At 53.6% G+C, this 44111-nt stretch carries 42 protein-coding genes and 1 pseudogene (1 of these 43 only partly in view); 2 read left to right on the top strand and 41 right to left on the bottom strand.

The annotated features are described in order from the left end of the window. From BLQ59_RS04460 to BLQ59_RS04440, 5 genes are all read right to left on the bottom strand, one after another. Nucleotides 1-194, bottom strand: a 194-nt coding sequence (locus tag BLQ59_RS04460) for a helix-turn-helix domain-containing protein (RefSeq protein WP_143005282.1), incomplete at its 3' end; no start/stop codon positions are given. 99 nt (nucleotides 195-293) lie between these two features. Then, nucleotides 294-1973: a ShlB/FhaC/HecB family hemolysin secretion/activation protein gene (locus BLQ59_RS04455; RefSeq protein ID WP_074571722.1), complete on the bottom strand. Its 1680-nt coding sequence runs from the start codon at nucleotides 1971-1973 to the stop codon at nucleotides 294-296. Nucleotides 1974-1991: 18 nt separating this feature from the next. Continuing rightward, on the bottom strand, nucleotides 1992-5348 hold the full coding sequence (locus tag BLQ59_RS04450; RefSeq protein ID WP_074571721.1) for a two-partner secretion domain-containing protein: 3357 nt from the start codon (nucleotides 5346-5348) through the stop codon (nucleotides 1992-1994). A 548-nt stretch (nucleotides 5349-5896) separates the two neighbouring features. After that, a complete protein-coding gene (locus BLQ59_RS04445) occupies nucleotides 5897-7198 on the bottom strand; it encodes an RNA-guided endonuclease InsQ/TnpB family protein (RefSeq protein WP_074571720.1) in 1302 nt (433 codons plus the stop codon). Then, nucleotides 7146-7802 carry an IS607 family transposase gene (locus BLQ59_RS04440; protein WP_074571719.1) on the bottom strand — a complete coding sequence of 219 codons (657 nt, stop codon included), beginning with the start codon at nucleotides 7800-7802 and terminating at the stop codon, nucleotides 7146-7148. Before BLQ59_RS04440 ends, BLQ59_RS04445 begins: the two co-directional genes overlap by 53 nt. A 247-nt stretch (nucleotides 7803-8049) precedes the next feature. On the opposite strand from BLQ59_RS04440, the gene BLQ59_RS04435 reads away from it, so the two are divergent. Further along, nucleotides 8050-9999, top strand: a complete 1950-nt coding sequence (locus BLQ59_RS04435; protein ID WP_074571718.1) for a peptidase U32 family protein — start codon at nucleotides 8050-8052, stop codon at nucleotides 9997-9999. Nucleotides 10000-10021: 22 nt separating this feature from the next. After that, nucleotides 10022-11320, top strand: a complete 1299-nt coding sequence (locus BLQ59_RS04430; protein ID WP_074571717.1) for an aspartate aminotransferase family protein — start codon at nucleotides 10022-10024, stop codon at nucleotides 11318-11320. 48 nt (nucleotides 11321-11368) lie between these two features. Here the strand turns inward: BLQ59_RS04430 and BLQ59_RS04425 are convergent, their stop codons facing one another. The 36 genes and pseudogenes from BLQ59_RS04425 to BLQ59_RS04250 all read right to left on the bottom strand — a co-directional run. Then, nucleotides 11369-12499: a sodium ion-translocating decarboxylase subunit beta gene (locus BLQ59_RS04425; RefSeq protein WP_074571716.1), complete on the bottom strand. Its 1131-nt coding sequence runs from the start codon at nucleotides 12497-12499 to the stop codon at nucleotides 11369-11371. A gap of 21 nt (nucleotides 12500-12520) precedes the next feature. Next, a complete protein-coding gene (locus BLQ59_RS04420; protein ID WP_074571715.1) occupies nucleotides 12521-12877 on the bottom strand; it encodes an OadG family protein in 357 nt (118 codons plus the stop codon). A gap of 132 nt (nucleotides 12878-13009) precedes the next feature. Then, nucleotides 13010-13789, bottom strand: a complete 780-nt coding sequence (locus tag BLQ59_RS04415; protein ID WP_074571714.1) for a sirohydrochlorin cobaltochelatase — start codon at nucleotides 13787-13789, stop codon at nucleotides 13010-13012. Nucleotides 13790-13791: 2 nt separating this feature from the next. After that, nucleotides 13792-15141, bottom strand: coding sequence for a phosphoglucosamine mutase (glmM, locus tag BLQ59_RS04410; protein WP_074571713.1), 1350 nt, complete (start codon nucleotides 15139-15141; stop codon nucleotides 13792-13794). A 162-nt stretch (nucleotides 15142-15303) separates the two neighbouring features. Continuing rightward, entirely contained in the window at nucleotides 15304-15855 is a 552-nt protein-coding gene (pyrR, locus tag BLQ59_RS04405; protein WP_074571712.1) for a bifunctional pyr operon transcriptional regulator/uracil phosphoribosyltransferase PyrR, read from the bottom strand. A gap of 15 nt (nucleotides 15856-15870) precedes the next feature. Next, complete coding sequence (locus BLQ59_RS04400; RefSeq protein ID WP_074571711.1) at nucleotides 15871-16809, bottom strand: RluA family pseudouridine synthase; 939 nt, start codon at nucleotides 16807-16809, stop codon at nucleotides 15871-15873. Further along, nucleotides 16802-17245 (bottom strand): signal peptidase II, encoded by a 444-nt coding sequence (gene lspA, locus BLQ59_RS04395; protein WP_074571710.1) that lies wholly within the window; start codon nucleotides 17243-17245, stop codon nucleotides 16802-16804. Before lspA ends, BLQ59_RS04400 begins: the two co-directional genes overlap by 8 nt. Nucleotides 17246-17255: 10 nt before the next feature. Next, nucleotides 17256-17873, bottom strand: a complete 618-nt coding sequence (locus tag BLQ59_RS04390; protein ID WP_256324601.1) for a DivIVA domain-containing protein — start codon at nucleotides 17871-17873, stop codon at nucleotides 17256-17258. A gap of 183 nt (nucleotides 17874-18056) precedes the next feature. Continuing rightward, nucleotides 18057-18851, bottom strand: a complete 795-nt coding sequence (locus BLQ59_RS04385) for a YlmH family RNA-binding protein (protein ID WP_074571708.1) — start codon at nucleotides 18849-18851, stop codon at nucleotides 18057-18059. An 11-nt stretch (nucleotides 18852-18862) separates the two neighbouring features. Continuing rightward, nucleotides 18863-19366: a cell division protein SepF gene (locus tag BLQ59_RS04380; protein WP_074571707.1), complete on the bottom strand. Its 504-nt coding sequence runs from the start codon at nucleotides 19364-19366 to the stop codon at nucleotides 18863-18865. A gap of 15 nt (nucleotides 19367-19381) precedes the next feature. Further along, nucleotides 19382-20083, bottom strand: coding sequence for a YggS family pyridoxal phosphate-dependent enzyme (locus tag BLQ59_RS04375; RefSeq protein WP_081342449.1), 702 nt, complete (start codon nucleotides 20081-20083; stop codon nucleotides 19382-19384). A gap of 23 nt (nucleotides 20084-20106) precedes the next feature. Next, nucleotides 20107-20928 (bottom strand): peptidoglycan editing factor PgeF, encoded by an 822-nt coding sequence (gene pgeF, locus BLQ59_RS04370; protein WP_074571727.1) that lies wholly within the window; start codon nucleotides 20926-20928, stop codon nucleotides 20107-20109. Between the two features lie 22 nt (nucleotides 20929-20950). Further along, on the bottom strand, nucleotides 20951-22678 hold the full coding sequence (locus tag BLQ59_RS04365) for a TIGR03960 family B12-binding radical SAM protein (protein WP_074571706.1): 1728 nt from the start codon (nucleotides 22676-22678) through the stop codon (nucleotides 20951-20953). A 23-nt stretch (nucleotides 22679-22701) separates the two neighbouring features. Next, entirely contained in the window at nucleotides 22702-23181 is a 480-nt protein-coding gene (gene nrdR / locus BLQ59_RS04360; protein ID WP_074571705.1) for a transcriptional regulator NrdR, read from the bottom strand. After that, a complete protein-coding gene (locus BLQ59_RS04355; protein WP_074571704.1) occupies nucleotides 23178-25085 on the bottom strand; it encodes a YgiQ family radical SAM protein in 1908 nt (635 codons plus the stop codon). Before BLQ59_RS04355 ends, nrdR begins: the two co-directional genes overlap by 4 nt. A 2-nt stretch (nucleotides 25086-25087) precedes the next feature. Further along, nucleotides 25088-25918 carry a RodZ domain-containing protein gene (locus tag BLQ59_RS04350; RefSeq protein ID WP_256324600.1) on the bottom strand — a complete coding sequence of 277 codons (831 nt, stop codon included), beginning with the start codon at nucleotides 25916-25918 and terminating at the stop codon, nucleotides 25088-25090. A 143-nt stretch (nucleotides 25919-26061) separates the two neighbouring features. After that, entirely contained in the window at nucleotides 26062-26514 is a 453-nt protein-coding gene (locus tag BLQ59_RS04345) for an RrF2 family transcriptional regulator (protein WP_074571702.1), read from the bottom strand. A 114-nt stretch (nucleotides 26515-26628) separates the two neighbouring features. Continuing rightward, nucleotides 26629-27279 (bottom strand): annotated as a pseudogene (locus BLQ59_RS04340) (methyl-accepting chemotaxis protein); the annotation flags it as partial. A gap of 18 nt (nucleotides 27280-27297) precedes the next feature. Beyond that, nucleotides 27298-28071 carry a precorrin-6A reductase gene (cobK, locus tag BLQ59_RS04335; RefSeq protein ID WP_074571700.1) on the bottom strand — a complete coding sequence of 258 codons (774 nt, stop codon included), beginning with the start codon at nucleotides 28069-28071 and terminating at the stop codon, nucleotides 27298-27300. Further along, on the bottom strand, nucleotides 28068-28823 hold the full coding sequence (cobJ, locus tag BLQ59_RS04330) for a precorrin-3B C(17)-methyltransferase (RefSeq protein WP_074571699.1): 756 nt from the start codon (nucleotides 28821-28823) through the stop codon (nucleotides 28068-28070). Before cobJ ends, cobK begins: the two co-directional genes overlap by 4 nt. Further along, nucleotides 28811-29923, bottom strand: a complete 1113-nt coding sequence (locus tag BLQ59_RS04325) for a cobalt-precorrin 5A hydrolase (RefSeq protein WP_074571698.1) — start codon at nucleotides 29921-29923, stop codon at nucleotides 28811-28813. The genes cobJ and BLQ59_RS04325 overlap by 13 nt, the downstream gene beginning before the upstream one ends. Then, the gene (gene cobM / locus BLQ59_RS04320) at nucleotides 29923-30678 is read right to left on the bottom strand and encodes a precorrin-4 C(11)-methyltransferase (RefSeq protein ID WP_074571697.1); all 756 of its coding nucleotides are present in this window, start codon (nucleotides 30676-30678) and stop codon (nucleotides 29923-29925) included. The genes BLQ59_RS04325 and cobM overlap by 1 nt, the downstream gene beginning before the upstream one ends. Before the next feature lie 19 nt (nucleotides 30679-30697). After that, nucleotides 30698-31276, bottom strand: coding sequence for a precorrin-6Y C5,15-methyltransferase (decarboxylating) subunit CbiT (cbiT, locus tag BLQ59_RS04315; protein WP_074571696.1), 579 nt, complete (start codon nucleotides 31274-31276; stop codon nucleotides 30698-30700). Nucleotides 31277-31291: 15 nt separating this feature from the next. Then, on the bottom strand, nucleotides 31292-31621 hold the full coding sequence (locus BLQ59_RS04310) for a hypothetical protein (RefSeq protein WP_074571695.1): 330 nt from the start codon (nucleotides 31619-31621) through the stop codon (nucleotides 31292-31294). Nucleotides 31622-31640: 19 nt separating this feature from the next. Further along, a complete protein-coding gene (locus BLQ59_RS04305) occupies nucleotides 31641-33164 on the bottom strand; it encodes a hypothetical protein (RefSeq protein ID WP_074571694.1) in 1524 nt (507 codons plus the stop codon). A 150-nt stretch (nucleotides 33165-33314) separates the two neighbouring features. Next, entirely contained in the window at nucleotides 33315-34247 is a 933-nt protein-coding gene (gene cysK / locus BLQ59_RS04300; protein ID WP_074571693.1) for a cysteine synthase A, read from the bottom strand. Between the two features lie 21 nt (nucleotides 34248-34268). Next, the gene (locus BLQ59_RS04295) at nucleotides 34269-35552 is read right to left on the bottom strand and encodes an O-acetylhomoserine aminocarboxypropyltransferase/cysteine synthase family protein (protein ID WP_074571692.1); all 1284 of its coding nucleotides are present in this window, start codon (nucleotides 35550-35552) and stop codon (nucleotides 34269-34271) included. Between the two features lie 193 nt (nucleotides 35553-35745). Next, nucleotides 35746-36609, bottom strand: coding sequence for a 4Fe-4S binding protein (locus tag BLQ59_RS04290; protein WP_074571691.1), 864 nt, complete (start codon nucleotides 36607-36609; stop codon nucleotides 35746-35748). Nucleotides 36610-36650: 41 nt separating this feature from the next. Beyond that, on the bottom strand, nucleotides 36651-38075 hold the full coding sequence (locus tag BLQ59_RS04285; RefSeq protein ID WP_074571690.1) for a sulfate adenylyltransferase subunit 1: 1425 nt from the start codon (nucleotides 38073-38075) through the stop codon (nucleotides 36651-36653). Further along, on the bottom strand, nucleotides 38075-38893 hold the full coding sequence (gene cysD / locus BLQ59_RS04280; RefSeq protein ID WP_074571689.1) for a sulfate adenylyltransferase subunit CysD: 819 nt from the start codon (nucleotides 38891-38893) through the stop codon (nucleotides 38075-38077). Before cysD ends, BLQ59_RS04285 begins: the two co-directional genes overlap by 1 nt. A gap of 21 nt (nucleotides 38894-38914) precedes the next feature. Then, a complete protein-coding gene (locus BLQ59_RS04275) occupies nucleotides 38915-39226 on the bottom strand; it encodes a 4Fe-4S dicluster domain-containing protein (RefSeq protein ID WP_074571688.1) in 312 nt (103 codons plus the stop codon). Then, a complete protein-coding gene (locus BLQ59_RS04270; protein ID WP_074571687.1) occupies nucleotides 39223-40908 on the bottom strand; it encodes an adenylyl-sulfate reductase subunit alpha in 1686 nt (561 codons plus the stop codon). Before BLQ59_RS04270 ends, BLQ59_RS04275 begins: the two co-directional genes overlap by 4 nt. Before the next feature lie 5 nt (nucleotides 40909-40913). Beyond that, entirely contained in the window at nucleotides 40914-41987 is a 1074-nt protein-coding gene (locus BLQ59_RS04265) for an ABC transporter ATP-binding protein (protein WP_256324599.1), read from the bottom strand. Continuing rightward, a complete protein-coding gene (gene cysW / locus BLQ59_RS04260) occupies nucleotides 41971-42858 on the bottom strand; it encodes a sulfate ABC transporter permease subunit CysW (RefSeq protein ID WP_081342447.1) in 888 nt (295 codons plus the stop codon). The genes BLQ59_RS04265 and cysW overlap by 17 nt, the downstream gene beginning before the upstream one ends. 267 nt (nucleotides 42859-43125) lie before the next feature. Next, nucleotides 43126-43605, bottom strand: a complete 480-nt coding sequence (locus BLQ59_RS04255) for a MazG nucleotide pyrophosphohydrolase domain-containing protein (protein ID WP_074571686.1) — start codon at nucleotides 43603-43605, stop codon at nucleotides 43126-43128. Then, nucleotides 43592-44111: the 3' portion of a transporter substrate-binding domain-containing protein gene (locus BLQ59_RS04250; protein WP_074571685.1), read on the bottom strand. Its footprint extends 305 nt past the window's final position; the window shows 520 of its 825 coding nt (coding positions 306-825); the start codon falls outside the window, past its right edge; it ends in the stop codon at nucleotides 43592-43594. Before BLQ59_RS04250 ends, BLQ59_RS04255 begins: the two co-directional genes overlap by 14 nt.

Raw genomic sequence — 44111 nt, 5'->3', positions numbered from 1 at the left:
TCAACAGAATAGCGCTGATGATGTCGTTTGAAGAATACATCCGGGCCGCAAGCATCATAGTTACGAACCCATTGCCTGAAGGATCTGCTGTCAACGCCTGCATCCGCGGCTATGGAGGCATAACTGCCCTCTCCACGTTTATACTTTTCAATGAAGTGGATTTTCTCTTCGGGTGATAATCTCTTCTTGTACATAAAATGCTCCCTATCAAGCAGACAGTTTTATTATTTCTTCTGTCTACCTAATAGGGAGCATATCAAGATGCAAGACAGGGGGGCTTTTCTATTTTTGATTTAGAAGATTTTCCCAGCCATGAACCAAAGACGGCCGCGGCTCTCCGCGTCGCGGGAGAGGTTGTCGGCAAAGCCGATGCGGCGGGCGTAGTCGACACGGGCAAACCAGTCGTTGGGCTGGGCGTAGGTCAGGCCAAGGCCCCAGCCTTTCAGTGTGGTATTGCCGCTCCGGGACTTTTCGGCTTTCACCGTGCCGGCATCGAAGTAGGTGGAAAGAGTCAGGCCCTTGACGGGGGTATGGTAGCGCAGTTCCAGATTGCCTAAGATGCCTTCATCGCCGGAGGCTTCGCCCTGGGGGTAAGCCCTGATGCCTTTGGCACCACCTAGGTAGATATGCTCGCTGCTGTCCAGGTTGCTGGCGGCTTTCTGACCGGAGAGCTTCAGCATCACATCGAAGGGGCCGCCCAGTTTCTGCAGGCCCGTAACATCAAAGGTTCCCTTGGTGAAACGGCCTTTGGTGCCGCCAGCTTCCGCCATTAATCTGGCCACCCCAGAATCCGGCGTCATATTGCCGCTATGGAGCGTCACATTGTACAACAGGACATTCTCCGTAGTGCGGGCGCGGCCATCCAAACCGAGATTGAAGGAATGGGCATGACGGCCGCCAAAGTTCATACCGTTCAATTCATCCTTCAGCTTCCGATAGTTATAGCCGTAGACCAGATTCAATCCTTCCATCACCCGATTGATCAGCGGGGTTCTGCCATAGAGGCTGACGGTATCGGAACGGCCCTTCGCTCCCAGCTGGCTGTAGATGCTGCCCAGTTCATAGTTGGAATGACTGTAACCGATGCCCATCACCGTGGCACTATGTCCCACCGGCGTTTCCCAGCCGATATTATACCCCTGCTGATTGCTGTTGGAAATCAGCACCCCGGCGTTCAGGCGGGAACCGGAGCCCCCCAGATTACGCCAGTCAGCCTGCAGGCCATAGCGGTAACGGCCCGCAGCCTTATTGCCGTAGTTCTCCGCATAGAGTACGTATGTATCCACGTCTCCCTTGGCCAATTTGACCGTCAGATCGCTGGTGCCCTGCTCTGCCCCTGGCGACAGGACGGCCTGCACCGTTACTCCCGGCAGATCCCGGAGATTGTGCAGGGCTTTTTCCATCTTGCCGGTACGGATGATCTGGCCTTCTTTCAGTCCTGCCAGATAGCCCTTGGGCAGGCGCTCCTGCAGAACGCCTTCATTTTCAATGATGATTTTGGCAAAGCGGCCCGGCTCGATATTGAGCTGCAGATTGCCCTCTTTGGCCGTCTGCTCGGGGATATAGGCAATGGCGGCGGGGTAGCCGGCCTTGCGGGCATAGGCGGTTATTTCTGCTACGGCAGCATTGAGTTCCTGAGCTGAGATCTCCTTACCGATGATATTTTGGGTAATGTTCTGGAGCTTATCCTCTTTCAGCTTCATGCCTTCATGGTTTACCTTGACGCTTTGCAGCTTGAATTTCGTGCCTGTGGGAACAGACGCCGTGACAGCCCCGTCGTTCTCCACTAAGGGCTTGCTGTCCGCTACCTGGGGCCTGCTTATGCTGTCGCCGGGATTCGGCACGGCAGGAGCCGCCCCTGCCGTGAGGGGTACGGATATGAACGCGGCCGCCAACAGGGCAGCCAGACCTTTGCTGCTCACGAAGTTATCCTGTCTGCTGATGTGTCTTGCTTTTACCTGTCTCAAATTCATCTACCTCGATTTCTTTGTTTATTTGCCTTCCTGAGAAGCCACTTCTTCGGCACTCATGGATGCCGGTGGGTTGACACCTTCATTCTCTACGGTGAGAACTTTTTCACCATCCCAATCATGGACAGGCGTTTGTTTCCCCTGCACCTGCGGTTTTCCATTGCCACTGTTTTCATTAACGGCAGCGGGTTCCGAATCCGGGGAAGCGGTCACGCCTTCAATCTGCGACCGGGAAGAACCCTTATCGGCCAGGCGGTCATCGATTAGTTTTACTTTCGCATTGGCGGTGTTGACGGTAATGGAAGCACTGGTGTTTGGCACGTAGGTCGGGATTTCATAGTTCTGACCGCCGTTGCCATCATTAACCACCACACCGGACAGGGTCAGTGTATTGCCCGTGCCAGGTTCAATGTCGTCAAAGGCAAAGGTCCCGCCACTCAGGCTGTCGCCTGCAAATACCTGACCAGTGGTAATACTGTAGGTTGCCCCCGGGGCACTCGTGGTACCGTCGTATTCCTTGCTATAATCGTCCACCGTCAAGGTCAGCGGGGCGGCAGTGATGCTGCTGTTCGTGCTGTTGACTACGGTCAGTTCATAGTTCTTGCCCTCGTTGCCATCATTGACCGTCAGCCCCGTCAGGCTCACGGTCTTGCCCGTACCGGCATTCTTGTCCGCATAAGCATAAGTGCCGCCGCTCACTGCGTCCGTGCCATAAAGCTGGCCCGTGGTGACCGTATATGCACCATTCGTCAATTCCGTAGTACCATCATACTGCTTGCTGGCATCCGTTACCGTCACGGTCAGCGGAGCAGCGGTGATGGCATTGTCCTTGCTGACAGTGGTTACCTGATAAATACTCCCCAAACCAGTGACGCTTGCAGTCATATCCTTATTCGTGCCCGCATTTTTGTTGCTGTAAACAGTCTGCACAGTCAAGCCGCCTACGCCACCCAGAATATTCCCCTTGGTTACGACCGAAGTGCCGCCGGTGGCCGTGGTGGTGCCGTCATAGGTCTTGCTGTAACCACTTGCCGTCAATTCAAGGGCAATGGGAGCAATAGTCAGTGTGGCGGTGTCGCCGCTCGCCTTGATATTGTAGCCATGCTGATTCGAGTACAGGCTGGAAAGGCTGCTGTAACTGTGGTCACCGACTTCCGTATAAGACGGCAAGGTACCGCCCAAAATCTTCGTGGCATCCAGCTTGGCAACATTGCCCAAGGTATGCTCCTGCCCATCATAAGTTACCGTGGTATCTTTCAGTTCCAGTGGAGTCAGGAAGGCCGTCAGCAGCGGCATGGTATTGCCTTCATAGATGCGCCAGGCGGCCGTATCGCTGTTGCCATCGCTGGTAATATCACTGCCCCAGGCACTGAAGGTGGCCAGCTTCTGCATATCTTCTGCCGAGGAAACTTTCGTCCCCCAGCCATTATCATCACCGTAGATATAGTAGGCGTTCTTAATCTCTCCTCGTCCCCAGCGGCTAGCAATTCCCACAACACCACCGCTATGCTCAGCAGATTCTCTTACTATCTCGCCTGCGGCGTAAGCATTTTCTACCGACACATTCTGTATACTGCCCGACGCCATTTGTGTCCAGTCATTGCCGATAATACCACCCACAGCAGTTACGGCTGTAAGCTTGCCCGTATTATAGGCATTCTTGATTGTGCTCGACTCGGTTAAAACACGCGCAGACTCACCATCCCAAGAACCATTGAGTCCCACAATACCGCCTACGCCATAGCCGCCTTTGATATCGCCGGTATTATAGACATTGGTCAGGTTGCCATAATTACCGCCGACAATGCCGCCGACAACACCGTTGTTATTTCCATAAACGTACTCACCTGTTATTTTACCAGTGTTATAAGCCTTAGTTATCGTGCCTCTGTTATTGCTCCCCACAATGCCGCCAACATATGTTTTCCCTGTGACTTCACCAGTATTATAAACATTAGTTATCGTCACACCTGTATTGGCGATTTTGCCAATAACACCGCCTGTTTGCGATTTTTCCTTATTGCCATTAATCGTTCCCGTATTATAAACATTTGTAAAGGTCACATTTTCGGCCTCACAGAGACCTACAATTCCGCCTACCTGATATTCACTTTGGCCATCGGATGCCGTAATCTTGCCTTGGTTATAGGCGTTCTCAATGGAAACCGCCGTTCCGCTGCCAGGAGCATCCACATCCCGTAAGGAACCGGCAATACCACCCACATACTTGCCCGTGACGTCCGCCGTATTGCCAACATTCTTGATTACCGCCGATTTTGCGTCAACCTGACCAAACAGGCCTCCCGTTGAAGCATCCGCTGACGTAACCGTGCAACCCAAATTATAAACATTCTGAACAAGACTTGCCTTTCCACCAGCGTCTGGCGCATTAATATATGCTGCTATACCGGCCGCCCGCTGACCAGCAGCAGTTCGCGACCCGCCTTGCAAAACCAGATTTTCTATGGATGCTGACTTTATCCCCCAAAATAACGCGGCGCCCGTGTTAACGGTTATGGAAAGGTCTTTTATGGCATAATTCAAGCCATCCAATTTTCCCGTAAAAGGATTGCCCGTAGCCTCTCCCGTTTTACCTATGGTGGCAAAATTTTCATAGCTTCCACACTCAATATCCCCTGCCAGCATATAATTGCCGGAAAGGTCATCCTTGATTGCCTGCAATTCCGCAGCCGTACTGATCAACTTGTAATAGGTGGGATCTGTACTACCGTCAGCCAGTGTCAGGTTCGTCGTATCCGTGCGCCCCACATGGAAGGCATCGGTGCTTGCCGCCTTAACCGTAAGGGTGGTCCCCGCCGTCACATTCGTCACATTCTTGAAGGTGACATTATTGCCATCCACGGTGATATCCTGCGCCGCCGTCAGCGTGCCCTTGTTGACCACATCCCCCTTGAACTGCGTCACACCAGAAAGAGCAGCCTCTGGCGTCGTAAAATTCGCTATATTGCCGCTGATGTCAGCGGTGGATAGATGCAGGCTTCCCACATTGATGGTGGCCCCATCCCCCACCAAAATGCCGTTGGGATTCACCAGCCAGATATGGGCCTGACTGCCGGTAATACTGCCCAGAATATCGGAACGGCTGGAACCCAGCACCACATTCAGATAATTATTGGCGCCGGCAAAGTTCACCGTTTCCCCCTGAGCCACAGAAAAATCCTGCCAGGTCAGCAGATTGTTCGCGACCGAGCTGGCAATATCCATGGTCGTACCGCTGCTCTTCGTAATGGTAGCCGTCCCCGAAGCCCCGCCCGTAGGCAGAGCCTGGGCCGCCGGCATAATGCTGAAGGCCCCGGCTACAATCGCCGCCAATATCCCGTAACGGGCTTTCCGTGAAAGCTTGTCATTCCTTTTCATCCTGCCTCATTCCTTTCCCAGCAAACAAATGAAAAAGCCTCCCCTCAGCAGGCAGACGGGCAGAAAACACCCGCCATCCCGCTAAAGGAAGGCACAAATCCACCGTTATTGACTTGTTGATAACCAGCTATGACTAAGTGACAGTTGTCCCCCCCGAAAGGACAGATTTAGGCACACAAAAAACGCCACAAATTTCCCAGCCCTGTAACGCCAACGTCTTCATACCTGTCCCGCCTTTCGCAACGATAACAACTTCAGTAATCACAACTCTAACATTCGCCCCCTTAACAGCAAAATCCTGCCAAGGACGAAATTTTTTCCATCCTGTTATGTATATCGTGCAAAATCAGCCAAAACTTAAGCCGTTACTGAAAACTTATAAAAAGCCATAAACCTTCCGTAGAAAGTTAACTTTTACGTTCCATTCCTCATTCACCGCGTCCGCTTTTGCCGTCCCGAAGAACAGACTACTCACATTTGATATAACGCTCCAGAGGCTTAAATTCCCGACTAACGAATCGGTACATATCTGCATTGACTTGTCGGTGTCAGCTTGCAGATTTGGATAGCTCCGTTTCTCCATAGCGTTTGAGATTCAAAGATGCTTGAAAGTCACGATCTATCACATTGCCACAGACGGGACAGACATATGTCCTGTCTGACAGCTTCAGGTCTTTATTTATATATCCGCATTCGACGCAAGTCTTGGAGCTTGGAAACCTGCGGTCAGCAATAACCACGGGAATTCTTGCCCAATGTGCCTTGTATTCAATCTGCCTGCGGAATTCATAAAAATTCTGTTCCTGAACTTTTTCAGACAGGTGCTTGTTCTTCATCATGCTCTGCACATTCAGGTCTTCAAGGCATATAAACCTTGGCTTTCGGTTTATAATTATTCTCGTCGCCTGATGTACATGATTGGCTCTGATGTCAGCCAGCCTGTGGTTGATTCGTAAAAGTCGTTTTTCGCTTTTTATAAGGTTGCTTGTTTTGCAGTAACGCTCTCCTTTCTTGTTCATTTGGTATTTTCGCGATACCTGACACTGCAACCTGTGTCGTTTCTTTTTGAGTTTCCTTATTGTATGGGACTTATTGATATTTTTGACTACTGTAGAGTCCGAGATTATCGCTAAATCCTTTATACCTAAATCAATGCCTACACCCTCAGTGTAGGAGCGTTTTGAGTGTTTGCGGACAAATTTCAGTCCTCGCATTGGCTTTAGCTTATACTTGACTACAAAGCCAATTCCCATCCACCAGTTTTCACCGTCAAAAGTTATTCGCGGTTGGGTGTATTTCATACCAACAGGAATTCTGCCCTTTTCGGCAAGCCTTATCCAGTTGAGCCGTTGACGGTTCTTTTTCTTGCTGCCCGCAATACTCTCCAGTTTGACATGCGTATTGGTGAACTGTATCTTTACATTGTCCTGATAGAAACGAAAGTCACCATTCTTTTTGCTGCGAAACTTAGGGTGCCCGTTCATATCGTAGACTGTTGGTTTCCTGCCAATACGAACAAGATGATCCAATTTTTTAGGGCTATACTTGACATATCCAGGCTGTTTCTGTTTACGAAAGAAGTTCTTATATGCTATACACAAATCCTTGATAGCCTGCTTAGTGACATTGTTGGATATACCTAGAAGCCACAAGTATTCTTCAGAATTACGCAGAACAGTGAATTCTTTGCGAAGGTCATAATCACTTTGAAGTTTTCTGCCTTCCCTGAAATTCTCCATTTGCTTATCTAAAGCCCAATTATAGGCAAACCTCGAAGCTCCCGCAAACTGAAACAGTTTAGTTTTCTGTTTGTTGTTCGGCAACAGCCGTATCCTGACCGACTTTATCATCTGAATCACCACCCACTAATTCCTGAATCATCTTCTTCGCCTTGTGTGCCCGTTTTCCTTGGAGCTTACAGCTAAACACTGTAATTATTTGCACCAAGTCCTCGACAAGTTCTTGTTGCTCGCTCTTTTGAGTAGTATCGACTATTTCTATCTTGCAGCCATGTATAGCGGCAATCGTTTCGATAAGCTCAAAACCAAAGCGTAAAAGCCTGTCCTTATAAAGAATAACTACCTTCTCGGCCTGATTAGATTCAATTCTGCGAATAAGGTCTTGTAACCCCTTCTTCTTGTAATTGATTCCAGAACCAACGTCAATGATTATTTCAAAGGGCTGCCCCTGTGCGTATAGATATGTTCTCAGATTTTCTACCTGTCGCTCAAGGTCATCTTTTTGCCTGGGACTTGATACTCTGCAATAGCCGATAACTTTTTTAGAAGCCGTTTGAATGCCCGTCACAGCATTTAATTGGTCTTCTGAGTAATATCTGTAGCCATTTGACGAAGTGTGATGAGGATGGAGTTTTCCGCTCCGGTCCCAATTTCTCAGGGTTTGCGGAGTGACTCCGATGATTTTAGCAAACTTGTTGATAGTATAGTATTCCAAGTTCATCACCTCAATACTATACTATCAATAAGTTGTAATATAATCAAGAATATTTTATAACTGTTTATAACTTTATTTTATCTGTCAGAAGCCTCCTGCCCGACTTCAATCATATCCGACGCCCTAATCGGCCCATGTATCAAATCACCCTACCCATGAATATTGATAGCACCTTCATTCTCTGCTATACTTATTAGTTGGGACTTATAATAAAAAACTATATCCAAATAAAGGAGTTTGTCATTAAATGATCTTAAATCGTAAATCCGTAGAACTGCTGGCTCCAGCTGGTACCTGGGACGCTTTGGTGGCCGGGGTGGAGTCCGGTGCCGATGCCTGCTACTTAGGCGGCAAGCATTTCAACATGCGCATGCACGAGGGGGATTTCAACTTCGATGATGAGATGCTCAAGAAGGCCATTGCCTACACCCATGAGCATGGCGTGAAACTCTACATCACGCTCAACAATCTGATCAGCGACGAAGAAATCCCGGCGCTGCGGAAATACCTCACCTACCTCAATGAAATCCGTCCGGATGCTATCCTCGTACAGGATTTCGCTGTGCTGGAACTCATCCACGAGATGGGCATCAAGATTCCCGTACATACTTCCGTCATGATGAACACCCACAACGAGCACGCCATCGAAAAGCTCAAGGAATACGGCATCACTCGCGTCGTTGTCGGCCGTGAGATGACGCTGTCTGAGCTCTCCTTGTTCCGTGAGCGCACGGGCATTGAGGTGGAATACTTCATGCATGGCGATATGTGCATGAGCGAAAGCGGCCAGTGCATCCACTCCGGCGTGCTCTTCGGCCAGAGCGGCAACCGCGGCCGTTGCCTGAAGCCCTGCCGCTGGGCTTACCAACTCATTGATGAAAAGACCGGCGAAGTGCTCGACAAGGACAGCGAAGGCGCTTACAAGCTGGCCCTTAAGGATATGTGCATGTACCGCCATATTCCCCAGCTGATTCAGGCAGGCGTCTTCTCCTTCAAGATTGAAGGCCGTATGCGCCCGGCGCCCTTTATCCGCCGCATCGTCAGCACCTACCGCAAGGCCATTGACGCGTATATCGCCGATCCGTCCGGCTGGCAGCCCGACGAAGAAGGCTGGAAGAGCCTCTACGAGAACCGCGCCCGCGATTTCACGACTACGTTTGCCTTCGGTGCTACGGACAAGAAGGATATCGGCTTCGACGGCCAGCGCGAGCCGCGCTTCTTCAGCGATGCAGTCAAGGAAGCCGGTTTCCAGGACGAAATCCTCAAACAGGAACGGGATATCGAAAAAGAAAATGCCTCCCATCGCACGTTAAGCGTCCGGGTGAACACCGTAGCTGCGGCCAAGGCCGTGATTGACAACGGCGCGGATATCGTCTATGTGGGCGGCGAAGCCTTCCGCCCCAACAAGCCCTGGAGCCTCAAGGATTATGCCGAAGTCATCGCCTATGCCAAGGGCAAGGCCAAGGTTGTCATCAACACGCCACGCACGACCATGCGCCGGGAATGCGGCGAACTCGAGCAGTTCTTCACGGCGCTGAAACAGCCCGAACTCAAGGCCGATGGCATTATGGTCAGCAACTTGGGCTCTTTGAAACTGGCCAAGCGCCTGACGAACCTGCCCATCCAGGCAGACCTGTCCTTCAACCTCTTCAACCATCTGGCCGCCAAGTTCCTCAAGGAAAATGGCCTGACCATGGGCACGGCTTCCTATGAGCTCTCCTTCGAGCAGCTGCGGGAAATCGTGGAAAGCTCCGAACTGCCCATCGAAGTGGTTGTGCATGGCTCCTATGAGTCCATGATCTGCGATCACAACATCCCGGGCATGAGCCTGCCGTTCTTCAACGAGCTCAACAATCCGGAAGTGCTGGATAGACGCTATGCCCTGCTGGACAAGGCTGGCGAAAAGCACTCCCTGCGCATTGACCAGTTTGGCCGCAACCATATCTACTTTGCCAAGGACCTCTGCCTCTATCCGTACCTCAAGAAGTTCAACGGTCTCGGTGCCTACCGCATCGAAGCGCAGGATTACAGCCCGGAATTTGCCGGCATGGTAACGCGCATCTACCGCACGGCGCTGGATAACCTCGCCGCCGGCAAGGAAGCCTTCCACGAAGACGACCTCGCCACGCTTCAGAAGGGCCCCCGCGAGCTGGGCCTCGGCACCTATCGTTTCCGCCAGAGCCGCAATTCCATTTAACATATTTTAAGGGGACTTTGTTATGGAAAGCAAAAAATTCATTGGCCCTGAGGCCATTATCGAAAAAAAGAAAAAATACATCATGCCCTGCCTTGGGCATTTCTATAAAGAACCTGCCCAGATGGTCAAAGGCTCCATGCAGTACCTCTGGGACAGCACCGGCAAGAAATATCTGGATATGTACGCCGGCGTGTCCGTCATGAACTGCGGCCACTGCAATCCGGAAATCCTGGAAAAGATGAAAGCCCAGATTGACGAACTCCAGCATGTCTGCAATATCTACCTGACAGAAAACTTCGTGAATCTCGCAGAAAAGTTAGCTGAAGTTACCCCCGGCGACCTGCAGAAGTCCTTCTTCTGCTCCACGGGCTCCGAGGCCACGGAAGGTGCCTTTCTGCTGGCTTCCGTCTACACGGGCAACAGCGAGATCATCGCCCTGCGCCATGGCCTCCATGGCCGTACGAAGCTGGGCATGAGCGTGACCGGCCTGACCATGTGGCGCACCGATCCCAATCCTGTCGGCGGCATCCACTTTGCCCCGAACCCCAACTGCTATCGCTGCCCCATGAACAAGAAGTTCCCGGAATGCGATTATGCCTGCGCCAACGCCATCGAAGACCTCATCAAGACTTCCACCTCCGGCCATCCCGGCGCCTTCATCGCCGAGACCATTCAGGGCAATGCCGGCTGCGTGGTACCGCCGAAGGGTTACTTCAAACGCGTCAAGGAAATCCTTGAGCAGTACAACACCCTGCTGATTATCGACGAAGTGCAGACAGGATTTGCCCGCAGCGGCAAGATGTTTGCCATCGAAAATTACGATGTCGTGCCCGATATCATGTGCATGGCCAAGGCCCTGGGCAACGGCGCGCCGATTTCCGCGTTCATCTCCTCGGCCAAGATTGCCGACACCTACACCCGCCCCGGCGCTTCGACGCTCGGCGGCAACCCGGTATCCTCCACCACGGCTATGGCGGTTCTCGATTACATCGAAGAACACAAGCTCATGGAAAACGCTGCCGCCCGCGGCGAGCAGCTCCGCAATGGCCTGCGGGAACTGCAGCAGAAGCATCCCGTCATTGGCGATGTACGCGGCCTGGGCCTCATGGATGGCGCTGAATTCATCCATGCCGACGGCAGCCCGGCCCCGGAAATCCTCGATGATGTGCTCGAAACGCTCAAGGATCACGGCTTTATCATCGGCAAGAACGGCGTAGACCGTAATGTCATGGCCTTCCAGCCGCCGCTCGTAATCACCAAGGAAAATGTCAACGATGTACTCAATGCGTTGGATTTGGTGCTGACTGAAAAGAATCTGTAAGATTGCAATAAAAAAAGAGGCAAATGCCTCTTTTTTTATTGCAATTATTTACTTGAGCATAGCCAGCATCGTACCAGCAGCTACGGCCGTACCGATAACACCAGCCACATTCGGGCCCATAGCATGCATCAGCAGGTAGTTGCCCGGTTTGGCTTTCATGCCGACCACCTGGCTTACGCGAGCAGCCATCGGCACAGCAGATACACCAGCAGAACCGATCAGCGGATTGATCTTCCAGCCGGACAAGCGGCACATGATCTTGCCGAAGATAACGCCGCCAGCCGTACCAGCGATGAAGGCCACAAGGCCAAGACCGATAATCAGCAGGGTTTCCGTGCGCAGGAAGTCATCAGCATTCATGGTCATACCCGTACCGGTTGCCAGGAAGATCGTGACGATGTTGCAAAGAGAATTCTGCGCCGTATCGGACAGGCGGTCCATAACGCCGGATTCACGGAAGAGGTTGCCCAGCATCAGGCAGCCCAGCAGGGATGCAATCGGCGGCAAGAGCAGGCTGATGATGATGGCAGCCACAATTGGGAAGCAGACGCGCTCGAACTTCGTGACCGGGCGGAGCTGTTCCATCGCCACTTCACGCTCTTTCTGCGTGGTCAAAAGCTTCATGACCGGCGGCTGGATCAGCGGCACCAGCGACATGTAGGAATAAGCAGCTACGGCGATAGCGCCTAAGAGATGCGGTGCCATCTGGATGGACAGGTAGATGGCCGTCGGGCCGTCAGCACCACCGATGATGCCGATAGCGCCAGCTTCCTGTACCGTGAAACCCAAAAGCATGGCACCTACGAGAGCGACAAACACACCAATCTGCGCAGCTGCACCCAAAAGCAGGGTAACAGGACGCGCCAACAACGGGCCGAAGTCCGTCATCGCGCCAATGCCTAAGAAAATCAGCGGCGGGAAAATCTCATTTTCGATACCATAGTGGATGGCCTGCATCAGACCGGGATCGGTGAAGAACCCCGTGCGCGGGAAGTTGGCCAGCACGCAGCCGAAGGCGATAGGCCCTAAGAGCAGCGGCTCAAATTCCTTGACGATAGCCATATACAGAAGTACCAAACCGACGAGAATCATAATGCCGTTGCCCATGGTGAAAGCGGAGAAACCGCTGTCCGCCCAAACAGCCTGCAGGGAAACGACAAATGCATTCAATAATTCCATAATAAATCCTCCTTCCCTGCTTTAAAACCGGCTCTGCAAGGCATTACGGCCAGAGTTTTTCCAGTTGTCACGGTCAAGCGGGCGAATGGCCCGGACACTGCCTGCGCCATATCCCATACTGGCTACTGCGGCAGCAATCACGGCAACCACCTCTGGAGAAATCCCCTCTTCCACAGGTGCAGTCACGGGTTCAGCTGCAGGAGCTTCCACCGCCGGTGCCTCTTCCACTACTTCCTCCTTAGGTGCAGCCTTCGGCTTGGTGGGATCGATTATATGGATCAGATTGATGACCACGCCCAAAGCCATAAGCACCAAGAACACCACGGTCATGTTGATCAGCATGATGATCAACGGGTTGGTTGTTACTGGTTGTGACATATACTCACCTCATTCGATTTTTAGGCATCCCTTGCCTATTGGATTTAGATAAACTTACACTACGATATTATAACCCATATTTATAAAAAAAGAAATACTCTTTATGTGAATTTTATCCATAGACTGGAGTTATTAATCCCACTCCTGCAGACGTTTCACATAGATGTCCTGAAAAGCCGGATATTCTCCCATGCCCTTCAGGCTAATGCGCACCTCTATCCCGGCTGCCCGCAGGCGATTCAGCCAGGAGTCCGGCTCATCGCCGGCAATATCCTCATTGACATGGCTGCCACCGGATAGCAGCAGCGGTGCCAACAGGACCTTCTGTACGCCCTTAGCCTGCAAGCGCTTGAGCACCATGGCAAAATCCGGTGTATCCGTCGGCTCAATCACCCCGATATGCGCCGGAAAACTTGCCTTGTCACAAAGAGCCTGCAGATTTTCATAGGCCGGATTATGCTGATGGGGCGAACCATGCCCCACAAGCACCAGTTCCTCCCCCTCTGCCAGGGAAAAGATTTCCTGCAGGACAGCGAGCACATCAGCGCCATCCTCCGGCCGTTCCATGATGGGACGGGAAATCACCAGTTTAACGAAGCTATCCTGATACTTTGCTGCCACCTGCAGGACCTTTTTCTCGTATTCTTCCCCGGCAGTCAGATACCCAGGCTGGATGATCACATGGGAAAAACCGTCTGCCTGCAGACGCTCCAAAGCCTCTGGCAGGGAATCCACCTGAATTCCCTGCCCGGCCAGCTTCTTCTTGATAAAAACGGAGGTATAGGCCTGACGGATCGCAAGATCCGGATACGCTTTCTGCAGCCGCTTGGCAGCGGCATCGATACAGTTCCTGCGGGCCTGCTCGCTTGCCACCCCGAAGCTCGTGAATAAGATTGCCTGTTTCTTATCCATGATCAGCCCTGCTCTTTTTTGACTACTTCCGCAATCTCATTGCAGATGCGGTCAAGCTGTGCCTGATCCGGACCTTCTGCCATAACTCGAATCAAAGGCTCCGTGCCGGACGGGCGCACGAGGATACGGCCTTCGCTGCCGAGTTCAGCTTCACCTTTGGCGATAGCGGCGGAGATTGCCTCATTCTTCTCCCAGCCTTCCTTACTTGCCACGCGGACATTGACCAGAAGCTGCGGATACGTGGTCATGAGTGCTGTAAGTTCAGATGCCTTGCGGCCGCTGCGCTTCAGCGAAGACAGGACCTGCAGAGCCGTGATGGGGCCGTCACCCGTGGTGCTGTAATCCGTGAAGATGATGTGACCGGACTGCTCGCCGCCAATCTTGTAGCCGCTCTTGAGCATGTTTTCAAGTACATAACGGTCGCCGACCTGCGTCACTTCGACGCGGCCGCCAGCTTCCTTGATGGCCTTGTGGAAACCGATGTTGGCCATGACCGTGGAAACGACGGTCTTATGGGGCAGCGTGCCCTTCTTGATCATATCCTGCGCGCACATCACGAGGATATGGTCGCCATCGATGATCTGGCCTTTTTCATCCACGCAGAGGCAGCGGTCTGCGTCACCGTCATGGGCAATACCGAAGTCGGCGTTGTTTTCCACGACAGCCTTCTGCAGGGATTCCATATGGGTGGAACCGCAGTTGTCATTGATGTTGACGCCGTTCGGCAGGGCATGGATGACCTTGACCTTGGCACCGAGCTCACGCAGAACCTTGGGCATAACCTCATAGGCCGCACCATTGGAGCAGTCCAATACGACCTTCATGCCATCAAAGCGTTCCGAACAGGTGCTGATGACGAACTCGATATACTGGTTGAGCAGGTCGGTACGGTATTCGATATGACCGATGTTTTCACCCGTTGGACGGGCCAGGTTATCATCATTCTCGAGCTGATGCACGATGGCTTCGAGCTCATCTTCCACAGCATCCGGCAGTTTGTAGCCGTCACCGCCGAAGAATTTGATGCCGTTGTCATGGAACGGATTGTGCGAAGCGGAAATCACGATACCCGCCTTGGCCTTGTGACGGCGGGCCAGATAAGCGATAGCCGGCGTCGGAATCACGCCAGCCAGCATGGCACGGCCACCAGCAGAGCAGATACCAGCCGTCAGCGCTGCTTCAAACATCTCACCGGACAGACGGGTATCACGGCCAATCAGAATCAGCGGCTGCTCGCCATTATCCCCGCCGAAATAGATCGTTGCTGCCCGGCCCAGACGATAAGCCAGTTCCGGTGTCAGGTTCACATTTGCCTCACCGCGTACACCATCGGTACCAAATAATCTTGCCATAATAAAATAAGTCCCCCTGTTTTAAAAATCAAAAGTGCATGCGCCCAAAACGCGCAAACACTAATATATTATCATATTTCACGTAAATAGACTACTTTTTGACGCTTATTGTTCACCTTAAAATTGCCCTGACCAGTCAATTCGACCGGTCAAGGCAACCCATTATTCTTTTATTTCCCGCAAAATGACATTTTCCGCCTTATCCGTGGCTTCCAGCTGCACGCTGACGACTTCCTTGGACGAGGTCGGCACGTTCTTACCCACAAAATCGGCACGAATGGGCAATTCCCGATGCCCTCTGTCCACCAACACGGCCAGCTGGATGGTCTTGGGACGGCCATTATCAATGATGGCATCCAGCGCAGCGCGGATCGTACGCCCCGTATAGAGCACATCATCCACCAGCACGATGGTCTTGCCCGTGATGTCCACGGGAAGTTCCGTCGGCCGCACAACAGGCTGATAGCCCAGAGTCGACAGGTCATCGCGGTAAAGAGTGATATCGAGTACCCCTACCGGCGGTTTCTGCCCTTCAATCTTCTCGATATATTCCGCCAATCTTTCGGCAATGGGCACACCTCTGGTGCGGATGCCCACCAGCACAATGTTTTCCACACCCTTGTTCTTCTCCACGATCTCATGAGAGATACGCGTCAGGGCACGGCGGATTCCCTCCATATCCATCAGAACGGTCTTATCTGTAAACTCTGGCATAATAACGCCTCCTCTTTATTGTGCGGCCTTGGCGCGCTTGTTGCGCAAGCCGGTCAGAATCTTCTCCATATCAGCAGGCAAAGGTGCCGTAAAGGTCATTTCTTCTCTGGTGACAGGATGCGTGAGTGTCAGCTGCAGGGAATGCAGCGCCTGCCCCTGAATCGCAAAGGGCGAGGATTTCTTCGGCCCATACTTGGGATCATTGACCAAGGGATGGCCGATGCTATTCATATGGACGCGAATCTGATGGGTACGGCCCGTTTCCAGCTTGCATTCCACCAGCGTATACTCACCGAAGCGCTCCAATACCTTGAAATGCGTTACCGCAGGCTTGCCGTTCTCCCGAACAATGGCCATCTTCTTGCGGTCGGTCGGATGGCGGCCAATATCCCCCTTGATGATGCCCCCTTCTTCCTTGATATTACCATGGACAATGGCCCAGTAGGTACGGTGGGCGGCCTTCGTGCGGATCTGCTCGGCCAGGTCGAGATGGGCCGTGTCATTTTTCGCACAGACCATCACGCCGCTGGTATCCTTGTCGAGACGATGCACGATGCCCGGACGGATTTCCCCGTTGATACCGGACAGGTCCTGACAATGATAGAGAAGCGCATTGACCAAAGTGCCGCTGTACACACCGGATGCCGGATGCACCACCATGCCCCGGGCCTTGTTGACTACGATGATATCCTTGTCTTCAAAGAGGATATCCAAGGGAATATCCTCCGGTGCTGCGGTGATGGGTTCTGCTTCCGGCTGTGCCACCTGCACAGCCTCGCCGCCCCGCAGCTTGAAATTCGCCTTGCGCTGCGCGCCATCCACCAGCACATGTCCCTGCTCAATGAGCTTCTGCACATGGGAACGCGAGAGTTCCGGGCACTTCTCCACTACAAATACGTCCAGGCGCTGACCTTTTTCTTCAGCCGTAAATACAACAGGTTCCATATTATTCATCCATTTCCTTTTCCTTGTACAGTATGGCATAAATCATGCTCATAACGCCCAGCACAATGGCGATGTCCGCGATATTGAACACCGGCCAGATGCGAAAGTCAAAAAAATCCACCACGAGGCCGCTGCGGATGCGGTCAATCAGATTTCCCACGGCGCCGGCCAGCAAAGATACGCAGCCATAGTGGAAATATCCGCAGCGGCGCTTCAGCCGGGGATAATAAAAGCAAAACGCAGCAATCATTGCTGCGCCAGCCAGAATAAAGAACCAGCTTTGATGGGGCAGCATGCCAAAAGCCGCCCCCGGGTTCAATACATAGGTGATGTGAAAGATGCCCTTGATAACCGGAACACTTTCCCCCGGCGTCATAGTGGTCATAACCAGTAACTTAACCAGCTGGTCCAAGGCCAGCAGTACAAAAAACAATCCTCCAGCCATCTATGTATGCTCAGCCCTCCTGCTTGTTTTCGTTATTCTCTTCTTTGCCCAATTCCTTGGCTTCGTAGGGGACAGCCTGATGGTCGCTCAGGGCCTTCTGTAAAGCCTCAGCCTGCGTGCCCATGGCTTTTTTCTCCCGTTCTTCCTTCTCGGGATCCGGCAGCTGGGACATGGTATCATCGATCACGGCCAGTTCGGATTCCAGCGTCACCTTGATCTTCCGCAGGAAATTGTTCTTCTCGCGTACCAGACGATCGTACTCCTCTACGATGACCTGTGCCTTTTTCTTGGCATCCTCGACGATCCTGTCGGCCTTCAGCTCGGCTTCCTGCACCTTATTGGCACATTCCCTGGCGGTGTTTTCCCGCGTCTCCTCCGCATTCTTGCGGGCACTGCTCGTGACTTCTTCTGCCGTCTTCTGCGCGACCAGCAGCGTATCTTTCAGATTCTGTTCCAGCTGCTGATACTGCTCATTATCCTTCTTGGCCCGGGCCAGTTCTTCCTTCAACCGATCGTTCTCCCGGAACAGCTTTTCATAGTCGTTTACGACTTTGTCCAGGAAATCGTCGATCTCATCCTCGTTATAGCCGCGGAAACTGCGCTTGAATTCCTTGTTGTGTATGTCCATTGGTGTAAGCAAAACTATTATCCCCTATCTGTATGACAGAAAACTGCCAGTATTCTTGTACTACATCAACTATACTATCATATTTCCACCTAAAATGCCACTTTAGGCCTGGAATCTAATGCAATTCTAATATCAACAAGAAGCTCCCGACTGAGAATTGCCATTCTCTTTCAGGAGCTTATATCACAGATATCGTTTCAGCACCACCACAGTACGGCCTTTTTTCGTCGTACCTCTGACCTCCGCTACCTCAAGCCGGCCTCTGCCGCGCATGGAGAGGATGTCGCCTTCTTTGACATTCTGCGATGCGCTTTTGACTGGCTGCCAATTGATCTTGAGCTTGTCGGCAGCGATGTCGGAAGCCGCCTTGCTGCGAGAGGAGCCAAAGCCAGCAGCAGCGATGGAATCGACGCGCAGAGAGGCTACCGTAGCACGGATTTCCTTGCAGCGTTCTTCCTTGGGCGCGATAGTGCTAAGGTCGGCTCTTTCGCATGCCACGCCTACAGCGCCAATCTTGTCAAGATTGGACAGCAGGAAGTCTGCCATCTTCTCCTCGCAGATGATTTTCGCGGAATCGTTGGTTACCAGCAGGTCACCGATGGTATCGCGTTCAATGCCCTGTCCCATAAGTGCCCCAAGCACATCGCGGTGGCTAAGCCGGGCAAACTGGCCGTTCCACTTGGCTTCGATGCAATCGATGCCGAAGCCCGTGGGCGTACCCGCAAAGTCCTCATGGATAAAGATGGCTCTGGCCCGCTCTGCCCCCTGATAGCCACCCGCAAAGTCCACGCGGATATTGCCATAGTTGGCAGCGACGGTTTCCGCGATTTCCTGACCGAACGGATCAAGGAAACCGGAAATGCGGAACTTCTGCGTACGCAGGACATTTTCCGCGAGATCCACCAGCTTGATGACGATTTCTTCGCCTTCAGTGCCTTTATAAAATCGAATCAGTTTTTCTTTCTGTTCACTTGCCATGTAAATGCCCCTTATTTTTTCAGCCAGGGCATCTCTGCCGAGACTTTCTTCTCCTCTTCCGTGTAGCTAACGTTGACATTGCTCGGTGCGCACAGGAATACGTTGTGGCCGACCTTCTTGATCTCACCGTTCAGGGCATAGGTGGTACCGCTGATGAAATCGATGATGCGCTTGGCATCGTCAGCTTCCGTCTTTTCAAAATTGATGACCACAGGTTTCTTCTCCCGCAGGTTGTTGGCCACCTGCTGGGCATCATCAAAGGTCTTGGGCTCGATGACGATGACCTTCATCTTCATATTGGTCACCGTACTGCTTTCCCGGGCAGACGCTGCCGACTGGAAATCCACCACATTCCGGGCACTTTCATTGCGTTCATGGCTCATGTCAAAACTCTCTTCCTCTTCTTCCGGTTCATAATCCCGGTCATCTTTCAATCTTTCCTCGATGGCGTCCAGCTTTTCATCAGCCGGATCCATCAGCCCCATTTTTCCACAAACTTTATCGATTATACTCATGACTTTTCCCCTTCGTTAATATTGGCGCGGCCCAAAAATGGCTGTGCCTACCCGCACCATATTGGCGCCTTCTTCTACGGCTATCTCGTAATCGTGAGTCATACCCATCGATAACGTATCAATATTCGACGTCGGCAGGTCTAAATCCTGTACTTCCCGGAAAATTTCATACATTTCCCGGAAGAGCGGACGGCACATCTCCACATCCTCATAGTTTGGAGCCATGCACATAAGCCCCCGCAGGCGCAGATTCGGAAAAACGTTGATTGCCTGCAAAGCGGCAAATAAATCCTCTTTATAGATGCCGGACTTGCTTTCCTCCCTGGCCAGATTTACCTGCACCAGGATGTCCTGCACCTTATCGATGCGGGCCGCCTCGCTGTTGATGGCCTCAGCCAGATGCAGGCTGTCCACCGAGTGGATCAGGTCAGAAAACTTCACGGCCTGCCGTACCTTGTTGGTCTGTAAGTGGCCAATCAGATGCCAGGTCACACAATTGCCAATCTCGGCAAATTTGCCCTTAGCCTCCTGCACGCGATTCTCGCCCACGTCCGTGGCGCCGGCAGCAATGGCCTCCCGCATGGCGGCAGTATCGTGGTTCTTGGTCACCGCCACCAAGGTAACCGCCGCTTCCTTTGGCACGGTGGTGCGCCGTTTCTTTGCGGCTTCAATCTTTGCTGCAACATCTTGATAACGCTCTGCTATTTCCTGCCCCAAAACACTCACCCCTGATAAAAATATTAGTATTGATTCAGTGCAATTATGGCTGCCATGCGCCCGGTCTGACCGCCGTCAGCCCGATAGGAATAGAACCACTGATGCTGGCAGTCGGTACAGGTGTCGGCCATTTCGATGTTAGCGGCGGGTATCCCCGTCTCCAGCAACTGCAGGCGGTTAGCCTCCCAAAGGTTCACATAAAGCTGGCCATCGCGCTGAGAAATCAAGCTTTCAGCATTCTTCGGGAAGGCTGCGCGGAATTTTTCTGCGACTTCCTCACCTACGGCAAAACAGCAGGGGCCGATGGAGGGGCCGATGCCCGCTAAGATATCCGCCGGATCTGAGCCGAATTCTTCCTGCATGCGCCAGACGGTTTCCCGCGCGATTTTCGCAACCGTGCCCTTCCAGCCAGCATGAGCAATGCCCACAGCCTTTTTCTCCGGATCGAGGAAGATCACCGGCACACAGTCGGCAAAGCAAAGCATCAGCGGCAACCCCGGGTCATTGGTAATCAGGGCATCAGTATCTGCAATGGCATCGGCATAAGCCTTCGCTCCGCGGCCGGCATCGTCCATGGTCACGCGCTGGATATTAGCGCCATGCACCTGCTGCGGCGTCACCAGCTTGTCCGCCTTCAGTTCCAACGCCTGGAAGAAGCGCTGACGATTCTCCCAGACAATATCTTCTTCATCCCCCACATGCAGAGCCATATTGAGCCCCTTGTAAGGCTTGACGCTTTCGCCGCCCAGCCGCGCACTGAACGCATGCTGACAGACATTTTCTGCAAAGGAAGTAAACTTCCCCCGCCAGAGATTATTGCCCAGATGTTCGATTGCAAAACTCATTTGCTCACCCCGTTTGCCACTATTATCCACATACACCGCAACGATGGCAGCCATCGAAGCACTGGATGGTGGGTTTCAATTCTTCTGCTTTCTTGAGTTCCTGATAGATGTATTCCCGCGTGAAGCCCATATCGAGAGCCTCCCAAGGGAACAGCTCATCGGCTGTCCGCTCACGATAGAGATAATCATCCATGGAGAGGCCAACGTCTTTCATGGCCCGCTTAAAGGCCTTGCTGCCACCATTCTCGCAGGCCAGGAGCAGCGCCTCGCCCACCTGCCGGTCCCCTCGGGCCAGCACGCCTTGGATAAAGGCCTCTTTGGGCGATTCCACGCCCACAATAATATTTTTGCGCTTGCGCAGGCCTTGTGTCAAGGTCTTCGCCGCTTTTTCCACATATTTCTTGTCCGCCATCGGCAGCCATTGGAACGGCGTGAAAGGCTTTGGAATAAAGGGATTGACGCTTAAGGTCAGCGTTCCCTTGCTGCCATGTTCCTCCATGTAATCCTTGAGACGCCCGGCCAGGTCCACGATGGCCTCCACATCTTCATCCGTCTCAAAGGGCAAGCCAATCATGATATAGAGGCGGAAATGCCGGATGCCTGCCTGCAGGCCCATATCCATGGCATTGAAGAGATGTTCCTCCTCAATGCCCTTGTTGATGACCGCCCTCATCCGGGAACTGCCCGCTTCAGGCGCCATGGTCAAAGTCTTCAGGCCACTTTCGGCCAGCGAGTCCACCAGCTCCCGCGTTACGGAGTCCGCGCGGAAGGACGCCACTGACATCGAGAGCCCCTCGCCTAAGATGTCCTTGCAAAGCTCGTTGATTTCCGGATAATCGGAAATGGCCGCGCCCATCAGTCCGATGCGTTTCTTATATTGCAGGGCCTCTTTGACCTCCCGCGTCACCACGCCCAACGAGCGGTTGCGGGGACGGCGGAAGCAGTAGCCTGCCATGCAGAAACGGCAATGGCGCCCACAGCCCCGGGCAGTTTCGATCAGGTAGAAGTTGAATTCCGTATTCTCCGTGCGTACCACGGTATGCGCCGGATAAGCATCCAAATTCTGCACCCACTGGCGGCTGACCTTTCCCGGCACATTTTCCTGCGGCGCAATGGACTGCAAATGCCCCGCTTCATCATAACTATGCTCATACAGGGAAGGGACATAGACGCCGGGAACTCTGGCCAGCCGCGCCAGCATTTCCTGGCGGGAAACGCCCTCGCTGCGGGCCTGATAGAACACATCCATCAGTGCCGGCATGATGACTTCGCCCTCCCCGATGACAAAGGCATCAATCACCGCCGCCAGCGGTTCAGGATTAAAGGTCGCACAAGGACCGCCCGCGATGACCAGGGGGTCCATATCGCTGCGCTCGTCCGCCCGCACCCGGACCTTGCCGAGTTCCAGCATTTTGACCACATTGAAGTAGTCCATTTCAAAGGAGAGCACAAAGGCAATCATGGCAAACTGCTGCAAGGGCAGCTGGTTTTCCACGCTCATCAGGGGCGTGCGGGTATGCTCATAGCGCTCGATGCTCTTGCGCTCGGGCAGGAACACCCGCTCACAGGCCGTATCGCTGCGCTTATTCAAGAGGTCATAGATGATATGCAGCCCCAAATTGGACATGCCCACAAAATAGGAATTGGGATAGGCCAGTGCCACGGGCAGACGCGTGCCCAGAGGATAGCGGTAATAGCCTTCCTCTGCCGCCAATTGTTCCTTTAATTCCTGTTTCAGCTCCCAAGCCAAATGCCTTACTCCTTTAACTCATTTCAAACCTTATCTGTTTCCGCAGCCTGCTTCTGCGCCTGCAGTTCCTGCAACTCTTCCATGAAGCTGCTGATATCGGCAAACTTCCGGTACACCGAGGCGAAGCGGATATAAGCGACCTCGTCGAAATTCTTGAGCTTACTCATGACCAGCTTGCCGATTTCGGCCGTGCTGACTTCCTGTTCCATGCTGTTGCGGATATCCCGCTCAATCTCATTAGTGAGATTCGTGATGCTCTCGAGCGAGATATCCCGCTTGTCACAGGCCCGGATAATGCCATTCAATATCTTATCCCGCTTGAACACCTCACGGCGGCCATCGTTCTTGACCACCATCAGCGGCTGCTTTTCCACCACTTCATAGGTGGTGAACCGGCGGCCGCAGGAAGTACACTCGCGGCGGCGGCGGATGGTTGCCCCATCATCTGCCGATCTGGAATCTATTACTCGACTGTCGTTTTCTTTACAATATGGGCATTTCATCGCCGCACCTTCTTTGTTCGTTTATTTTTTGGCCCATTTGCTTTTTGACGCGTCAATTTCGACGCTTCAGCACCTGACCATTTTGACCGGTCATTTTTTGACTTGTCAGGCCGGTCACCGGCGGGCCGTACCAGGCATTTCTTGTCATAGCCAATCAGATCCATGCGCCCGGCTTTCATCAGGGCCTTGCGCACGATCGCCTGATTCTTCGGCAGCCAGTACTGCATCAGTGCCCGCTGCATCAGCTTGTCTTCCGGGGATTTGGCCGAATACACGGCCTCACCCGTCAACGGATCGATGCCTGTATACCACATACATGTGGAAAGGGTTCCCGGTGTCGGGATGAAATCCTGTACCTGCTGGGGATGGTACCCCTTGTCCCGGATGAACTCGGCCAGTTCAATGGCATCTTCGAGCTGGGAACCGGGATGGCTAGACATGAAATAGGGCACAAGATACTGCTTCTTGCCCAATTTCTTATTCATCGCCGTGAACTTATCCACAAAGCTCTCATAGACCTTGCGGTTGCTCTTACCCATCATGCGTGTCACCCGGTCCGTAATATGCTCCGGTGCAATCTTGAGCTGGCCACTGATATGATGTTCACAGAGTTCCTTGAGGAATTCGTCTTTCGCCAACATCAGATAGTCAAACCGCACGCCGGAACGCACAAAGACCTTCTTGACCCCCGGTATTGCCCGCAGTTCCCGCAAGAGCTTGATATAGTCACTATGATCCGCTACGAGATTCTGACAGGGGATCGGTGACAGGCATGGCTTGCCGCGGCAGGTACCGCGCGTAAGTTGTCCATCACAGCTGGTACGGCGGAAATTGGCCGTAGGGCCGCCCACATCATGGATATAGCCCTTAAAGCCCGGCTGCTGCGTCAAGATCTTCGCCTCACGGAGCAGCGATTCATGGCTGCGCCGCTGGATAATCCGCCCTTCATGGGAGATAATCGCACAGAAATTGCAGCCACCGAAGCAGCCTCGCTGGCTCAAAAGGCTGAACTGTACCTCAGCAATAGCCGGCACGCCGCCATCCTTATCGTAGATAGGATGCCAAGTGCGCATATAGGGCAGGTCGTAAATCTCATCCATCTGCTCCTCGTCCAGCGGTTTGGCTGGCGGATTCTGCACCACGCACCACTCATCATTCTGCTGGGCTAGCCTGCGCCCACGGAAAGCATCCTGCTCCAGATACTCCACCTTGAAGGCTTCGGCAAATTTCTTCTTATCTGCTGCCACTTCCTGATAGGACGGCAAAGGCAGATGATCCCAGACATAATCCATATTGGGTACCTTATAGCAGGTGCCCTGCACATCCTGAATATTGCCGATTTCCACGCCCTGCTGCAGGTCAGCGGCCACTTCCAACAAGGCCCGCTCGCCCATGCCGAAAATCAGCAGATCGGCGCCGCTGTCCACCAATATGGACCGGCGTACTGCATTCGACCAGTAATCATAATGGGCCATGCGGCGCAGGCTGGCCTCAATGCCTCCAATGATGATGGGCACATCCGGGTAAAGCTCCCGCAGGCGGTTGCAATAGACAATCGTCGCCCGTTCCGGACGATAACCGGACTTGCCCCCCGGCGAATAAGCATCCTGATGGCGCATCTTCTTGGCAGCCGTAAACTTGTTGAGCAGGGAATCCATATTCCCCGCAGAAACAAGAAAACCCAGCCGTGGTTTTCCCAGGCGGTCAAAATCCCTGGTAGAATGCCAGTCCGGCTGGGGAATAATTCCTACTTTATAGCCATGCTTCTCGAGCAAACGGCAGAGAATGGCCGGGCCGAAGCTGGGATGATCCACATAGGCATCCCCGGACACAAACACAAAGTCCAGCTGCTCCCAGCCCCGCTCTTCCATATCCTGTTTGCTGATTGGCAAAAATTCCTTCATTATTACTTGCTATCCTTCTTATCGGCAGTTGCAGCCTCAGCAGGCTGACCGGCTTTATCGGCCGTGAACGTCTTTTCCACAACCTGTCCGGCATTGCCAGCCTTGCCCATATCCTGGCCGTTAACCTTCATTTCCACAGCACCGGCGTTGCCAGCGGTGATAACCACTTTCTCCTTGCCCTTCCAGGTTTCCGTCTTGCCGGATTCCATCGTGCCTTCGTAAACAGTCTTGCCATCGGCTACAACCTGTGTCCAGCATTTATCCGTAAACTTGGCTACCAGTTCAACGCCATCAACCTTAACGGGCTGAGCTTCCTTTTTCTCCTCAGCTTTTGCAGTTTCAGTCTTGGCACTTGCCGGAGCTTTTGCCGTCTGTGTCACAGCCTTAGCTGGCTGCTTCGGCGCATTGCTGTCTTCCATGGCAAAGAGATAATATGCTCCGCCGGCCACCAGCAATACGATCAGTGCAATCAGCAGATTGTTGGAACGATTGCTCGAGGAAGAAACATGCTCCCGATACTCGCTGCCCGTCGCCAGCTTCTGCTTCACTTCTTCCCGGTTCGCCTCTTCGGCCTCAGCCAGCTGCTGTTTTGCTTCTTCTGCCGCAGCGACTTCTTCCGGATGGTTTTCTTCCATGAACTGATGCACCACTGCATCGGCATCGATCTTCAGGAAGTTGGCGTAGTTACGGATAAATCCCTTAGCATATACCGTCCCCGGAAGCTGCTCGTAATCGCCATTTTCAATGGCTTCTATGTAGAGGGCGCGGATGCTCGTGCCCTTAGCGATGTCCTGAATTGTCAGATTCTGACGTTCCCGTTCGGAACGTAACATATCCCCTATCATACTGAAAATTCCTCCCTTATATAAAAAGTGCCTTGAAAACACTGCTAATCATCATTATACATAAATATATAGCTTAATACAAATTTTTTTTACCCACGACAAACAACCCTCCCCGGCGGGAGGGCTTTCCATCAGCTGACAGCACAGCTCATATTCTCTTTGCCCTTGGCTTTGTCCAGCAAGGTCTGCAGGGTAATGCTCTCCAGCACCTGACTGATGCTGTCGCACACCTGTCCCCAAACGCCTCTGGTCACACATGCACTTGCCTTGGCACATTTCTGCTCAGCAGCCCCGGCCTCAGCCAAAAGGCAATCCACCACAGCGATGGGCCCTTCCACCGTAGTGATGATGGCCCCAATGGTGATTTCTGCAGGGCTCTTGGCCAGCATGTACCCCCCCTGTGCCCCACGGGTGCTCTGCACCAGGCCGCCCCGCCGCAGGGGCACCATGAGCTGCTCCAGATAATTTTCCGACAGGCCCTGACTTTGGGCTACGCTCTTTAAAGACACCGGCCCTTCCCCATAGTGACGAGCCAGCTCATAAAGTGCCGTCACGCTATATCGGCCCTTAGTTGAGATTTTCATAAAGCCACCTTCTAAACATCCGCATCTATTCGTACGATTTGTGCATTTAATATAACAGAAAAAGCAGGCAGTGTCAAAAAGACCTCCATCCTTTTACAGATGAAGGTCTCCTGCCTATACTTTGAATTTCTTCACTTCGGCGCTCAAGGATTCCGCGAGTTTGGCCAGCCTATTATTGGCATCGGAAATATCATGCATGGTAGCGGCCTGCTGCTCGGTTGCCGCCGACACGTTCTGCGCCTCGTCGGTAGCAATGCGGCTGCCATCCATCACGGATTCCATGTTGTGCGCGATATCATGGGTGACCGTATTCAATGTTTCAATAGACGCTATGGCATCTTCCACGGTCTTGTTCAATTTGTCGATCTGCTCCTCAATCATCCCAAACGCCTCTCCGGCGGCAGTCGCACTAGCAGCCCCTTCGTTGACGCTTTCATTGCCTTCATTGATGGAATCTACTGCCTTGTCAGTATCCTGCTGGATGGCCTTGACCAGGTCTGTGATATTCTGAGCAGCATTACCGGACTGCTCTGCCAGCTTGCGAACTTCCTCAGCTACTACGGCAAATCCTCGGCCGGCATCGCCCGCTTGGGCCGCTTCAATCGCCGCATTCAGGGCCAGAAGATTCGTCTGGTCCGCAATATTGGAAATAGTCTCGACAATGGTGCCGATTTCCGAAGAACGTTTTCCCAGCATCCCCACGACCTCCGCCGAAGCATTGACCTGCTGAGCAATATTCTGGATCTGGTTTACGGCATCCCCTACGGTCTTATTTTCTAAGTATTATTTCTGCAGCGTACTTCCTACGCAGCTTAAGATTGCTGCATAGGTATGGGCCAAACGAGGATATTCCAGCTGGGGCCGGTCAATCACGACAATGGGCAGGCCCAGCTTGGCCGCAGCGGCAAATTTCGTATCCGTACCGCCGATGGCACCGCTGTTCTTGGTGATGATGACTTCCGCCCCATACTTGCGGAACAGTTCCACATTGAGTTCCATAGAAAACGGCCCCTGCAGGGCTACGATATGCCCGGCATCCAAGCCTAAATCCTCGCAGAGGGCAATAACCTCCGCTGTAGGCAGCACCCGGGCCGTCAGTTCACAGTCCTGCAGCGCAGGGCTATGGACAAACTTATCCAGATTGCGGCTGCCCGTGGTCAGAAAAATCTTCCGCCCCAGCTTTGCCGCCGTCTCTGCCGCTTCAGCGTAGCTATGCACCATGGTAATCCGGTCATAGTTCAGTGCTGACAGGTCGCGCTCATAGCGGATATAGGGAATCCCCAGCGCCGCACAAGCTTTGATGGCATTCATGCTGACATTGGCCGCATAGGGATGACTGGCATCCACCAGCAAGCGGATATCATGCTCCTGCATATATTCCTGCAAGGCCGCCTCATCCAGCGGCTTATCGTTGATCAGGCATTCCTGCCCGCAGGCATAGGAGAGCAGTTCTCCGCCATAGCGGCTCACCACCGAGGCCGCCACATCATAGCCTTTTTCCAACAGCATCTTGACGATTTCCCGGCCGTCCTGGGTGCCTGCCACGACGAAAATCATAAGCCCGGCTCCTTGTTGCCATAACCACGCGGCGTAATCATATAGCCGTCCTTGACATAGGTCATGGAGTTGCCAATGATGACCAGCGAGAACATATTGATTTCCTCGTTGGTAAAATCTTCCAGTGTGGAGATAATCTTGCCTTCACCATCGCGGCTGGCAGCCGTCACGATACCTACAGGCGTGTCGGCCTTACGATGTTTGAGCATGATTTCCCGCACGCGCTCGATATTCTCGACGCGCTTCTTGCTCTTGGGATTGTAGAGCGCCGTGACAAAATCCCCCTGCGCTGCCATTTCGATGCGCTTCTCAATGGTTTCCCAGGGCGTCAAAAGATCCGACAGGCTGATCACGGCAAAGTCATGCATCAGCGGCGCACCGAGCACCGATGCAGCCGCATTGACCGCCGAAATGCCGGCAATCACACCGCCAAATTCAGGCCGGCTCTCTTCCGGCTGCTGCAACACGAGTTCCAGCACCAGACCGGCCATGCCATAGACACCCGCGTCACCGCTGGAAACCACGACCGTATCATGGCCATCAGCAGCTTCGGCCACCGCCATCCTGCAGCGGTCAATCTCCTGCATCATGGCCGTGCCAATCACCTTGCGGTCACCCAAGAGTTCTTCAATCAATTTGATATAAGTATTATAACCGGCAATCACTTCAGCAGATTCAATCGCCTGCCGCGCCCGGGGCGTCATGTCCAAGAGACTCCCCGGGCCAATGCCTACAACTGTTATTTTTCCCATAGTAATGCCACCGTTACCTTTTCAAAATTCGTTTTCCGCAGGGCCAGTCTGCCGCCGCGCTCGCCCACAGCGCAGTAGGCCGCTGCCTCACATACATTGCCAATGCCAATATGTTCTTTGACAAATTCGGACTCTTCGAGCTGATGCGCTGCAATCATCCGGGCCATCTCATCATTCTCATAGAATTTCACCGGGCGCACCAGGCTGTCCCCGGCATAGAGGATGCCCGCCTCATGTTTCTTCACAATGGTACTGGCCAGCGCATCGATGAAGGAACGATCCCGGCCAATCATGCGGCAGGCCATATCCAGTGCCGACATGACCATAGCCGCCGGCGTTCCCCTGCGGCAGCCCACACCGGCAATCAGGCGGCGCGGCGTCAGGCAGAGGACGTTCGGCGGCAAGGCCGCGAGCTCCGGCAGCTGCCGTTCCGCCATGATAACCGCCTCCAGCTGATCCCGTTCCTCCGGGAGAAACGCCAGCAACTGACTGGTCACACATAAATCCACCGACTGGCCAAGCTGCTCCAATTTGCGCCGGTAAAACACACTATGCGGCAGTGTCTGGTCAATGCGCCAATGGATTTTCTTGCCGGCCAAAAGCCCGGCATTCAAGGTCTTGATCCGCACTTTGGGCCAGGGGCGCAAACCGAGCCGCGTGGCCAGCACATCCGGTGCCAACAGCTCATTGGCATCCGTAGCCGTGGTAATTACCGGAGCGGCACCAATGGCCTGACAAAGCTGACTAGTCAGCTCATTGGCGCCACCCACATGACCGGACAGCAGGCTGATGCCGTGCCGCCCCTGTTCGTCAAATACCACGACAGCCGGATCTGTCAGTTTGTCCTGCAGCAAAGGAGCCAAAGTGCGCACCACGATTCCCGTGGCCATGACGAAAATCAGGCCTTCATAGGCAAAGAAATTGCTCTCCACCGCCTCACTGAGCTTATGGAAGGTATGTACCTGCAGCCTTTTCCTGCTGGCATCATCCGGTGCCAGTTTTTCGCTGACATAGATATCCACATATTGGTCCAGACACTGCCGGATGGTCTGAGCAAGCTGCAATCCCTGCTCCGTCAGTGCCATACAAGCTAATCGCATTACTTCACAGCCTTTCGGAACATATGTGAAAACTCCGGCGCATAGAGGCGGGACAGATCATAATCGGCCCCGAGGCAATGGCTGACCACGATCATGGCCGTGCGGTCGATGTCCTTACCCTCGATATCCTTGACGATGGTCTGCAGTGTGCCCCGCACGATCTTCTGTTCCGGCCAGGAAGCCCGCTGCACGATGGCAATCGGCGTATCAGCCGGGTAGCCGCCTGCCATGAGCTCTTCCACGACCTTGTCCAGCATGGTGATGGACAGGTAGATGCACATGGTGGACTGATGCTGGGCCAGGCTGCGAAGCTTTTCCGCTTCCGGCACCGGCGTACGTCCTTCGTTGCGCGTGATGATGACCGTCTGGCTGATGCCCGGCAGGGTGTATTCCTGTTGCAGGGCCGCTGCCGTGGCAAAGCAGGAGCTTACCCCCGGCACGATATCGAAGGCGATATCTTTCTTGCGGAACGCATCCATCTGCTCCTGAATGGCACCATAGACCGAAGGATCGCCTGTATGCAGGCGTACCGTCATCTTGCCTTCCTTTTCCGCCGCTTCAATCACAGCCACCACTTCATCCAATGTCATCGAAGCGGAGTTATGGATCTGCGCATCCTCGCGGCAATAATCCAACAGTTTCGGGTTCACCAGAGAACCCGCATAGATTACGACATCCGCTTCCTTTAAGTATTTCGCACCTTTAACCGTAATGAGCTCCGGATCGCCGGGGCCTGCTCCCACAATATGTACCATCCTAATAATCCCTCTCCTCTTATTTCTTCCAGCAGGTCACGATATAGATGGGATTGTTGGCCTTGGCCATATCATAGGTTCCCACCTGCTGCAAGCGCGTTACCTGCACCTGAATCGCTTCATAGATATATGTATCAGAATGCGTCCGCATGTATTCAATGCACTGCATGAGCGTCTGCACCGTAATGCAGTTGAGCACAAGCCGCCCCTTGGCCTTGAGCTTCGGCGTCACTGCCTCCAAAATCTCCGGCAGACGGCTGCCGCTGCCACCGATCAGGATGGCATCCGCCTCCGGCAGGTCGGCGATACCATCCGGGGCCTCTGCCTGAATCACGCGCACATTGCTCACGGCAAAATTAGCAGCATTAGCCCGGATCAGATTGATGCCGGCCGTTTCCCGTTCGATGGCATAGACCTCACCCTGCGGTGCCAGCCTTGCCGCCTCGATGGAAATGGAACCGGTGCCCGCACCGATATCATAAACCACGGCATCCGGCGCAATCTGCGCCTTGACCAGACTCAGAATCCGGATTTCCTGCTTGGTCATCGGCACATCCTGGCGGATAAACTCCTCATCGGCAATACCAAGAAAATCCATCGCAATCTCCTCCTCTTATCTTCCAAAGAACAGCTGCAGTACGAGCCAGACAGCCACACCCACACCCAGCAGCACGATAATCACAGGCAGTGCCACGAAGAACAGGAACGCCAGCACCGCCGCAATCCCGGCCAGCATCAACACCCGCTGCAGCATATTCTTCTGCCCGAACAGCAGGTCCTTCCAGCCGAAAGTATGCAGCTGGAATCCCCGGCCGAAATCCCGGCCATATTGCTCCTGCCGGGAGCGGGACTCCTGCCCGCCGCCTTCTTCAATGGTTATGCCGTCATAGGCATTGCGCTCGTCCGGAGACATGACGCGTACTTTGCTCTCTTCCTGTTCCATGGCTCTCACCTCGTTTTCTTCAATAATAAAGACTCTTGATAAAGGCTTCCTCCGTCAGATAGCGGGGATCGAAGAGTTCGCAGTCCAAAACCTCGCAAATCTTCTGCATGTTCGCCTTCACCCGGGCACTGTCAATGCCCAACAGCTCATAGATTTCCGTCTGATTGGCCAGCTGTACCCCATTTAACTGAGCAAACTGCAGGATCAGCGCCGTAATCATGATATCATCGGTCTTCTCGATAGCTGCCACCGTCACATAGTCCATAAAGAATTTGAGCAGCAGCTTGATTTCAAAATGGCTGAAGCCTACATGCTTCGCCACGCGTTTGAGCATATCGATATCGGCCGCAAACTGCGTTGTCACCTCTGGATTATCCTCCACCGACGGCGTGATCTTGCAGCTTTTGAGCACATTGAGCTGGGCATAGCTGACCAATATCTGCAACGTATGCCGCACGACACCGGCATGACGGGCAAAGAAATCCTTGAGTTCCGCCTGTGGGGCCTGACACTTGAACAGGTCAAACTGCCGCAGGATCACATCCCGCATCCGCTTTTGCAATTTGGGGCTGGCCTGCAGGGACGTAATGTAGTTTAAAAGCATCACTCCATGCGAATGGATATGCCCATAGAGCAGGCAGGAATTGTAATTGCCCAGAGCCAGCTCCGGCACCGGCAGCTCAAAGCTCTCCCCCGTGAAGAAATCCCGGCAGCCCACAAAATCTTCCGTCACCGACTCGATGCGGAACACCGTGAATTTCGAGCGCAATAAGTCCCGCAGGATATCCTGCTCCGAAGTCGAGAGCTTTTCCCGCTCATGTTCATAGTAATAACGCAGCGGAATCGCATCGGAACCAATCAGATGATAGTCAAACAGGAAAAAATCCCAAAAGCCGAACCAGAAATTATGCCGTTCATCCGGCGTCTGTCCGTCGTTGCCATCGTAATCCGGGCCGGCATACATGACCACAGCCCGGTCCATGTCCCGGCGAAAGGGCGGCTGCTTGTAATAATCGTCCACTTTATGCAGCAGGGAATCCAGCATCTTGTTCAGACGCTGCATGGTTTCAGCGGGCACTTCCTCCATATGCTCCAGCGAGCTGTAGAATTCATCCCCGTCCCGGCGGTCGGGCAGAAAGAAATAGCCCCCCTCATAGAGGGACTCCTTGGCTGCCGTAAGCCCCGGGCGATAGTCCTCCGTCTTCTGCGTGCGCTGCAGATAGGCATAGAACTTATCCGCCATGGCGAAGAACCGATTCACATCCGCCTCCGCCAGCATAAAGTCCGGCTGCGCACTGGCGTAGCGATAGATGATTTCCTGATAGTCATAGACCGTCAGCGAGCCCAGTGAGTACAAATCCAGCTGGTCCACATATTCAATAAGCAGGGAAATCGCGCTCCAAATGCGCTTCAGATCCTCATCCTCTGCCCCATGCCAGGCATTGCGCCGCAAATAAGCTTCCACTGTCCCCTGCGGGACAATCTGCTGGGCAGCGCTGTTATCCTCATAAAATTGTTCGACCAGTGAATATACATTAACCATACTTCTGGAACCTCTGCTGCATTCATAAATTAACAAAAAATATTATAGCATATTAGGTGGTATTGTTCAAAAGGAATTCCCCTTTAAACGATAGCAAAAATCGCCAGCCTGTAGAGCCAGCGATTTTCTGTGTGATGTCAATCATTCAGGTTAATCATTGAAGAGTTCCGTGGAGAGATAACGGTCGCCCGTATCCGGCAGCAGAGCCACGATGTTCTTGCCCGCAAACTCCGGACGCTTGGCCAGCTGCACAGCGGCAGCCAGCGCAGCACCGGCGGAGATGCCGACCAGCACGCCTTCGCTATGCGCGAACTGACGGCCAAATTTGAAGGCATCCTCATTGCTGATGGGCAGGACTTCATCGTAAACCTTGGTATCCAGGGTTTCCGGCACAAAGCCTGCGCCAATGCCCTGAATCTTATGCGGACCAGCCGTGCCCTGACTGAGCACCGGCGAGCTTTCCGGTTCAACGGCCACCACATGGACATCAGCCTTCTGCTTCTTGAGATAACGACCTACGCCCGTAAGGGTACCGCCCGTGCCAACGCCGGCGATGAAAGCATCCACCTGGCCATCGGCATCCTGCCAGATTTCCGGGCCGGTCGTAGCTTCATGGATGGCCGGGTTAGCCTGATTGGTGAACTGGGACGGAATGAAGGCATTCGGCGTTTCCTTGGCCAGTTCTTCGGCCTTGGCAATGGCGCCCTTCATGCCCTTGGCACCATCGGTCAGCACAATCTGCGCGCCATAAGCCTTCAGGAGGTTGCGGCGCTCCACGCTCATGGTCTCCGGCATGGTCAGGATGGCCTTGTAACCGCGGGCCGCCGCAAAGCTGGCCAGGCCAATGCCCGTATTACCGCTGGTCGGCTCGATGATGACCGTGTCCTTATTGATTTTGCCTTCTTTTTCAGCCTGCTCGATCATGGCCTTGGCAATGCGGTCCTTGACACTGCCGGCCGGGTTCAGGTATTCCAGCTTGACCAGGATATTGGCCTGCAGGTCATTGGCTGCAATAAAGTTGTTGGCCTTTAAGAGCGGCGTGTTGCCGATCAGTTCCGTTACGCTATTGTATATCTTTGCCATTGGAAATACTCCCTTCTGTCATTATTTGGCTGCTGCAAAACCCTTTTCAAGGTCCGCGATGATATCGTCAACATGTTCCGTGCCGATGGACAGGCGAATGGTGCTCTGGGAAATGCCCTGGTCAGCCAGTTCCTCATCCGTCAGCTGGGAATGGGTAGTGGTTGCCGGATGGATTACGAGGCTCTTGACATCGGCCACGTTAGCCAGCAGGGAGAAGATTTCGAGATTGTCGATGAACTTCCAGGCTGCTTCTTTGCCGCCCTTGATTTCAAAGGTGAAGATGGAAGCGCCGCCATTCGGGAAATACTTCTCATAGAGCGCATGGTCCGGATGATCCGGCAGGGACGGATGGTTGACCTTAGCCACCTGCGGATGCTTGCTCAGGAATTCCACAACCTTCTTGGTGTTCTCTGCATGACGGTCAAGGCGCAGGGAGAGAGTTTCCACACCCTGCAGCAGCAGGAAGGCATTGAAGGGAGAAATCGTTGCACCGGTGTCGCGGAGCAGGATAGCACGGATGTAAGTAACGAAAGCAGCCGGGCCAACTGCATCATAGAAGGATACGCCATGGTAGCTGGGGTTCGGATCTGCGATGCCGGCGTATTTGCCACTCTTCTTCCAGTCGAACTTGCCGGCCTCAACGATGATGCCGCCCAAGGTGGTGCCATGACCGCCGATGAACTTCGTTGCCGAATGAACCACGATATCCGCACCATGTTCAATCGGACGAATGAGGTACGGGGTGCCGAAGGTATTGTCGATAACCAGCGGCAGGCCATGTTTATGGGCGATTTCGGCGATAGCATCGATATCGGGAATATCGCTGTTGGGGTTGCCCAGGGTTTCCAAATAGATGGCTCTGGTGTTTTCCTTGATGGCCCCTTCCACTTCTGCCAGATTATGGGCATCCACGAAAGTGGTTTCTACGCCATACTGGGGCAGGGTGTGAGCCAGCAGGTTGTAGCTGCCGCCGTAGATGGTTTTCTGTGCTACGATATGGCCGCCGTTTGCAGCAAGTGCCTGAATCGTGTAGGTGATAGCAGCAGCACCAGATGCAACCGCGAGAGCTGCGCTGCCGCCTTCCAGAGCAGCGATGCGTTTTTCCAGAACATCCTGCGTGGAGTTGGTCAGGCGGCCGTAGATGTTACCGGCATCGGCAAGGCCGAAACGATCAGCAGCATGCTGGCTGTTACGGAATACATAAGAAGTCGTCTGGTAAATAGGTACCGAACGGGCATCCGTTGCCGGATCCGGCTGTTCCTGTCCTACGTGAAGCTGCAAGGTTTCAAATTTGTACTGGCTCATAATAAAATCTCCCTTCTCATTCAAAAAGAGGCTCCAAAAGCTCCACCCTGCACGAGTGTCTTGCTCCTGGAACCTCCAATTTTTTTGGTCAGTTCTTTTCTCTTTTAGGTTTTATGCCAAATCTTTTTGGCATGTCTATATGTTACAGTATTACACCTAGTATGTCAATAGTATTTTAGAAAAAACTTCCATTTTATTTTTGGCTCTCACGAATCAGCTGTGTAAACTCCTCCCAGCCAACTCTATCCAGCATATTGCGGAAGCGCTCGCCCTTGTTGGCGTGCTGTTCAAAGTAATCCAGGGCCGCATCCAGTGCCTTGCGCAGTTTGTCCTCACCGTAAATCAGCGGCACGATCTTCTTGCCGATGGCAATGCGGTTGCCATAGAGACCGCCGAAAGACACAACGAAGCCGGTCTTTTTCTCGAAGGCCTCGAATTTGCAGCCCTTGATACACTTGCCGCAGAAATAGCATTTCTTCCGATCCCAAAGGATTTTGCCCTTTTCCCGGTCAATGGACAGGGCCTCCCGCGGACAGATTTTCACGCAGGCGCCGCAGAGCTTGCACTTATCCTTCTGCCAAAGGGGCTTGACTCCGCCTTTGACACCGATATCATTTTCCTCGGTCTTCAGGCAGTTGTTATGGCAACCCGTAAAGCCCACCTTGAACTTATGAGGCAGCATCTTGCCCGCATAGCGCTCGGCAAATTCTTCGGCCAGCCTTGCGGTATCAATCAGCCCGGACCGGCAGATAGCATTGCCTTGACAGGCGGTAATGGTGCGCACCTGCGGGCCGCAGAAGCCCGTAGCCAGGCCGCCCGCTTCCAGTGCCTGCTTGACTTCCTCAATATCCGACTCCTTGATAAAGGGAATCTCTATGCCCTGACGGGAAGTCAGATGCACATAGCCTTCGCCAAATTTTTCCGCCACTTCCTGCACGGTCTGCAGCTGAGCGGCGGTGAACTTGCCGCCGACGCTCTTTAAACGCATGGAAAAACAGCCGGGCTGCTTCTGCTGCATAAAGCCGTGGGCTTTCAGCTCCTTGTAATCATATGCCATAGTATCGCTCTCCTAAATTTAGTTCTGCTATCAGTATAACCTCAAATGCCCTCGCCGTCTATGCCGCTGAAGACTTCCCGTTCCGTGCGTTCAAGGCGGACGATTTCGCCATCCTTGACCACCACGATGAGCTCGCCGTTCTGGGGCAGGTGGTTCATGATATAGCGCATAGCCTTCTGGGAGAATTCGCCCGCCTGTTCCTTTTCGGCCCCCAGCACGATGCCGCCGCCGGCCACATCGTAGCCGTCCACCAGCACGAAGCGCCCTGTAGCCTGATAGTCCTGAAAGCGGTCAAAGGCGATTTCCTCTTTGAGTTTCAGGATAACCTCTGCCACATCATTGAGACGGATTTCCTTGACCGTATCTGCTGCCCGCTGGTCAAGGCTGGAGGCGTCAATAAGCTTTTCAATGCTCTCCACCTGTGCCTCCACTTCCTGGGTACCCAATTTGAGTTTATAGCGGCGGTTGAGCTTCAGGGAATTCTTGCCCAGCCAGAACAAGGACACCCGCAGGCGCTTGCCCGTAAGGGGCGGCGTATCGGAAGCTTTCGTGATGATTTCTCCCCGCTGATTGAAGAATTCATCCGCCACCTGAATGCCTGTGGAGGCGCCGGCACTAGCCTGCTCCACCTTATCCTTGGCCCGCCAATAAGGGAAAGCCACAACTTTCGTCTTGCGGCCGCCGGGGTAGATGGCAATCTCATCGCCCACCGCCAATTGTCCGGCCTCAATACGTCCCGCGATGATGCGGCGGGAATCGAACTTATAGACATCCTGAATTGGCAGGCGCAGGGCCTTGCTCGCAGCAGCTGACTCCCCTTCCAGTAAGTCCAGCGCTTCCAGGAGCGTTTCCCCCTTATACCATTCCATATGCTCCGAATGGCTGGCGATATTGTCTCCCTGTAAACCGGATACGGGAATGTATTTGAGCGGATAAACGCCCAGTTCCGCCAGGAAAGCGCCCATCTCATGCTTGATTTTCACAAAGGCAGTTTCGGCATAGCCTGCCAAATCCATCTTGTTGACCACGACATAAACTTTCTTGATGCCCAACAGGCTCAGCATATAAGCATGGCGGCGGCTCTGTTCCTGCACGCCCTGCTTGCCATCCACAATCAAGAGTGCCGCTTCGGCCCCCGCAGCCCCGGAAATCATATTCTTGAGGAATTCCTTATGCCCCGGCGCGTCGATAATCACATAGTCACGCTTCTCCGTGGAAAACTGGATGCGGGTGGTGTCGATGGTAATGCCCTGCTGCTGTTCTTCCTCGAAGGCATCCAGGAGATAGGCGTACTCAAAGGGCTTGCCCGTGTCATGGGCGATTTTCTCCACCTTGGCGATGGCTCCCTGGGGCAGGGAATCCGTATCGTAGAGCAGCCTGCCAATGACCGTGGACTTGCCGTGGTCCACATGGCCCACCACCACGATGTTCAGACCTGCCTCTTTATGTTCCAATTCTTTACTCATTACATATACCCCTCTTTCCGCAGTTTCTGCATCGCATAGGAATCTTCCTGATCCTGCTTGCGCCCCGCCCGCTCGCTGGTGGTGGTGTGCTTCAGTTCCTCGATGATCTTATCCAGCGTATCCGCATCGGAATCAATCTGCCCCGTGCAGCAGGCACAGCCCAACGAGCGGTAACGCTTGCCGTTCTTGGCAAAGTACAAATCAATGATAGGAATATTCTCCCGGCGGATGTACTCCCAGATATCCAGCTCATTCCAGGCCAGCAATGGATGGACGCGGATGTGATGGCCCTTCGGGAAATCCGTCTTGAACTGATCCCAAAGTTCCGGCGGCTGATTGGCATAATCCCAGGCGTCGTCCTCCTTGCGCTCGCTGAACACACGCTCCTTGGAACGGGAACCTTCCTCGTCCCGACGCACGCCCACGATCAGGCCATCAAAGCCGTATTCCTTGACCACCTGCTTGAGCCCTTCGGTCTTTAATGCCTGGCAGCAGGCCAGACGCCCCTTGTCCGGCCCCATGCCCACATCGATAGCCGCCTGATTGGTATGGACAATCAAATCCAGATTCAGTTCCTTGGCCACCCGGTCACGATAGGCAATCATTTCCGGGATCTTGTGCTTCGTATCCACATGGATAAAGGGAAAAGGGCAATGGCCGTAAAAGGCTTTTTTCGCCAGCCATAACAGGACCGTCGAATCCTTGCCAATCGACCAGAGCATGCCCAGCTTGCCCAATTTCTTGTAAGCTTCCCGTAAAATATAGATGCTTTCTGCTTCCAACGCATCCAACTTATCTGCTGTTTCCACTTGTGACATAACGCTCCCCCACTTATATATCTAATATTTATTGGCTTCACCCTTGGCCGTGACAATCTCATCAAAACTGCCATCGGGCCAGTACATCTGCCATTTGATTTCATTTTTGGTATTCTCGGCATAAAGCCTTCCGCCGCGGCCGCCTAAATCTGCCGCCAGATAATAGTAAATTGCCTGCCGCGGGCACTCCTTGACACAGGCCGTGCAACCCCAGCAGTCCCGCACATCGCGGATAACTGCCCTGCCCGCCTTCACCTGCAGGAGATTGCCGGGGCAGACCTCCGTGCACAGGCCGCAGCCCACACACTTGGCCGCTTCGATGGCGATGCTCATACAACCGCCTCCTCTTTCCCCGCAGCCAATGGCCGTCTTATAATCCTGATTTTTCCTTGCTCCAGCTTGGAATTGATAAACACCTTATAATCCTCCCGGCGCTCAGGATAATCCAAGTGCTCGGCAAAGGCATGCCAGCGGGTTTCCTTGCGGGCAGCCAGATGTTCAATCAGCGCCTGGCAGACCAGCAGCCGCTCCCGCAGTTCAAAAATCTTCAAGAGGCCATAAAAATCTTTGGCTTTCAATTCCTCGCTAAGCTGCGTCAATCGCTCGATATGCTTGCGGGCAATCTTCAGCGAACTTTCACTGTAAGCATAGTACGTCTTAATCCCCCCGGCGTATTCATCCATGGCCTGCTGCATGGCTTCTTCCAAACTTTCCACCGTGTAAGGACTGTCATTATCCTGGCCTAAGAATTGCTGTACCTGCCGGATGATTTTTTCCTTTATCCATGCTGAATCAAAATTCGGTGCAACCCCTTCGGCAAACTTCGCCGCCGATTGCGCTGCAATCTCGCCTTCTACAAAGGAACCCGTCACGTATTTCTGCGGACAGCCGCCGGCCACATCACCGGCAGCAAAGAGCCCTGGCAAGGTAGTTGACCGGTCAGCGCCAATCCAGTAGCCGCTGGCGGTATGGCCGCCTACTACATAGGGCTCGGAACCTTCGATTTCCACATCAAATTCGCTGGGGTTCAGCCCGCTTTCCCGCCAGAAAAGTGTCTGGGCGGGGGCCATATTGAGATAGGCCCGCTCCAAAGCCGCCGCCTGTTCCAAGCTGATACCGTGGGTGCTTAGATAGCAGGGGCCATGGCCTGCCAAATTTTCCTTGACCACTGCCCAAAGCCGCTCTGCTGTGGTATTGCCGTATTTGGCCTGATACGCCTTCCCGCGGGAATTGACCTGGGGCGCGCCCACTCCCTGGGCAATCGTACCGGTTGGCGCGATTGTCCCCTTGCACCTGAGGGCAATAAAACGCATCTCGAAAGTGGTCATCTCCGCCCCTGCCCGCAGACCCATGGCATAACCGGCACCGGTATTGAAGGGACTGTACCACATCTTATGGCGGGAAGTGCCGGGATGATTGGGCTGATAAAGCCCTGCCGCCCCGCCCGTGGCGCAGATAACGGCCCTGGCCGTAAAGAGCACGATTTCTTCCTTTCGCAGATCAATCCCCCAGGCACCGCGAATTTGACCGTCAGCTGCAATGTAGTCCACCACATTGATATGATTTCTGACTTTGACATTTGACTGGTCAAGTACAGCTCTAGCCAAAATCGGCTTGATATTTTCTCCGTTGATCTTGATATTACGCCAGCCCCGTGAAGCATAGCTGCCATCGGGATTTTTCTGGATGACCAGCCCCAGCTTTTCCAGTTTGGCGGTGACTTCGTTAAGCCCCTCGCTCATGGACAGGAGCAAATCCTCCCGCACGATGCCTGCCGCATCCTCCTTGGCATAATCCGCATAATCCTTTGGTGTATGGCCTTGGGTAATATAGGCATTCAGGGCATTTACCCCGGCTGCCAGGCAGCCGCTGCGCTTGATATTGGCCTTGTCCACCAACAATACAGACAATCCAGGGTGTTCTTCGCCCAATGTGATGGCGGCATAACAGCCTGCCGCCCCGCCGCCGATTATGAGTACATCTGCTTTTTCTTCTCTTACGTTCACTGTTATCATCTGCCTTAAATCACCACTGACTCCCGCTGTTTGGCGCGGTTTTCGATGATGCGGGTCTGCCCCGCTTCCAGACTGTAGATGCGATGGATAAAGGCCAAAGCCTTATCCCCCACCTGCAGAGGCTCCTTTTCCAGACTGCGGGCCGCCCGCAGGATCTGTCCCCGCACCTCAATATCCACCGCCATGTTGCTGCCCCGGAAATACGTGGCCTTGACCACACCTTCCTCGGCACCAACGGGCAGGGAAATCTCTTTGGCGTCCTTGGCCAGCTCGATGAATTCCGGCCGGATCAGCCCCATATGCGCGCCTTTCGTATTGTCCGCAAAGCCCTTGAACAGCGTATAATCCGGCACCTTCACCGACTCGCCGATAAAATCGGCCACAAAGGGTGTCTGGGGCGTCTGATAGATTTCCAGCGGGCTGCCCGCCTGTTCGATCTGTCCACGGTTGACGATGATGATCTTATCTGCCACCTCCACGGCCTCGTCCTGGTCATGGGTGACAAAGAGACTCGTGATACCCAGTTTATGGATGGCATTGCGCAGCCAGCTCCGGAGCTCCTTGCGCACCTTGGCATCAATGGCCGCAAAGGGTTCGTCCAGCAGGAGCACCTTGGGATTGGGCGCCAATGCCCGGGCAAAGGCCACCCGCTGGCGCTGGCCGCCGGATAACTGCTGGGGATAGCGCTTGGCCACCGCCGACAGCCCCGTAAGCTCCAACAGTTCATCGGTCCGCACCTTGATGGTATGGCTGTCCACATTCTGCACCCGCAGGCCAAAGGCCAGATTATCCCGCACCGTCATATGGCGGAACAAGGCATAATTCTGGAATACGAAGCCAATGCCCCGGTGACGGGCAGGAATATCATTGACCCGCTGCCCTGCGATGAGGATTTCGCCCTTGTCGGGCTTTTCCAGCCCCGCAATCATCCGCAAGAGCGTGGTCTTGCCGCTGCCGGAAGGACCCAAAAGTCCGGCCAGCTGGCCTTTCTCCACCCCAAAGCTGGCATCGTCTGCCGCCTTGAAGCTGCCGTAATATTTTTCGATATGTTTAAGCTCTACCTCATAGCCCATGTTCATCAGTCCTTTCCTTCTTATTGAGCCGCCACTCCACCAGATTGCGGAGGATCAGCACCACGACCGCCAATATCACTAAGATAGAAGCCACCGCAAAGGCCGCCGTAAAATTATATTCATTGTAGAGGATCTCGATATGCAGGGGCAGGGTGTTGGTCTTGCCCCGGATATGACCGGACACCACCGATACGGCCCCAAACTCGCCCATGGCCCGAGCACTGCAGAGGATAATGCCGTAGAGCAGTCCCCATTTGATATTGGGCAAGGTAATCTGCCAAAAGATCCGCCAGCCGCTGGCCCCCATGAGGGCCGCCGCTTCTTCCTCCTGCCGCCCCTGCGTTTCCATCACCGGCACAATGCTGCGGGCAATAAAGGGCAAAGTCACAAAGATGGTGGCCAGCACAATCCCCGGCACCGCAAACACCACCGCCACCTGATAGGCCTGCAGTGTATCATAGAAAGGGCTCAGCCTGCCAAAGAGCATGATAAAGAACAAGCCCGCCACCACCGGCGACACCGCAAAGGGCAGGTCAATGATGGCCCCCAGCAGGCTCTTGCCCCGGAAGTCAAACTTCGTCAGCAGCCAGGCCGCCGCCAGACCGAAGATGGTGTTGGACAGCACCGCTAAAATCGTTGCCTCCGCCGTCAGCCACAATGCCTTCTGGGCAAAGGGTTCGCTGACAGCTCTTACATAAGCCGCCCAGCCCTTAGCCAGCGCTTCTACGCCGATAAGTACCAGCGGCAGAACCATCATCACCACCAGGAAGGCCGCCCCCAGCAAGATCAGCGACCACTTGACCAGCTTTTCCTGCCAGGACTCTTTCCCCAGTTGTTCTTTTGCTTTGACACCTGCCAACTTGCTGACCAGTTCCATCAGCAACACCTCCTATCCCTGCCATCGGCTTCCCTAATCCACACCATCATAACGCTCCCCCCAATAATTACTGCATAAGAAAAAGGCTCTGCAAACAGCCCCTATGGGCAATCTGCAGAACCTCCAATTTCTTTGGTCAGTTCAACCCGATTTACACTTTTTACCATCGCCGCTCATTGACGATGACTTTATGTTACACCATTACACCTAGCATGTCAATAGGTGTAAGCCATTTTTGCCAAAAAACTTTTCCCTTTTCATCATGAATCAGCACAAATCCTTGCGTTTGGCCGCCTGGTCAATCAGCGCACGCCCTTCTGCCAAGGCCGCTGGCAGATAATCATCTTCCCATTCCCGGCCTGCCTTTTCGAGCTTTTTGATTTCCGCCCAATCGGTGACGGGGCTGCCATCCGGCATACGCATCGGTTCATGAAATATATGCGGATGCCGGCGAATCATCTTTTCCGCCGCAACGCGGGCCACATCCTGTAAATCAAACAGCCCTTCCTTCTCCGCCAGATTAGCGTGAAAAATAACCTGCAGCAACAGGTCGCCCAGCTCTTCCTTGAGATTTTCCGCCTTGCCCGTTGCCGACAGGATATTGATTCCCGCCAACACCTCGCAGGCTTCTTCAATGCAGCCCGCCTTCACACTTTCATGCGTCTGCGCCTTATCCCAAGGACAACCATCATCCGCTTGAAGTTTATCGACAATATCTTTCAGGCGCTGTACCTCATCTTGCTTCATTTACGTTCCCCCGTACCTTCAAATACTTCGCCTCCAGCTTTGCCAGCGTCCCATCCATGCGCAGCTCGGCCAGCACAAAGTTGATATAGTTCAGAAACTCCTGATCACCCTTGGTCATCAGGATACCGCAGGAATGGCGGGTAAACGGCTCATGGATAAGCGGCGCGGCCAGCCTGCTATCCTTTTCCACATAGCGGGCAGCCTCCACGGTTTCCGTAATCATGATATCGGCTTTCCCTTCGGCAATCTGCCGGGGGATATCCGCGTTTTCCTGATGGACGATAAGCTGCGCTTTTTTCAGATTAGCATGGGCAAATTTCTCATTGGTGCCGCCGGGATTGATCATCACGCGGACTGAGGGCTTGTCAATATCTGCAAGGCTCTGGAACTTACCAGCATCCGCCTTCCGGCAGAGGATGGTCTTGCCGAACACGCCTTCACCATAAGCATCAGACATGGCCATCACCTTGGCCCGGGCGAAATTGCGCGAAATGCCGCAAAGGGCA

The organism is Pseudoselenomonas ruminantium (genome assembly GCF_900104055.1).
GTDB lineage: Bacteria > Bacillota > Negativicutes > Selenomonadales > Selenomonadaceae > Selenomonas_A > Selenomonas_A ruminantium_C.
The sequence above is the reverse complement of the archived record's forward strand: the minus strand, read 5'-3'. Positions and strand labels throughout refer to the sequence as shown.

Coding starts and splice junctions, on each gene's coding strand:
- cysK (WP_074571693.1), bottom strand. CDS start 34,247: ATGGCAAAGATATACAATAGCGTAACGGAACTGATCGGCAACACGCCG.
- nrdR (WP_074571705.1), bottom strand. CDS start 23,181: ATGAAATGCCCATATTGTAAAGAAAACGACAGTCGAGTAATAGATTCC.
- BLQ59_RS04445 (WP_074571720.1), bottom strand. CDS start 7,198: ATGATAAAGTCGGTCAGGATACGGCTGTTGCCGAACAACAAACAGAAA.
- BLQ59_RS04380 (WP_074571707.1), bottom strand. CDS start 19,366: ATGAGTATAATCGATAAAGTTTGTGGAAAAATGGGGCTGATGGATCCG.
- lspA (WP_074571710.1), bottom strand. CDS start 17,245: ATGGCTGGAGGATTGTTTTTTGTACTGCTGGCCTTGGACCAGCTGGTT.
- BLQ59_RS04420 (WP_074571715.1), bottom strand. CDS start 12,877: ATGTCACAACCAGTAACAACCAACCCGTTGATCATCATGCTGATCAAC.
- BLQ59_RS04255 (WP_074571686.1), bottom strand. CDS start 43,605: ATGAAGCAAGATGAGGTACAGCGCCTGAAAGATATTGTCGATAAACTT.
- BLQ59_RS04455 (WP_074571722.1), bottom strand. CDS start 1,973: ATGAATTTGAGACAGGTAAAAGCAAGACACATCAGCAGACAGGATAAC.
- cbiT (WP_074571696.1), bottom strand. CDS start 31,276: ATGGATTTTCTTGGTATTGCCGATGAGGAGTTTATCCGCCAGGATGTG.
- BLQ59_RS04390 (WP_256324601.1), bottom strand. CDS start 17,873: ATGGACATACACAACAAGGAATTCAAGCGCAGTTTCCGCGGCTATAAC.
- BLQ59_RS04355 (WP_074571704.1), bottom strand. CDS start 25,085: ATGAAGGAATTTTTGCCAATCAGCAAACAGGATATGGAAGAGCGGGGC.
- BLQ59_RS04325 (WP_074571698.1), bottom strand. CDS start 29,923: ATGCGATTAGCTTGTATGGCACTGACGGAGCAGGGATTGCAGCTTGCT.
- pyrR (WP_074571712.1), bottom strand. CDS start 15,855: ATGCCAGAGTTTACAGATAAGACCGTTCTGATGGATATGGAGGGAATC.
- BLQ59_RS04275 (WP_074571688.1), bottom strand. CDS start 39,226: ATGAGCATCGCCATCGAAGCGGCCAAGTGTGTGGGCTGCGGCCTGTGC.
- BLQ59_RS04265 (WP_256324599.1), bottom strand. CDS start 41,987: ATGAACATGGGCTATGAGGTAGAGCTTAAACATATCGAAAAATATTAC.
- BLQ59_RS04295 (WP_074571692.1), bottom strand. CDS start 35,552: ATGAGCCAGTACAAATTTGAAACCTTGCAGCTTCACGTAGGACAGGAA.
- cysW (WP_081342447.1), bottom strand. CDS start 42,858: ATGGAACTGGTCAGCAAGTTGGCAGGTGTCAAAGCAAAAGAACAACTG.
- BLQ59_RS04385 (WP_074571708.1), bottom strand. CDS start 18,851: ATGGCAAGTGAACAGAAAGAAAAACTGATTCGATTTTATAAAGGCACT.
- BLQ59_RS04270 (WP_074571687.1), bottom strand. CDS start 40,908: ATGATAACAGTGAACGTAAGAGAAGAAAAAGCAGATGTACTCATAATC.
- BLQ59_RS04290 (WP_074571691.1), bottom strand. CDS start 36,609: ATGGCATATGATTACAAGGAGCTGAAAGCCCACGGCTTTATGCAGCAG.
- BLQ59_RS04310 (WP_074571695.1), bottom strand. CDS start 31,621: ATGGAACAGGAAGAGAGCAAAGTACGCGTCATGTCTCCGGACGAGCGC.
- BLQ59_RS04285 (WP_074571690.1), bottom strand. CDS start 38,075: ATGAGTAAAGAATTGGAACATAAAGAGGCAGGTCTGAACATCGTGGTG.
- BLQ59_RS04400 (WP_074571711.1), bottom strand. CDS start 16,809: ATGAATAATATGGAACCTGTTGTATTTACGGCTGAAGAAAAAGGTCAG.
- pgeF (WP_074571727.1), bottom strand. CDS start 20,928: ATGAGTTTTGCAATCGAACATCTGGGCAATAATCTCTGGCGGGGGAAG.
- BLQ59_RS04345 (WP_074571702.1), bottom strand. CDS start 26,514: ATGAAAATCTCAACTAAGGGCCGATATAGCGTGACGGCACTTTATGAG.
- BLQ59_RS04425 (WP_074571716.1), bottom strand. CDS start 12,499: ATGGAATTATTGAATGCATTTGTCGTTTCCCTGCAGGCTGTTTGGGCG.
- cobM (WP_074571697.1), bottom strand. CDS start 30,678: ATGGTACATATTGTGGGAGCAGGCCCCGGCGATCCGGAGCTCATTACG.
- BLQ59_RS04305 (WP_074571694.1), bottom strand. CDS start 33,164: ATGGTTAATGTATATTCACTGGTCGAACAATTTTATGAGGATAACAGC.
- BLQ59_RS04435 (WP_074571718.1), top strand. CDS start 8,050: ATGATCTTAAATCGTAAATCCGTAGAACTGCTGGCTCCAGCTGGTACC.
- cobK (WP_074571700.1), bottom strand. CDS start 28,071: ATGATTTTCGTCGTGGCAGGCACCCAGGACGGCCGGGAAATCGTCAAG.
- glmM (WP_074571713.1), bottom strand. CDS start 15,141: ATGGCAAGATTATTTGGTACCGATGGTGTACGCGGTGAGGCAAATGTG.
- BLQ59_RS04350 (WP_256324600.1), bottom strand. CDS start 25,918: ATGTTACGTTCCGAACGGGAACGTCAGAATCTGACAATTCAGGACATC.
- BLQ59_RS04450 (WP_074571721.1), bottom strand. CDS start 5,348: ATGAAAAGGAATGACAAGCTTTCACGGAAAGCCCGTTACGGGATATTG.
- BLQ59_RS04415 (WP_074571714.1), bottom strand. CDS start 13,789: ATGGATAAGAAACAGGCAATCTTATTCACGAGCTTCGGGGTGGCAAGC.
- BLQ59_RS04430 (WP_074571717.1), top strand. CDS start 10,022: ATGGAAAGCAAAAAATTCATTGGCCCTGAGGCCATTATCGAAAAAAAG.
- cysD (WP_074571689.1), bottom strand. CDS start 38,893: ATGTCACAAGTGGAAACAGCAGATAAGTTGGATGCGTTGGAAGCAGAA.
- cobJ (WP_074571699.1), bottom strand. CDS start 28,823: ATGGGAAAAATAACAGTTGTAGGCATTGGCCCGGGGAGTCTCTTGGAC.